Annotated in this window: 42 protein-coding genes (1 of these 42 cut by a window edge); 25 read left to right on the top strand and 17 right to left on the bottom strand. The window is 56.8% G+C overall.

All coding sequences use genetic code 11. The annotated features are described in order from the left end of the window. Window positions 1–212: 212 nt before the first annotated feature. Window positions 213–1,742 carry an FHA domain-containing protein gene (locus J3U88_RS16645; RefSeq protein ID WP_207860055.1) on the top strand — a complete coding sequence of 510 codons (1,530 nt, stop codon included), beginning with the start codon at window positions 213–215 and terminating at the stop codon, window positions 1,740–1,742. A gap of 48 nt (window positions 1,743–1,790) precedes the next feature. Then, a complete protein-coding gene (gene dcd, locus J3U88_RS16640; RefSeq protein ID WP_207860054.1) occupies window positions 1,791–2,318 on the top strand; it encodes a dCTP deaminase in 528 nt (175 codons plus the stop codon). A 152-nt stretch (window positions 2,319–2,470) separates the two neighbouring features. On the opposite strand, the gene J3U88_RS16635 is transcribed toward dcd, so the two are convergent. Next, window positions 2,471–2,923 carry a hypothetical protein gene (locus J3U88_RS16635; RefSeq protein ID WP_207860053.1) on the bottom strand — a complete coding sequence of 151 codons (453 nt, stop codon included), beginning with the start codon at window positions 2,921–2,923 and terminating at the stop codon, window positions 2,471–2,473. A 99-nt stretch (window positions 2,924–3,022) separates the two neighbouring features. On the opposite strand from J3U88_RS16635, the gene J3U88_RS16630 reads away from it, so the two are divergent. From J3U88_RS16630 to J3U88_RS16600, 7 genes are all read left to right on the top strand, one after another. Then, the gene (locus tag J3U88_RS16630) at window positions 3,023–5,071 is read left to right on the top strand and encodes an Rne/Rng family ribonuclease (RefSeq protein ID WP_207860052.1); all 2,049 of its coding nucleotides are present in this window, start codon (window positions 3,023–3,025) and stop codon (window positions 5,069–5,071) included. Between the two features lie 146 nt (window positions 5,072–5,217). Continuing rightward, window positions 5,218–5,463 carry a phosphoribosylformylglycinamidine synthase subunit PurS gene (gene purS / locus J3U88_RS16625; RefSeq protein WP_207860051.1) on the top strand — a complete coding sequence of 82 codons (246 nt, stop codon included), beginning with the start codon at window positions 5,218–5,220 and terminating at the stop codon, window positions 5,461–5,463. 2 nt (window positions 5,464–5,465) lie between these two features. Further along, window positions 5,466–6,164, top strand: coding sequence for a phosphoribosylformylglycinamidine synthase subunit PurQ (purQ, locus tag J3U88_RS16620; RefSeq protein ID WP_207860050.1), 699 nt, complete (start codon window positions 5,466–5,468; stop codon window positions 6,162–6,164). Next, window positions 6,157–6,450 carry an AtpZ/AtpI family protein gene (locus tag J3U88_RS35340; protein ID WP_423842059.1) on the top strand — a complete coding sequence of 98 codons (294 nt, stop codon included), beginning with the start codon at window positions 6,157–6,159 and terminating at the stop codon, window positions 6,448–6,450. Before purQ ends, J3U88_RS35340 begins: the two co-directional genes overlap by 8 nt. Continuing rightward, window positions 6,362–6,853, top strand: coding sequence for a hypothetical protein (locus tag J3U88_RS16610; RefSeq protein WP_207860111.1), 492 nt, complete (start codon window positions 6,362–6,364; stop codon window positions 6,851–6,853). Before J3U88_RS35340 ends, J3U88_RS16610 begins: the two co-directional genes overlap by 89 nt. 85 nt (window positions 6,854–6,938) lie before the next feature. Further along, a complete protein-coding gene (gene atpB / locus J3U88_RS16605) occupies window positions 6,939–7,622 on the top strand; it encodes a F0F1 ATP synthase subunit A (RefSeq protein ID WP_207860048.1) in 684 nt (227 codons plus the stop codon). 75 nt (window positions 7,623–7,697) lie between these two features. Further along, on the top strand, window positions 7,698–7,979 hold the full coding sequence (locus tag J3U88_RS16600; protein WP_207860047.1) for an ATP synthase F0 subunit C: 282 nt from the start codon (window positions 7,698–7,700) through the stop codon (window positions 7,977–7,979). A gap of 68 nt (window positions 7,980–8,047) precedes the next feature. Here J3U88_RS16600 and J3U88_RS16595 read toward each other — a convergent pair whose 3' ends face one another. The 3 genes from J3U88_RS16595 to J3U88_RS16585 all read right to left on the bottom strand — a co-directional run bounded on the left by J3U88_RS16595 (window position 8,048) and on the right by J3U88_RS16585 (window position 13,497). Beyond that, window positions 8,048–9,190, bottom strand: coding sequence for a hypothetical protein (locus J3U88_RS16595; RefSeq protein ID WP_207860046.1), 1,143 nt, complete (start codon window positions 9,188–9,190; stop codon window positions 8,048–8,050). After that, complete coding sequence (locus tag J3U88_RS16590; protein ID WP_207860045.1) at window positions 9,178–12,018, bottom strand: Eco57I restriction-modification methylase domain-containing protein; 2,841 nt, start codon at window positions 12,016–12,018, stop codon at window positions 9,178–9,180. Before J3U88_RS16590 ends, J3U88_RS16595 begins: the two co-directional genes overlap by 13 nt. Window positions 12,019–12,462: 444 nt before the next feature. Continuing rightward, complete coding sequence (locus tag J3U88_RS16585) at window positions 12,463–13,497, bottom strand: hypothetical protein (RefSeq protein WP_207860044.1); 1,035 nt, start codon at window positions 13,495–13,497, stop codon at window positions 12,463–12,465. A 935-nt stretch (window positions 13,498–14,432) separates the two neighbouring features. On the opposite strand from J3U88_RS16585, the gene ispH reads away from it, so the two are divergent. The 3 genes from ispH to J3U88_RS16570 are packed head-to-tail and all read left to right on the top strand — an operon-like array spanning window position 14,433 to window position 17,929. Beyond that, on the top strand, window positions 14,433–15,407 hold the full coding sequence (gene ispH / locus J3U88_RS16580) for a 4-hydroxy-3-methylbut-2-enyl diphosphate reductase (protein WP_207860043.1): 975 nt from the start codon (window positions 14,433–14,435) through the stop codon (window positions 15,405–15,407). Then, window positions 15,407–16,741 carry an HD domain-containing protein gene (locus tag J3U88_RS16575; RefSeq protein WP_207860042.1) on the top strand — a complete coding sequence of 445 codons (1,335 nt, stop codon included), beginning with the start codon at window positions 15,407–15,409 and terminating at the stop codon, window positions 16,739–16,741. Before ispH ends, J3U88_RS16575 begins: the two co-directional genes overlap by 1 nt. Before the next feature lie 51 nt (window positions 16,742–16,792). Next, window positions 16,793–17,929 (top strand): aminotransferase class V-fold PLP-dependent enzyme, encoded by a 1,137-nt coding sequence (locus tag J3U88_RS16570; RefSeq protein WP_207860041.1) that lies wholly within the window; start codon window positions 16,793–16,795, stop codon window positions 17,927–17,929. Window positions 17,930–17,953: 24 nt separating this feature from the next. Here the strand turns inward: J3U88_RS16570 and J3U88_RS16565 are convergent, their stop codons facing one another. The 3 genes from J3U88_RS16565 to xseA form a co-directional block, all read right to left on the bottom strand. Next, a complete protein-coding gene (locus J3U88_RS16565) occupies window positions 17,954–18,841 on the bottom strand; it encodes a polyprenyl synthetase family protein (protein ID WP_207860040.1) in 888 nt (295 codons plus the stop codon). A 47-nt stretch (window positions 18,842–18,888) separates the two neighbouring features. Then, a complete protein-coding gene (gene xseB / locus J3U88_RS16560) occupies window positions 18,889–19,140 on the bottom strand; it encodes an exodeoxyribonuclease VII small subunit (RefSeq protein ID WP_207860039.1) in 252 nt (83 codons plus the stop codon). 129 nt (window positions 19,141–19,269) lie between these two features. Continuing rightward, complete coding sequence (xseA, locus tag J3U88_RS16555) at window positions 19,270–20,652, bottom strand: exodeoxyribonuclease VII large subunit (protein WP_207860038.1); 1,383 nt, start codon at window positions 20,650–20,652, stop codon at window positions 19,270–19,272. 812 nt (window positions 20,653–21,464) lie between these two features. On the opposite strand from xseA, the gene J3U88_RS16550 reads away from it, so the two are divergent. The 6 genes from J3U88_RS16550 to J3U88_RS16525 all read left to right on the top strand — a co-directional run bounded on the left by J3U88_RS16550 (window position 21,465) and on the right by J3U88_RS16525 (window position 29,010). After that, entirely contained in the window at window positions 21,465–22,643 is a 1,179-nt protein-coding gene (locus J3U88_RS16550; protein WP_207860037.1) for a class I SAM-dependent rRNA methyltransferase, read from the top strand. 114 nt (window positions 22,644–22,757) lie between these two features. Continuing rightward, complete coding sequence (gene queA / locus J3U88_RS16545) at window positions 22,758–23,825, top strand: tRNA preQ1(34) S-adenosylmethionine ribosyltransferase-isomerase QueA (protein ID WP_207860036.1); 1,068 nt, start codon at window positions 22,758–22,760, stop codon at window positions 23,823–23,825. Then, window positions 23,822–24,775: a peptidylprolyl isomerase gene (locus J3U88_RS16540; RefSeq protein WP_207860035.1), complete on the top strand. Its 954-nt coding sequence runs from the start codon at window positions 23,822–23,824 to the stop codon at window positions 24,773–24,775. The genes queA and J3U88_RS16540 overlap by 4 nt, the downstream gene beginning before the upstream one ends. 230 nt (window positions 24,776–25,005) lie before the next feature. Then, window positions 25,006–26,061 (top strand): DUF2786 domain-containing protein, encoded by a 1,056-nt coding sequence (locus J3U88_RS16535; RefSeq protein WP_207860034.1) that lies wholly within the window; start codon window positions 25,006–25,008, stop codon window positions 26,059–26,061. Between the two features lie 188 nt (window positions 26,062–26,249). Beyond that, on the top strand, window positions 26,250–27,746 hold the full coding sequence (gene pap / locus J3U88_RS16530) for a polyphosphate:AMP phosphotransferase (RefSeq protein WP_207860033.1): 1,497 nt from the start codon (window positions 26,250–26,252) through the stop codon (window positions 27,744–27,746). A 577-nt stretch (window positions 27,747–28,323) separates the two neighbouring features. Next, window positions 28,324–29,010, top strand: coding sequence for a DUF429 domain-containing protein (locus tag J3U88_RS16525; protein WP_207860032.1), 687 nt, complete (start codon window positions 28,324–28,326; stop codon window positions 29,008–29,010). A gap of 68 nt (window positions 29,011–29,078) precedes the next feature. Here J3U88_RS16525 and J3U88_RS16520 read toward each other — a convergent pair whose 3' ends face one another. Together J3U88_RS16520 and J3U88_RS16515 are read right to left on the bottom strand one after the other, a co-directional pair. After that, entirely contained in the window at window positions 29,079–29,729 is a 651-nt protein-coding gene (locus J3U88_RS16520) for an SRPBCC family protein (RefSeq protein WP_207860031.1), read from the bottom strand. A gap of 425 nt (window positions 29,730–30,154) precedes the next feature. Continuing rightward, window positions 30,155–33,661, bottom strand: a complete 3,507-nt coding sequence (locus tag J3U88_RS16515) for a vitamin B12-dependent ribonucleotide reductase (protein WP_207860030.1) — start codon at window positions 33,659–33,661, stop codon at window positions 30,155–30,157. 998 nt (window positions 33,662–34,659) lie between these two features. On the opposite strand from J3U88_RS16515, the gene J3U88_RS16510 reads away from it, so the two are divergent. After that, a complete protein-coding gene (locus tag J3U88_RS16510; RefSeq protein WP_207860029.1) occupies window positions 34,660–36,837 on the top strand; it encodes a ComEC/Rec2 family competence protein in 2,178 nt (725 codons plus the stop codon). Between the two features lie 283 nt (window positions 36,838–37,120). Here J3U88_RS16510 and J3U88_RS16505 read toward each other — a convergent pair whose 3' ends face one another. Continuing rightward, window positions 37,121–37,426 carry a hypothetical protein gene (locus J3U88_RS16505; RefSeq protein WP_207860028.1) on the bottom strand — a complete coding sequence of 102 codons (306 nt, stop codon included), beginning with the start codon at window positions 37,424–37,426 and terminating at the stop codon, window positions 37,121–37,123. Between J3U88_RS16505 and J3U88_RS16500 the strand changes: the two genes are divergently transcribed. Next, the gene (locus tag J3U88_RS16500; RefSeq protein ID WP_207860027.1) at window positions 37,418–38,020 is read left to right on the top strand and encodes a response regulator; all 603 of its coding nucleotides are present in this window, start codon (window positions 37,418–37,420) and stop codon (window positions 38,018–38,020) included. The two genes, J3U88_RS16505 and J3U88_RS16500, sit on opposite strands and share 9 nt — an antisense overlap. A 158-nt stretch (window positions 38,021–38,178) precedes the next feature. Here the strand turns inward: J3U88_RS16500 and J3U88_RS16495 are convergent, their stop codons facing one another. The 4 genes from J3U88_RS16495 to J3U88_RS16480 form a co-directional block, all read right to left on the bottom strand. Continuing rightward, a complete protein-coding gene (locus tag J3U88_RS16495) occupies window positions 38,179–39,192 on the bottom strand; it encodes a 2-oxoacid:ferredoxin oxidoreductase subunit beta (RefSeq protein ID WP_207860026.1) in 1,014 nt (337 codons plus the stop codon). A gap of 9 nt (window positions 39,193–39,201) precedes the next feature. Beyond that, on the bottom strand, window positions 39,202–41,040 hold the full coding sequence (locus J3U88_RS16490) for a 2-oxoacid:acceptor oxidoreductase subunit alpha (RefSeq protein ID WP_207860025.1): 1,839 nt from the start codon (window positions 41,038–41,040) through the stop codon (window positions 39,202–39,204). 389 nt (window positions 41,041–41,429) lie between these two features. Next, the gene (gene hutH, locus J3U88_RS16485; protein WP_207860024.1) at window positions 41,430–42,962 is read right to left on the bottom strand and encodes a histidine ammonia-lyase; all 1,533 of its coding nucleotides are present in this window, start codon (window positions 42,960–42,962) and stop codon (window positions 41,430–41,432) included. A 196-nt stretch (window positions 42,963–43,158) separates the two neighbouring features. Continuing rightward, complete coding sequence (locus J3U88_RS16480) at window positions 43,159–44,874, bottom strand: O-antigen ligase family protein (protein ID WP_207860023.1); 1,716 nt, start codon at window positions 44,872–44,874, stop codon at window positions 43,159–43,161. 660 nt (window positions 44,875–45,534) lie between these two features. Between J3U88_RS16480 and J3U88_RS16475 the strand changes: the two genes are divergently transcribed. The 4 genes from J3U88_RS16475 (at window position 45,535) to J3U88_RS16460 (ending at window position 49,815) form a co-directional block, all read left to right on the top strand. Continuing rightward, a complete protein-coding gene (locus J3U88_RS16475) occupies window positions 45,535–46,461 on the top strand; it encodes an MBL fold metallo-hydrolase (protein ID WP_207860022.1) in 927 nt (308 codons plus the stop codon). A 550-nt stretch (window positions 46,462–47,011) separates the two neighbouring features. After that, window positions 47,012–47,836, top strand: a complete 825-nt coding sequence (locus J3U88_RS16470) for a DUF3014 domain-containing protein (RefSeq protein WP_207860021.1) — start codon at window positions 47,012–47,014, stop codon at window positions 47,834–47,836. Between the two features lie 284 nt (window positions 47,837–48,120). Further along, window positions 48,121–49,353 carry a TIGR04552 family protein gene (locus tag J3U88_RS16465; RefSeq protein ID WP_207860020.1) on the top strand — a complete coding sequence of 411 codons (1,233 nt, stop codon included), beginning with the start codon at window positions 48,121–48,123 and terminating at the stop codon, window positions 49,351–49,353. Window positions 49,354–49,488: 135 nt separating this feature from the next. After that, window positions 49,489–49,815, top strand: coding sequence for an STAS domain-containing protein (locus J3U88_RS16460; protein ID WP_207860019.1), 327 nt, complete (start codon window positions 49,489–49,491; stop codon window positions 49,813–49,815). An 870-nt stretch (window positions 49,816–50,685) separates the two neighbouring features. Here the strand turns inward: J3U88_RS16460 and pnp are convergent. Together pnp and rpsO are read right to left on the bottom strand one after the other, a co-directional pair. Continuing rightward, entirely contained in the window at window positions 50,686–52,776 is a 2,091-nt protein-coding gene (gene pnp, locus J3U88_RS16455) for a polyribonucleotide nucleotidyltransferase (RefSeq protein ID WP_207860018.1), read from the bottom strand. 318 nt (window positions 52,777–53,094) lie between these two features. After that, window positions 53,095–53,361: a 30S ribosomal protein S15 gene (gene rpsO / locus J3U88_RS16450; RefSeq protein WP_207860017.1), complete on the bottom strand. Its 267-nt coding sequence runs from the start codon at window positions 53,359–53,361 to the stop codon at window positions 53,095–53,097. A gap of 387 nt (window positions 53,362–53,748) precedes the next feature. On the opposite strand from rpsO, the gene J3U88_RS16445 reads away from it, so the two are divergent. Next, window positions 53,749–56,565 (top strand): hypothetical protein, encoded by a 2,817-nt coding sequence (locus tag J3U88_RS16445; protein WP_207860016.1) that lies wholly within the window; start codon window positions 53,749–53,751, stop codon window positions 56,563–56,565. Window positions 56,566–56,658: 93 nt separating this feature from the next. Here the strand turns inward: J3U88_RS16445 and J3U88_RS16440 are convergent, their stop codons facing one another. Beyond that, on the bottom strand, window positions 56,659–57,671 hold the 3' portion of the coding sequence (locus J3U88_RS16440) for an aldehyde dehydrogenase family protein (RefSeq protein ID WP_207860015.1). Its footprint extends 433 nt past the window's final position; 1,013 of the gene's 1,446 nt are visible here — the last part of the coding sequence; the start codon falls outside the window, past its right edge — the gene reads right to left on this strand; its stop codon occupies window positions 56,659–56,661.

Genomic DNA, 57,671 nt, shown 5'->3' with positions numbered 1-57,671 from the left:
GGGCGCGTGCCGCCGCAAGGCTTTGCTGAAAAGAGATCGGTTCACCTGAACCCAAGGCGGTCCCGCCGCGTTTGGTTCAGGTGAACCGGTGCCGATGCCGTTTCGGACAAAACGCGTCGCATTAGGATCTTGGTGGGCAAAGCGGGCTGGATGACGAGACCGCGTGGCCCGAGGGGTTCCGGGATTCTCTCTTAAAATCATAAAGGTGGGACATGTCTAAATCGGTTTTGAGGCGCAAGAATAGTGACGGTAGTACGGAAGATTTTGAGCTCGCCAAACCCGTGACGACCATCGGTCGCAGTCGCTCCAACGATATAGTGATCAACGATACCTCGGTTTCTCGGCTGCACGTGCGGATTGAGAACCGCAACGGTCAGTTTTTTATTCTCGACAACAATTCCTCCAACGGAACCTTCCTTAACAAAAAGAAAATAGGGGAGGCGCCGATCCGAGCCGGGGATCAACTGGTTACCGGTCGGATAAGTTTTGATTTTATGGAGTTGGAAGCGCCCGCGGTTGCGGCCGAGGAGTCTGCGACCGCCACGTTGCCGACCTTGGACAGCAACCAAGCCCTGCATTATGTGAAATCGACGCGGCCGATGCAGGCCTTGCCGCCCGATCATGATCGCACCTTGCGATCCGGGGAAAGCGACGATCCTTTTTGGACGCCGCCCCCTTCGCCGGCCGCCGCTTCGCAGTCGGCGCCCGCACATGTAGCCCCGCCCACGGCGGCATCTCCGCCGCCCCCTTCGCCGGCCGTCGCGAGCACGCCGCCACCACCTCCTACGGCTTCGCCGCCTCCCGGTGGCGCCGGAGGTGCTCCCGGCCAAGACGCGCCCTTTGACGAATCATTGTTGGAATGGGACGATTCCGCGCTGGACGATTTGGGCAAGACGACACCGCCTCCGTCGGCCCCACCGCGGCACCCTGCTCCTCCGCCTATGGCGGCTTCGCCGCCGTCCCCGGCCGCGATGGGTGACGCCCCCTACCAAGAGTTTGATTTAGCTGAATCGGAGGCCCCGACCGCGCCACCACAGCCCGCGCCTCAAGGGCGTTTTCCTTTGCCGCAACCGGGTGACGGAACCGGTCAAACGGCCGCCGCGCCGCCACCTCCGCCCGCCGGTGGTGCGCCACAGGGGCGCTTTCCGTTACCTGTTCCGGGTGTAGGGCCTGATCAGCCGCCCGCGCCGGAGGCCGGGGCTGCGCCGAAGGGACGATTCCCGTTGCCCGTGCCGGGTGCCGATCCTGAACCACCGCCGCCCCCGGCGGCTTCGCCGCAATCCGTTCCGCAACCGGAAGCGTCGGGTGCGCCTTCAATTTTCGACAACGCCGGCCCCGCCGCCTCTGGCAAATGGGTTCCTGCTGAACCTACGCCGCGCATGATGGCCTTCGGCATTGACGTTGGCGTGGCCATTGCCGTGCAGATTCCCGGCTGGATTCTCGGGTTTATCTGGGGTCCACTGGGGACGATTTGGGGGCTTTTGGCGATGGTTGCCCTGTTGGCGCACCCCATCGTTGGTTGGCTTCGCTTCGGGAAAACCATTGGCAAATATGTCATGAAGCTAAAGGTCATTGAAGAAAGTCATCCGCGTGCGCCGGGCATTGGCCCGCAAGCGATTGCGTTTCGCATGCTGGTAACCGCTTTTACCCTCGGTGTCTCGTTTTTGTTCATTTTCAAGGGGCCTGAATTCCGAACCCTGCACGACAAGATCGCGGGGACCAAGGTCATCAAGGATCCCTAAACGCGGCCGGCAAAAGGCCGGCTCATCCCATTTCAGAGGAACGTGGTCATGATTTTGACAGGTCCCGAAATTCAGCGCCGAATTGATAAAGACATCTTCATCGAGCCTTATCGCCAAGAGCAGCTTAACCCCAACAGCTACAACCTGCGGCTGCACGAAGATTTGATGGTGTACGATTCGCGCGAGTTGGATATGGCCCAGCCCAATGCCGCGTCGCCGCTAAAAATTCCCGACGAAGGGCTGCTCCTGGAGCCGCATCGCCTTTACCTGGGCCGTACCCTGGAGCGCACCGAGACCTACAACTTGGTGCCCATGCTCGAGGGGCGATCCTCGGTGGGGCGTTTGGGTTTGTTTGTGCACGTGACCGCCGGATTCGGTGATGTGGGTTTTAAGGGGTTTTGGACCCTGGAAATCTTTGCCGTGCAGCCGATTCGTATCTACAAACATGTGGAGATCTGTCAAATTTTTTACCACACCATCACCGGTGAACAAAAAACCTATGACAGCGGCAAATATCAAAATAATACGGGCATTCAGCCCAGTATGCTTTACAAAGATTTCCAAAACAAAAAGTAGCGGGTGAAGCGTATTTAAGAGGTGTTATTGCCGCTGTGCGGCGCAGGTATGTGCCTGTCGTGAAAGGATTTGTGCCAATGAAAAAGGGTCGCCGAGGCGACCCTTTTTAGATGAACGGAATTCCCTGGGGGAAAACCCTCTTTTCGAGAAAATTAAAGGCGAGTTTTGCCTTGCATTAACATTTTCTCTCCCGATTCAAAAAGTGTTATGATCTTGTCTGGACCGGGAATCTCAGTGACAACACCTTTTCCGAAACTAACATGTGTGATGCGGTCTTCTACCTTAAAGGTCTCATACATGTTGTAGGGTTTAGCCGTTTCGTCGTTCCAAGTGCTCACCAAGGCGCTCCAGCGCGCTGCAGCGGATGACTTAGCGGCACTCGATGAACTGGATCGCGTTGAAGACGAGCTACCACTGGATTTCCTGGTTGTGGTCTTTTTGGTTTTGGCTTTCGCTACCCGGTGATTGTGCTCGCTGTTGCAAGTAAGGCAACGCACCCGACGAGGTTGATCGTCAACCATCGCAACCACTCGGTGATTCAAAACCATCTTGCAGCGGCCACAATAGGATTCCAATTCGCTGCCAACACTCAGTTTTTTGAACATTTCATTTCCCCCTTGCCTAGGTACCCAAGGTTCCTATGATAGCAAACCTAGGAGAATGATCTAAGGAATTTGACAATTTAGGATCGAGGATTCAACTTCATGCCCAAATATAAGATGCTCATTAACGCCAGAGATTTCGACCAATTGCGCGTAGCCATCATTAATGAGAAGGGGCTTCTCGAACAGATCGATTTCGAGTCGATGAACAATACCAGCAATCTTGGCAACATCTACAAAGCCACGATTACCGCCATCGAACCAAGCCTGCAAGCGACCTTTGTTGATTACGGTGGCAACCGCCACGGCTTCTTGCCGTTCAACGAAATCCACTCGCGTTATTACACCGGCAATGATCGCCGGACCCCCGTTCACGAACGCATTAAAGTCGGCACCGAGGTGATTGTTCAAATCGCCCGTGAGGAAATCGGCCTCAAGGGTGCCTACATGACGTCCTACCTATCGCTTCCCGGCCAGTACTTGGTCATGATGCCGTTGACCAGCAAGGTCGGCATCTCGCGAAAAATCACCGCTCAGGAAGATCGCCAGCACTTACGCCAAGTGTTGGAGCAAATTACCGTCCCCGACGGCATGGGTTACATCATCCGCACTGCCGGGCTGGGTAAGTCCCGCGAGCAAATTCAGCGTGACCTTAACATCCTCACCAGCACCTGGCGTGAGCTGGAGTCTCGTTCGGCTTCGCGTCCCAGTCCCTCGTTGCTGTACCGTGAGGACGATGTCGTTACCCGTACCATTCGCGATTACTTTAACGAGGACATCAGTGAAATCCTCGTTGACGACAACGACGTCTTCCAAACCATTAACAACTACTTCAAAAAGATCCTGCCCAGCTATGCGCACATCGTGCGTCAGTACCGCTCCAAGCAGCCGTTGTTCGCCAAATACAACCTTGACGAACAGGTGGAGCGTATCTTCACCCAGAAGATCCAGTTGCCCTCCGGTGGTTCGATTGTGATCGAACAAACCGAGGCCCTGGTTGTTATTGACGTGAACAGTGGTAAAACGTCCGAGGGGAATTTGGAGTCAACCGCCTTCAAGGCCAACGTGGAGGCCGCCGACGAGGTGGCGCGCCAGTTGCGCCTGCGTGACCTTGGCGGGTTGGTGGTTATCGATTTTATCGATCTCAAGGACAAGCGCCACAGCCACGAAGTGGAGCAGCGTCTGCGCGAGGCCTTGAAAGTGGACAAAGCACGTATTACTATTTCCGGGTTGAGCCGATTCGGCCTTTTGGAAATGTCACGCCAGCGCATTAACACCTCCAAGGAAGTTCGCCATTACGTCGACTGCCCTACCTGTAACGGGACCGGCCGTTTTAAGTCGATGGAACTGCAATCCTTGGATCTCTTGCGTCGCATTAAGCTGTATGTCTACAACGGTACCGTCAAGGAACTGAAGGTCAGTGTTTCCGAGCAATTGACCCTGCACTTGCTCAACGAACGACGCAATGAGTTGATGGAACTCGAAAAACGGTATCAGACCAAAGTTGTTTTATTAACCCGGCCTGGGCGTAACATGCCGCCGCATTTCGATGTGACCCGACGCGCGCAGCAGGAGGAGAAAGATAATATGGTAATGCCGGCACCGCTGTCCTTGTCGACCATGGCCGCGTCCATGAGCGACAAGGATATCAACCAGCAGAAGGATTATCGCGAAGAGAAGCTGGAAGGTCTGGAGAAGATGACCTTCGAAGAGCTGCGCACCCAGGACGTTCCTATTCCTCAAGACCTGCATCCGTTTGAGCGTTTCAACTTCTCCGTTCGCGTTATGTTGATGAAACGACACGGCTTGTACGAGGACCGCATGGGCGAGTTTAAAGAAGCGGCCAAACAAAAAATTCTGGGCCGGCAAACGGGCAACGGCAAGTCGCGTGATGACGAACCCAAGGCCGCCCCGTCACCACCACCCAAAGACCAGCGTGCGGCGGCCCCCCGTAACCAGTCCCGCGAGGAAGGTAGCGAGGCCGAAAGCGCGAGCAGTCTGCCTCATGAGCAGGAACCGGTTTCACAACGGCGCGTGCCGGTGGGTGTTTCTCGCCACAACCCGCGCCATCGTGGCCGCGGTCGTGGTCGCGGCCGTGGGCGTGGTCCCGGCGGTGGTCGTGGTCCCGGCAGTGGCCGCGGCGGGCGTTAATTCCCCCGTGCCATATTAATAATGTAGGGAAAAGGCATCATCGTTTCTGTTCGATGGTGCCTTTTCACTTTTCCGGGTCTGATTTCAGCGGCTCCTGGTGTACAATCGATTCCCCGTGGAGCCAAACGTTGTTTCATGGGGTTTTTATGAAAAAAGTACGTGTCATCGTTCGCTTGAGAAGCGGGGTTCTGGACCCGCAGGGCAAAACCGCCGAGCACGCCTTGAACGCGCTCGGATATGAAGATGTCAAAGATGTGCGCATCGGCAAAGTGATCGAACTGCAAGTTGATACCGCGCTGGAAGGCGAGGCTTTGAATGCCCGCGTCGGCGAAATGTGCGATAAGTTGCTCGCCAATCCCGTCATCGAAGATTACGAAATCCTGGAGGGCTGATCATGCGCGTTTCCGTTCTGATCTTTCCGGGTAGTAACTGCGATATGGACGCCGTCCATGCATGGTCGCGCGTACTCCACGCCAAGGTAACGCCGGTCTGGCACAAAGACCACGACCTGGCCAATCCCGATCTGGTGTTCATTCCCGGTGGCTTTTCATTTGGTGATTACCTTCGCTCCGGCGCCATCGCGCGGTTTTCTCCCGTGATGCAAGACGTCCAGCGCTTTGCAGAAAAAGGCGGTTACGTTTTTGGTGTGTGCAACGGCTTTCAGATCCTTTGTGAAATGGGTCTGCTGCCCGGTGCGCTCCTGACCAACAAAAACCTGCGTTTCCTGTGCGAGGATGTCCACATCCGCGTGGAAAACGACCTTTCCCCGTTTACCGCCAAACTGGAAACGAAGCAAGTGCTCAACATCCCCATCGCCCACGGCATGGGTCAGTACTTCGCCGACGACGAAACCTTGCGCAAGCTGGAAGACCAGGGTCAGGTCGCTTTCCGTTATTGTGATGCCGCGGGTGCCTTGACCGATGCCGCCAATCCCAACGGCAGTCTTAACAACATCGCCGGTATTACCGATGCCGGTCGCCGTGTCCTGGGCATGATGCCGCACCCCGAGCGCCACGCCGAGGCGGAATTGGGTTCGATTGATGGGGCCGTGTTGCTGAGTTCCATCATGCAGCACTTCACCAAGGTTGCCTGATTTGTCGGATGACGGTCGTGAATGGTTGCGGTTGGCGTCCGTTGGAACCCATCTTCTGGCGGCGACCCTGGTCGGTTTCGCCATCGGGCACCAGTTGTTGGACCCTTGGTTCGGTACCTACCCCGTGTTTACCGCCGTGTTTTCCTTGATCGGGATCGCCGCTGGGTTTCTAAACCTGTACCGTGAGGTTCAAATCCTTGATCGTGCAGAAGCAGAAAGACACTTGCAGGAAAACACCGAACGCACGCATACAGAAAAGGATAGCGATTCGAATGACATCGCCTGATCAGCAACCCGCCACGCCTTCGGAGGGAGACGGCGAAGGGAAGGGGTACATCCGCGCCCTTTACCGGTGCATGTTGGGTCTCACCTTGTTGGGAACGCCTTGGCCCTTCCTTTTTTGGGATTGGATTGCCGGGGCCAGCTTTATCTGCGGGGCCGCGTTTATTACCCTGATTGTGTTTTTGTGGGATCTTTCCCTGGGGTTGGCGCTTCATCCCAAGCGCCCGAATCCCGTGCTGGGTGGGCTTTTGGTTTTTCTCCATTACGGCTTGCTTGGCGGGGTCTTTTATGCAATGATTTCGCTGTTTGACGTGAGCTGGGCATGGTTTTCAACCGGCACTGTCGTGTTGGTTCCCGGCTTGTTACTGGCACTTTCCGTTGCTTCATCCAAAGTGCCCACCCGTTAAGATTACGTCTTCAAGGCCCGCGCCGCTCGAACGCCGGGCAGCCTCAAAGAATGCGAAGTAAAAAAGCAGTTAGGTAGGCTTAAGTATGGAAACTCACCTCTCCGGATGGTCATACATCATTAAGAATTTCGTTAAGTACGATGCATACCATTGGGAGCACGTTGTTTCGGCTGGGGTTGTCTTTATTATCCTGACCATTCTCGCCGTCATTGTTAAATCCAAAATCAGCTTGATTCCCAACGGACTTCAACAAGTCATTGAAGTTGTGGTTGAGGGCCTGCTGCAAATGATCGATGAGAACATCGGTCCACACGGTCGCAAATACCTTCCACTGTGCGGTGCATTGGCATTTTTCATCTTTGTCAGTAACTTCACCGGCATGTTGCCCGGTTTTCAGCCGGCGACCAGTAACTTCAACACCACCTTGGGATGTGCGCTTGTCGTTTTCGTTTATTACAACTTCGAAGGCATCCGCGAAAACGGTGTTGGCTACCTGAAACACTTCACCGGTCCGATCCCCTTACTGGCGCCGATCATGATCCCCATCGAGATCGTCGGCCACTTGGCGCGTCCCTTCTCCTTGGGCATTCGCCTCTTCGGCAACATTTCCGGTGAGCACGTGGTCACCTTGGTTTTCTACGGCATGGTTGCTTATGTCATCCCCGCCCCCTTGATGATCATTGGTCTTTTCGCCGCGTTGCTGCAAACCTTCGTGTTTGTCATGCTGACCACCATTTACCTGGCCGGGGCCATTGCCCACGACCACTAAAAATTGAAGAGGTTTTTACCTCACTATCGAGGCCTCGTCTCCGAAACGACCCTCAAAACTCTTGGAGGAATCCAAATGCGTAAGTTTTTCGCTTTCATGTTCATTTTCTTCACCACCATGTTCGCCTTCGGCCAAGATGGTGCTGCTTCCGCGCCTCTGTTCAACGGTCCCATCTCCATGGCCATCGCTGCCAGCATCACCGGCTTGGCTCAAGGTAAAGCCATCGCTGCTGCGTGTGAAGGTATCGCCCGTAACCCAGGCGCCGCGGGTAACATCCGTACCACCATGATCATCGGTCTGGCGTTGATTGAATCGCTCGCACTGTACACCTTGGTTATCGTTTTCGTTCAAGGCTAAGCCTTAAACGAACAACTTCGGATGTCCTGAAAAAGCCGCTCTGTACAGAGCGGCTTTTTTGGGTCCACTCAACCTGTCGGCGCACGGGCGCGCTGGGTCCAACTATGCAGCGCTTGTTTTTCCCGCCATTTAAAAAGCGCGGCCAGATGCGTCAACCGCGCTTGTTGGTCCACCACCGGCAGGTCCCGCGCGAATCGGCACTGGGTGGCAAGCGACCAACCACGCGCACCATGCACCAGACACAGTCGTCGACTGTCCGCTTGCACCAAGCTCACCGCTTTTACCGACTCCGTCTCTTCCCAGCGTGGATTTCCCGTCGGCCGTGTGCGTGCTGCCCGGTAGGTCCATTGCCGGGGCGTCCCGTCCAGATGAATGAGAAACAATCCGCGCACATCGGCAAAGCGCAAGGCGTGATCCTCCGCGATGAAGCAGGTTTGGCGTGGTAACGGTGCGTCTTTTTTGAAGTGGGTCAGCGCCCAGGGATTGTGTCGCAACCCGAACACCCGTAAAAGATCGCCGCGCAAGTGTGCGCAACGCGCCTCGTTACGCGCCACCACCAGCCGTGGAAACGGCAGCTTAAACCATTGCTGGGTGAGCAAGTTGTCGAAGGCCTGCCGCCGGGCCAACCAAGGTTGTTCCCGTGCCGCCGTATAGGGCGAGAGCAGGTGCAGTTGGATCTGAAGAAGCCCGTCCTCGCTTGCGTGAACCTGGCAATCCGGGGCGTTTTGTGCGATAGCTTGCGCCAACTCAAGAAGGGGGAAGCCAAAGCGGCGACAAGCCTCCAGTTGAACCCTTGGCGCCGCCGGTGCGACCGGCAGGCGCCGTAACGGTTGTAAAGCGTCGTCCTGGTGACACAAGCCCGGAAAACGGATTTTCCCGACCAAGTCGCGCAGGCGACATGCCGGCGGCGGCAAATCATAGGGGGTTTGCAGCAGAATGAGCGGAACCCGCGGATGTTGCCGACGCAGGCTGCTCAAGGCGGCGATGCTGGGTGAAAGCACGGGATCGGAATCTTCACCTTGGTGATCGGGGAGGCCCGCCAGGAGGTGTCGCCACCGCTCGTGGGATTGCGGGGTCAGCAGCCGCCTTGGGCGTTGCAGCCCCCAGTGGTTGAAGTCCGGGGTTTGGCGCACATCGCATTGAACCAATGCGAATCCGTAACACCAAAGTCTTGGCATCAGTGGGTTGGGAACCGGGTTTAGCACGGCCATAAGTTCACCCCCTCGGCCGGTGTGAAACAGGTTTTTTCCGGCGGGATCGTCAGGGCGACGTCCTGCCAATCACACGGCAGTTGCAGACACGCAACCGTGTGGGCGTAATAGAAGTAGCAAAAGTCCTTGCCGCGCTCCGCGATGGCGCGGAGCTGGGCGTCGGCTTCGGCGCTGTTGAAATAGGCAAACAAACGGTAGGCTTGGGCGAAATGGGAACAGGAAAGGTAATAGGTGGTTTGGTCTGGGATGCACCAGCCACCTTGAATCAGTCCCACCGTCCAACGTTTTGCGAGGTATTTCCAAATTAGGAGCCATGGCGAAAAGGGTCGGGCCGCGTAGGGTAGGGAGGGGCGACCGCTTTGCCAGCGTACCTTGTCTGCATTTTTTAAGAAGGTGTGTTCCTGGAACCCCAGTTTGCGGTTCCAGGCCGTTTTGGTTTGGAACGGCCAGTAGATGAAGCGCCCTGGCTGGAGGCCGTCCGGCTGAATATCCCGCCCACGCAGGAGGGGGCGGAACCGTGCCTTCGCCAAATGGATGGGCGGTTGCTCGAAAACGAAACTGCGTTTGGCGCCCGTTACCACGCCACGTTGGGGCTTAAACCCCAGTTCGCCCAGGCTGGGCCGACGAGGGTCGCCGCGAATAGCGGGTCCCTCATAGAGGTGCCACAGACCGAAACGGTCCGCAATTTGGGTTTGGTCGCGGGTGAAGCAGCGGTTGTCGTCGCCTTCGTGAATTTCAATCGCGACCTGGTGGGTCTTGCTTGGTTGGTTTGGTTGTTGGAGGAGTCCCGCCCCGACCGCGACCGGAAAGGTATCGGCCTTGAACAGTTGTCCTTGTTTGAGGCCGTAGTCGTAAAGGTAATGAATACGGCACTGGTTGAGGAGGAACTGCCGAAGCGAGGCGGCGTAGGGCGCTTGCAGGATTTTGGCGGGCAGCAGAAAGCTGAGATGGCCGTTGGGGCGAAGCAGCGCCAGGGACGCCGCGGTGAAGTACACCGACAAATCAACTTGACCGCTCAGGACCACCCCGCGGGGGACAGGCAGGCCGGCGCGCAAGGAGGCCGCCGCGCCTTTGTCGATGCGACCCGCCGCCAGCCAGGGGGGATTGCCGATAATGCAGTCGAAGCCCTGTTCCAGCATGACCCGACTGAACATGACGTGGAGCTGTTTGCCGGGTTCACGGGGAACCCGCCAAGTTACCTTACGTCGGCCTTGGCGACAGCCGGGTAAGCAGGGTTGGGCTAGCTGGGTTTTGGTGATGTCCTTCAGCGCCTTCTGCCGACAGGCCGTCAGGTAGTCCGCCAGTTCTCCCTCAAGCCGCAACATATGCCGCAAAAGGTTCATTCGTTGCGGTGCTTGGCTGGTGGGAAATTTGGCGCGGAGTTGCTCCAGCTGGGCGTATTTGGGCCATTGTTTTACCTGCTTTTTGTCTGTTGGGACATGCAGGTCGAGGAAGTCGCCTGCGCGGAGTTGGTGTTGCAGGTTGGGTAGGGCGGGCGCTTTCGCCGGATCTTCGACCTCAATGTCTTGGATCAGGTTGAGCCAAAGCCGAACCTCGGTAAGGCGAACCGCCACCGGATTGATGTCGACCCCGAACAAATTACGCAGCATGATCTGTTGCTTCAAATCAAACAGTCGCCCGTTGCGGTGTTGGTCCGGCGGCAGAACCGCAAGGTGGATGTCGAGCAGGGCTTGAAAGGCCGCGGTGAGGTAGGTCCCGCTGCCGCAGCTTGGGTCAAGGATGCGGATATCGGCAACGGCATCGCGCCGCGCAAGGGGATCGTCACCACATTGCTTGTGGTCGAGCCAAGCCGTGATTGCCGCCTTTGCTTGTTTGTGGGCAAGGAAACCCGGTGTGTAATACGTGCCTTGTTGCTTGCGGTCGTCCACCAACAGGAGGTGCTCAAAGACCGCGCCCAAAACTTCCGGGCCGATGCCCGCGACCGTGCGACCGGGTCGTGATTCCAGCAAGGAATACGAAAAGTTATTGAGTAGGGCTTGCACCAGATCGAAAAGCCACCTGTTTTCGATGAGCGGCAAGGCCGTGCGGTCGAAGTGAAACAGTCCACCACCCAGGAGTGGTAACTGTCCGAGTGGCAAGGGTTCCGCTACCGGTAGGCCCTCGAGCCGGGCGAACAGGGGCTGAAGGAACACCGTGAGGATCGACAGTGATCGGGCACAGCAGTGCGCGATTTGGGTTTCGAGGTAGTAGGGATCGTGGTTGAGCCAGCGTTTATGCTGCACGAAGATCAGGAAGATCAACTTCAGCACCAGGTCCACCAAGGCGTGGTAGCCGGCGACGTTTTTGGTCTCCAGTTTTCCCAAATGGCGGCGCAATACCGCAAAGAAGGGCTTGTGGTGTTGGTGGTTCTGCAGCAGCGAAAACAGCGCCGGAACCCGCTCGCTGTTGAGCTTGTGCAGCAGATCAAGGACTTGCCGTTCAAACAGGCTTTGGTGGGTAAAGACCAAGTCAAGGTGGAACAGCGCGCGTTGATGTAGGTCTTCGCGGCGGCGCCAAAAAATCAAATGGGCATTGGCACTGCCGGCATGGACCACCGTAAAAACGGCATACTCATGCCCTTGACGCGCCATACAGGCGGCGATACCGCCGGCGATGGCCGTGTAAGCGTCTTTCGGGCATTGTTCGGACAAGATCAGTTCAAAAAACAGGCAATAGGGTTTGTGCCCAATACAAACCCGAAAAACCTGGTCGAGCAATCGGTCGGGGACCCCCAAGTTGCGGAGATCGTTGTGGGGAAACGGTCTGAGTAACTTGGCAAAATCGCCGAACACCGACAAGCTCTGTGGTGCGTATTTTTGGTATCGCATGTTCTCCCATGCGAGGTTTGGCCTGGCGATCATAGCACCGGCCAGGGTGCTCCTGGCAAGAAGAAAGTGGAAAAAATATAGTGTTGAAAATAAAGAGGGGGTGGAAATAAAGCAGTACGGCACGGAACGCACTCTCTTTGCGCCCGGCGTGTACGGCTTTTCGAGCAGGGTGGGTGGGACGTTGTTATGTAATGGGACGCCGTGATCCCGTCACCCTGATCGGAAGCCGCCTGCACCGCCGCGGCGGCGCGAAAAAGACCGTCTTTTCCGTGTTGTATCCAAACGGTGCTCGCGACCGAAAATCCCTATTGGCGCCGATGCAGTGAGGGCCGGCAACATTTGGTTTCCGGCCTCTTTTCTTCACAAAAAGCGGGGCGTCACCCTGTTGTTTGGGGGCCTTTTTGAGCCTTCACGGTACAGAAATCAGGCGATCGGGCGCTGTTCCTAAAACTGGTAAATCTTAATGCCGGTTGGTTCCCTGTTTTGGGTTACCAGCACCATGGCGCGGTTTTCATGGGTGCCGATCAAAATGCCGTCAATAATCACCTTGTCGCCCATCCGTCGGCCCTTGCGGTTCACCCGCTGCAACGCCAACAAACCCAATTCTCCTTCCCGACTCGGAATCGAATAACCCACCAAAAAATCCTGCTCAAGGCGATACAACCCGGTGAGTCGTGAGAAGGAAAGCATCCAGTTGACCTGATCGCGACGGGAGGTTAGCGAAACGAATTGATTGGGCGGTTTGCTGCCGACCCAATCTTCCATGGTGAGTGGGAGCCGGCTTACCTCGCGCACAATTCCGTCGCTAATATCTTGGCCAGGTTGCGGTCCGTACTCGAGAATGGCGGTTGACAACTCGTCCACGACAAAAAAGTTCTTGGAAAAGCCTTTTTGCACCAGCCAATGTCGTTTAAACGAATAGTTGTAGGAAAGCAACATGGGTCGTACCGGATAGCAGGTTGGACCGACTTTCTTCAGATCGACCCCGTCTTTGGTGACCTCGACTTCCAGCAACTGAAAAATAGTTGGGCGCCCCGGCATGCGAGCCGCCATTTCGGAATTATCCTGCGCGAAAACGCGGCTCCCAACCAGGTTCAAACGCTGGTATTGGGTGGGTTTGGCCGCGGGATCCTCGGGGTCGTAGGGGTAGTCGGAGCCGAGGTAGTTGCCGTCGCGATCAAAGAAGTGGAAGTGGCTTTTAAAGCCGTCGACGATCCAGTAGATCCCGCGATTCGCGTCCCACACAAAGGTCATGATCATTTCGAAATCGACCTTGCCGGGCCCGCCGGTAATCTTGCGGAGCAAGCGACCTTGTCCATCCCAGTGGCGTAACTCTTTTCCCGCCGCAAGCAAAATCGAACCATCTTGGGCGATTTGGGCATTGTGTAAATTGACGAGTTGAAAACCTTCTTGTTCTTCCAATTCGATCATATGACTCTGTGGGGTCGTCCACAGAAACAACGCCATAGCAAGCAGCATGTTTTATCCCCGAAGAAACGCAAAACTCAAAGAACCGGTGGTTTCTGATACGAACGGCTTGAAAAAAGGTTGATAACAAGGTCAGGGGTCGGGGCCGAAAGGTTTCCTATCAGGGAGGGCGATGAAACCGCGGCGCAAGCAACCAATCAAGCATGGACCGCCAAAAAGTGGAATCGGAGAACCTTGCCGAGGTTGAAACCTAAAGTGTGTGATTCGGATGGATGCAATTGTGCAAGTATCGGCGCAGGACGTGCCGAGAGTTGAGCAAGTGCGCCGCCAAGAATCGCTCAATTTAGGTGGAAGGCCTGGGAAGCGGCCTTTAAAATTCTAACGTATCGTTTCGCGAATGCCTAGTTTGCTGATAATAAATAATTTGAATTGTCCCGAAAGCGTATCTCTCCTTATGAAAGTGCGGGTTCTAACTGACTATCCGCTCCTCGAAAAAAAACAGGTACCGCTCCTGTTGAGTCGGGGCTTTGAGTAGGGTAAGGTGCTTTAAAAAAGTGGTTTAGGTGATGTTTTGAGTGTTTGGAGCTGCTCGCGGACGCGTGAAATCGGCTTTGGTTATCCATGAAAAAGAGGGCTGCTTCCAAATGCCGTCGACAGCCAATAGCCTTTAATTTTTGGTGTCTTACCGATGTAAATTGGTATTTAAGTTGCCTTGTTTTAGTTTGGTGTTCGCATGGGGATGGTAAATGGTCGGAAACGGTTGTTTTTTCGTGCTTGATGGGTGTTGTTAAGGGTTTTCCCGTTTTTATACTTTTTGACCGTCTGAGGGATTCGTGAACCCACCGATCTGGCTTTGGGTCCTGTTCCTGCTCGCGTCCCCACGAGAAAAGCGCTAAACGCAAGCTGCTCTTGCGTTAGGAGTGCTAAAATGGCGCCGTTACCGTGCCGGGTGTTACCCGACGGTTTTTCGTTCTGAAGGATGGACCATGCCGAAAAAAATCACCCTATGTAAACCGAACGGTTTCTGCGCCGGCGTTGAACGCGCCATTAAAATTGTCGACTTGGCGCTTGAAGCCTACGGTGCCCCGATTTACGTCAACCATGAAATCGTCCATAACCAGCATGTGGTTGCCGATTTGGCCTCACGTGGTGCGGTTTTTGTAGAGGACTTGGATGAGGTTCCCGAGGGGGCGCGCCTGATTTATTCCGCGCACGGGGTTAGCCCGGAAGTTCGCGCCCATGCTAAATCGCGCAAGCTTCGGGAATTAGACGCCACCTGTCCCTTGGTTACCAAGGTCCACCTCGAAGCACTGCGGTTCGCCAAGCAGGGTTACCACATCTTTTTAATCGGACATGCCGACCACGTCGAGGTGATCGGTACCTATGGCGAGGTGCCGGAGCATATCACCATCGTGGAGCCCCACCGCGGCGAGGCTTTGGACGAGGTGGTTGCCGCCCTGCCCGAACCACCCTCCGAAAAGCTGGTTTACCTGACCCAGACCACCCTCAATGTGGCCGACTGCATGAAGGTCGTGGAAGCCTTAAAGGTGCGTTTTCCCCATTTAATTGGTCCGCCAAAGGACGATATTTGCTACGCCACTTCCAACCGCCAAGACGCCGTGAAGGCCATTGCACCCGGCGTTGATCACTTTATCGTGGTGGGCTCCCATACCTCCAGCAACTCCAAGCGCTTGGTCGAAGTTGCCCGCGAACATGGCGCCGCCTCGGCACTTTATCCCGATGTGACCGCCCTCAAGGACCTGGACCTGGAACCGCTGCACCATGTGGCGATCACCGCCGGTGCTTCCACACCCAACGTTCTGGTTCAAGCCATTATCGACTACCTACAACGCCATGGTTTCGAGACCTTCCAAACCTACGACCACGTTGAGGAACGCATGCACTTTGCCGTGCCCGCGCACTTTCGGCGTGACCTCGAAGCCAAGGGGGTGGTTGTTTAATGGCCGCCGACGCCTTGACGACCATCCCGGAGTTTTCCGCCACCGGCGGGATCCGTTTGGCGCCGGGTCAGAGTTCGATCCCCGTGACCAAGCGTTTGCTCAAGGTGATCGACAGCTACCCAGTCCAACGTCTGCGCCGTATCCGCCAGCTCAGCCTGGCGGATCGCGTGTACCCCAGCGCCACCCATACGCGTTTTGCCCACGCCCTCGGTGTCTACGGCAACATCCTCGCCTACCTGCGCCAACTCCACCGTTTCCCCGAATTTGCCGACCAATACGACGAAAAAGATTACCTGGCGATTATGCTGGCCGGCCTACTCCATGACCTGGGCCATTATCCCTGTTCCCACCAGCTCGATCATCTCGATGAATTTCCCGAGCACGAACTGCTGACGGTTGGGTTACTCAAAGGGGATTTGGTGCTCAAGGGTGAAAACCTGGCCGAGCTCATCTGGTCCGAGTTCCAGTTGGAACCTGATCGCATTGCCGCCTTGCTGGGGCCCGCCGCCGAGCTGGAACCCCGCCTGAAATTACTCAAACAAATCATCGATTCACCCTTGGACGCCGACAAATGCGATTACCTCATTCGCGATAGTTTTTTCTGCGGCATTGAGCAAAGCTCCGGTTTTGACCGCGAGCGTTTTATCACCAACCTGGTGCCCAGTTATGAACGCCCTGTTTTGTGTGTGCATGAAAAGGGTTTGGTCAGCGCCGAACGGTTCCAGTTGTCCCGTTATTGGATGTACCGTTCCGTTTACTGGAGCCACACCGTCCGCTCCTTCATCACCATGCTCTCCAGTGCGTGTCGTTACTTTCAGCCCGGCTCCATTGAACCGGGCGAAGCCTGGAACCGTCAATTACTCGGCTACAACGACCACAACTTTATGGAGTGGCTGCACGAGCGGGTTTCCGCGCCGGGTCGCGAACTCATTGAAATGGCCTACCTGCGTCGGCGCCCCTACAAACGGGTTTACACCGTCGCGTTTAACCATGAACCCCGTACCTATGATCGGCTCCAACAGAAGAAGCGCCGCCGGCCCGTGACCGATTGGTTCATCCAGTGGGCCGCGCGCAAAGGGGTGACACTTGAAGATCACCACTTGATTTGGGATGTGCCGCCGATTTATAAAACCAGTTCGTGGGAGACCTTCCCCATTAAGTTGGCAAACGGCATCGAACGTCCGATCCACCAGGAAAGCCCGGTCATTGAGGCTTTGGGTCCCGCGTTCCAGCAGGGTGTGCGAAAAATTCGCCTGTTCTGCCATCCGCGTTTGTCTGAGTTGCTGGAAGCATATCCCCAAGAACGGCCGCACCTGCAAGAGTTTTTGACGTAGGGCTGCGACCGACAAAACCCGGCCGCCGGGTTGCGAGGAAAAGAGAACGTCGTGATTTATTTTGACAACAACGCCACCACCGCCGTGACCGAACCCGTTCACCAGGCCATGCTGCCTTTTCTCACCGAACACTACGGCAATCCTAGTTCGATTCACCAAATCGGGAATCAGGCCCGCGTCGCCGTGGAACAAGCACGGGGACGGGTGGCCAAGGCGATTGGGGCACGTCCCTCCGAAATCACCTTTTGCGGCTCCGGTTCCGAGGCCGACAACCACGCCTTGTGTGGGGTGGTCATGCGGGCCAAGGAAGAAGACAAACTCAATCCGCGCAGCAACATCGTCATCACCGCCATTGAGCATCCCGCCGTCAAAAAGACCGCCGAATGGTTGGGCGGCTTTTTTGATGTTCAGGTTCGCACCGTGCCCATGCAGTTCGAAAAGGGGACCGTTTCTCTTCAGCCTTTTGAGGATGCGATTGATGCGGACACCTTGGTGGTGAGTGTCATGATGGCCAATAACGAGTCGGGTTTGGTTTTGCCCGTTGCCGAAATCGCCGCCCTTGCTAAAGGGCGCGGGGCGCTGGTCCATTGCGACGGCGTGCAAGCCCTGGGGAAACTCCCAGTCGACGTCAAAAAGCTGGGCGTGGATATGTTTAGTTTGTCCGCCCACAAATTCCACGGTCCCAAGGGCGTTGGGGCATTGTTCATAAAACGCGGTGTCAAACTCACCGCGCTGATGCACGGTGGCTCCCAAGAGAGCGGGCGCCGTGCCGGTACGGAAAATCCCGCCGGGATTGTGGGCATGGGTGTTGCCGCCGAGTTGGCCGCCGCCCAGGATACCGCCTCGATTGCCGCCAAGCGGGATCGTTTTGAGGCCGGTTTACGCGAGCGCTTCGGTGATCGATTGGTCGTCAACTTTGCCGACCTGCCGCGCACGCCCAACATCAGTTCTGTTCAGTTCAAAGGCGCCGACGGAAATCTGTTGCTGATTATGATGGATCAAAACGGTTTGTGTGCCTCGACCGGTTCTGCCTGTAGCTCCGGGTCGCTGTCCGTGAGTTCCGTTTTGTTGGGGATGGGGCTCAAGGAACACGCGGCGAAGGGAACCATCCGCTTTTCTTTGTCGCACCTAACCACCGACGCTGAAATTGACGCCGCGCTGGATGCCGTGGCGGCCTCGCTGAAGTAATGGGGCGAGACCGCGCAACCGGTGCTAATGATCGCGATGGCGCACGTAACGGACGATTTCTTCGAGGTACTCTAGTGGGCGCGATACCGCTTTGAGGGCCGCGAGGGCTTCGTCCAGTAGCTTGTCCGCGTAATCGTGTGCTTCATCGGAACCCATGATTTTGGGGAAGGTCGCTTTATCCTGGCCGGCGTCTTTGCCGGATGTTTTACCCAAGGTGGCGCTGTCCGATTCCTCGTCGAGCAGGTCGTCCACCACTTGAAACAACAGGCCCAGTTTTTCCGCGAACTGGGTTAGCGCGTTGAGGTCGCTTTCGGAGACCTCGGCCAAATGGGCACCGAGGCGCACGCAGAATCGGAGCAGGGCGCCGGTCTTGCGTTGGTGGAGCAGTTCGAGATGTTCGAGTGAGGTGTCCTTGCCGGTCTGGGCCAAGTCCATAATTTGACCCGCGACCATGCCCCGTTTGCCAACCGCTTGGCAAAACTCAACCATCACCTGGTTGCGTTTCTCGGCGCTTAAGCTGGGGTGTGGTGCGCCGGACAGCAGCAGGAACGACTCACTGTGAAGCGCGTCGCCCGCCAGAATGGCGTTGGCTTCCCCGAAGATGATGTGGTTGGTGGGTTTGCCGCGGCGCATGTCGTCATCGTCCATGCAGGGTAAATCGTCGTGGATCAGTGAGTAGGTGTGCAGGAATTCAGAGGCCAGCGCAAAGGGGATTGCCGCCTCGGGGTCGCCGCCGTATTCCGCGACCACCACCATCGTCAATAAGGGGCGCAAGCGTTTTCCACCCGCCAGGAGCGTGTACTCCATGGCGCGGTCCAGTGGATTGCACGTCATGTCTTTGTCGGCGAAATAACGCACCAATTCTGTGTCGACGCGGTCAATCCAATGCTGTAATTGTTCGTTGTCGTTCATGGGTGTTGTCCTCAAAAAAATCGGCTAAGCGTCAGTTTGCGCTTCATCTAAGCGTCAGCTTGCGCTTCGAAGGGTTCGGTTTCCATGATGTCCTGTCCCGCCTGGGTCAACAGCTCAATGCGTTCTTGAGCTTGTTCCAACGTCTTGTGAAGCGAGGCACTTAACTTAATGCCGTCCTCGTAAAAGCCAATCGCTTCTTCCAAGGGGACGTCGGTTGCATCCAATTTCTCGACGATCTGTTCCAACAGCGCCAGGCGTTCTTCAAAACCAGGTTGCTTGTCGGGGGTCTGTTGTTCCATTGCCGGCTCCCTTGCCGCCCGCGGCGGCGCCTTATCTTTGCATATCCGGGTCACCGGGCCAAGTCGTTCCTCCGGCATTGCTGAAACCGCCCCCGGCGCAAGGTGGAACGGCGCGACCCGTCCCATGACTTAAAACAATTCGTCCTGAACTTGTTCCCGGGGTTTCTCAATCACCCGCGCGGCGAGTTCGCCTTCCGCCAAGCGTAGTTTTAAGACTGACCCGACCTTGACTGCCCCGGGTCGGCGCACCACCTGTTCCCGGTCGTCAAAGACCACCGCATAGCCCCGGTTCAAAATCTTTAGGGGCGACAAGTCCTCGAGTCTGGCCATGGTGGCGCCGGCGCGTTGGCGGGCGCGTTCCAGCCGCAACGCCATATTTTGGTTCAGGGCGTTATCGGCTTGTTTTAACCGTTGCTCCAACAGGTTGAGGCGATTTTGGAGGCGCTGTACCTGCAGGCGTTCATCAAGGCGATGTAGTTGCCGTTCGCCGCCGTAAACCCGCTGGGTGATTGCCTGTTTCATGCGGTACTCGGCGTCGCTGACCGCCCGGCCCGCTTCATTGATGCGCGACCGGACCCGTACAAAAATGGGGTTCGATTCAGAGATGGTGATCCGCGACTTGTAGTACAGCAACCGTTGCTGCATCAAGCGGCCCATGCGTTGAACCAGTGAATCCAGGGTTTTGCGGTACTCGTTTTTGGTTTGCACCACCAGTTCGGCCGCGTTGGAGGGGGTTGCCGCGCGCACATCGGCCACAAAATCGGAGATGGTGAAATCGACCTCGTGGCCGACCGCCGAAACAATCGGCGTTTTGGCCGCAAAAACCGCACGGGCCAGGACCTCTTCGTTAAACGCCCACAGATCTTCCTCCGAGCCGCCGCCGCGCCCGATAATGATCACGTCACAACCGCCGCGCGAATCCAAAAACTGCACGCCCTCGGCGACTTCTTCCGCCGCGCCTTGGCCTTGCACCCGGGCCGGATAGATCAACACATGCAGGCCGCCGTGACGGTGGTGAAGCACGCGCAGCATGTCGCGAATCGCCGCGCCCGTGGGTGAGGTGACGATGCCGATCTTGGTTGGCAGCAGCGGCAAGGGTTTCTTGTGTTCCGCGTCAAACAAACCCTCGGCGCGTAATTGCAGTTTAAGCCGCTCGAACTCAGCCCTTAATTTGCCCAGCCCCATCTCTTCGATGCGGTCCACAATCAAATTGTATTCCCCGCGCGGCGGGTACACGCTCAGCGTACCGCTCACCAGAACCTGCATGCCGTCACGGGGTCGGAAGGTGACGCGTTGCGCCGAGGATCGCCACATATTGGCGCGAATTTGAGCGCGCTCATCTTTAAGACTGAAGTACCAGTGCCCGGAACCCGCCGCCTTAAAATTGGAAATTTCACCGCTCAGCCAAATGCGCGGCAAGGCCTCGATACGGTCGCGCACCAATTGCGTGATTTGAGAAACGGAAAGCGGGTTCTGGCGGTTGGCGCCATTATGGTTCGCGGTTGGGTACATGGTCACTCGTTTCGCGGCGCGCGCCGTCACAAGCGGCGGGCCTGGTCGCGTTGGGGAATTGACGCGGGAAGGCGCCTCGTGGGTGCAGTCTTAACACAAAGCCGCGCTTTTGGACAGGGCGGGCGCACCACCCGGGACCGCTCGAAAAAAAGACCGATACGACGGGTGTCGCATCGGTCCGATGTTGCGCACGAAGATTATTGCTGAGCGCTTTGCCGACGCGTGTCCCGGGGGCGGAGCCCGGCCGGAAACGCGTTGTGTGCCGACGGCTGCCGTCGTGGCTCTCGACGGAAGGGTCGACCGGCATGGGAGGCTGACACACCTGGTTCTAGGACCGGGGGTACCGAGGGTCGTTGGAAACCAGGTTGATAAAAAGTGCCTCTATCCCTTAACCCGAAAAAGGAGGGGGGTTTGGGTCACGACCTCGCTAAAAAAGTGAGTCCGGTTTTTTTTACCGCGCGTAGGCCGTCGTCTCGGGGGGGTAGTGACCGCGTTTTTCGTAGGAGAGCCGGGAAATCCAGGCTTTGGGAAACAACCCTTCCATTCTTCGCTTGCCCATCCCGGAAATCAACGGTAAGGTGCTTGTGTATTCCCGTTTCTTTTTCATTTCCATCCCTTTGCTTTGGTTCGATCTCTTCCCGAAAAGCCACTGAAATAAAGTGTTTATGGAACGTTCCGTGCTCCCGATCGGCTTCGCTTTCTCTTGCACCCGGGGCGGTTTGAAGGCCTTGCACCGCCCTGGTTGGGTTGCGCGCGCACCATGAACAAGCCCGGCTTTTGACGCTTATCCGCAAGCTTGTGAGGTTTTCGTTATGGTTGAAGCTGTTGCCGTCCTACCCAATCGCCGGGCCGATATCCTGCGACATTACCGTCACCCCTGGGTTTTCTCTCAAGGTGTAACGAATAAACAGGAGCTTGACGACGTTTCCGTTGTGCGTGTTGCGTCGGAAAAAGATGAGCATTTGGGCTGGGCGTTTTTCCACCCCACCAATGCGATTTGTTTGCGCATGATCTCCTTTGAGCGCGATCCCATGACCGAGAACGCCTGGCGCGAACGCATCCAACGCACCCTCCACATGCGTCGCACCCTGCTTGGTGATCGGGTTGAGGGCTTTCGTTTGATTCACGGGGAAAACGATCTTTTTCCCGGCCTAAAGGTCGATCTCTACCGCGATCTGTTGGTCATGCAAGTCATGAGCACCGGTATGGAGCGACAACGCGAACAGATGGCGACCTGGCTTGCTGAAATTTGTGATGCCCGCGCCGTTTACGAACGATCCGAGGGGCACGCGCGCAAGCAGGAAGGTTTGGCGCCGTTTCAAGGTTTTGTCCTCGGTGAAGCGGATTTCCCCGCCGCGTTTCGTGAATACGATCTCACCTTTACCGTTAACCCAACCGCCGCCCACAAAACCGCCTTTTATTTAGACCACCGCAATCAACGCGATTGGTTACGCCAACGCAGCGCTGGCAAAAGGGTGTTGGATGTGTGCAGCTTTACCGGCGGATTCACCCTGGCCGCGCTCCAAGGCGGTGCCGCCATGGTTCATTCCGTCGACCAGTCCCAGGAATACCTCGACGTGCTCGCCGAACACCTTGCCCTCAACAAACTGGACCCGGCACGCCAAAAAAGCACCTGCACCGACATGTTCGACTTGTTAAAGAACAAACCGGACGAAGCCTATGATTTCGTTGTACTTGATATGCCGTCCTTGGCCCGCTCGGCCCGCGCCAAACCCTCCGCCCTGCGCACCTACCGCAAGTTGCACCAACTGGTGTGTGCTTGGCTCAAACCCGGCGGCATCCTGCTCACCTTCTCCTGCTCCAAGGTGGTTGACCGCTCCGATTTCCGCCAAAGTATTTTTCTCGGTTTGCGCGACTGTAACCGCGAGGGTCTGCTGATCGAAACCTTCGATTCCGGGGCCGACCATCCCATCCATCTCCAATTCCCGGAAGGGGAGTATTTAAAAGGTTACGCCATTTACTTGAAATAGAACCAGACAACCCGTGCGCGGCAGCGCCCTCGCCGTTCCCCGCGGGCTACACTTGAAATATCCTCGCTTCCTTGGCAGAATCGGGGCTTTGGCCGCCGGGCCGAGGGATGTTTCATGGCTACCTACCGACTCGAAGATTACCAATTTGAACTACCGCCGGAGCGGATCGCGCAAACGCCCGCCGCCCGTCGCGACGAAAGCGCCCTGCTGGTTTCCGGCGGGGTAGGGTCTATTCAGCACACCCATTTTCATGCGTTGCCGCGCTACCTGCGCGCGGGTGATGTCTTGGTACTCAACCAGACCCGGGTGATCAACGCCCGTTGCTTCGGCTACAAAGATACCGGCACCAAAATCGAAATGTTTGTGCTCGGCATGCCGGTTGACCCCGCCGCGACCTGGGTGCTTGCCAAGCCTTCAAAACGGTTGAAGGTCGGCCAAACGCTGCATTTCCGCCAAGCCGACGTCCATGTGGAAATCGTGGAAAAAGGGGCTCTCGGCAAATGGTGTATGGCGTTTCCCTCGTTTGAGGCCCTGCAGGCCGTGATGGCCGGCGACGGTGAATTGCCCTTGCCGCCCTACATCAAACGCGAAACCGGGCCCGGGCAGGACGATTACGACCGTTACCAAACCGTGTTTGCCCGTGAACTTGGGGCCGTGGCCGCGCCCACCGCCGGCCTGCATTTTACCGACGCCTTGTTGGCGCAGGTGGAGGCCCTGGGGGTGACCGTCGCCAAGGTGACCCACCATGTCGGTATCGGCACCTTCAAGCCGCTGATTGCCGAGGATGTACGGGAACACATCATGGAGGGCGAGCAATACACGATGACGCCCGAAACCGCGGCACTCCTGGCGCAGGCCAAGCAGGAGGGGCGCCGCATCATCGCTGTCGGCACCACCTCCACCCGTTGTTTGGAAGCAAACTTGCAACAGTTCGGGTGTTTTACCGCCGGAACCCATGTGACCGATTTGTACATCTACCCCGGTTACCGGTTTTTGGCACTCAACGGATTAATTACCAATTTCCACTTGCCGGGCTCTTCGCTGATTCTGTTGGTTTCGGCGTTGATGGGCCGCGAGCGTATCATGCACATTTACGAGCAGGCGCTCGAACGAGATTATCGGTTCTACTCTTACGGCGACGCCATGTTGTTGCTGCCGGATGAAGGAGATTTGTCCCTATGATTCAACGAAGCGTTTCCGTGCGTGCCTTTTCGCGCGCTTTTTTGCTCCTCTTGGTTGCGACCGCCGGGTCAGTCTTCGCCAACGAAGTCCCCCAGTACTTCGTCAAAGTCATTCAACCGCGCACCCTGTTTGCACAAAACGAACCCATCCCCATTATCTTGCGGGTCGGGAACCAGTCGGAGCGCAACATGCGCACGCGCAAATTGCCCGACGTGCTGGGGTCGATTGTGGTGAAGAAGGGGGACAAGCGGTTGAAACTCGATCCCAAGTTCAAAACCAAGGACTTGTTCAAACGCTTGAACATCCTGGAGATGGGCGCCCATAAAGACTTTCGCCTCAACATCAAACGCCTGTTCCCCGAAATGGAAGAGGGCGGTGTTTTCTCCATTGGCTACAGGGACAAAATTTACGACCTGACCATGAAAAACATCCGCATCGCCAAAGTGGACTTGCCGCCGATGGACGCCCATTTCGTTTTGAAAACCTCCATGGGCGACATCACCATCAAGCTGCACGAGGACCAAACACCCCGTCACGCCCGCAACTTTGCCGTCCTGTCCGCCATTGATTTCTATAAAGACATGATCGTGCATCGCGTCGACAAGGGTTTTGTGATGCAGACAGGTGATCCGCTTGGTGACGGTTCCGGCGGCAGCGGTTACCACCTGATGTTGGAAAACACGCCGCTGCTGAAACACAAAAAGTACACCGTCGGCGCGGCGCGGGCCAATGACCGTGATTCCGCCAACTCCCAGTTTTATATCTGCCTTGAGGATTCGCCTTATCTGGACAACGATTACACCGTCTTTGGTGAGGTCGTGGCCGGGTTTGACGTCGTTGACGCCATCGGCGCGGTTCGTACCACCGGCCGCGAGGGCAAGCCGCCCAACCGTCCCCTGGACGAAATCGCCTTTGAAAAAGTGGAGATTGTTCCTCAGGGCAAAAACTGAGGAACGTGTTAGCTAAAGTGTGCGATTCGGGTGGATGCAATTGTGCAAGTATCGGCGCAGGACGCGCCGAGGGTTGGAGCGAAAGGTGTTGGAAAAAGTGCACCGGGGTCGCGCACGACGCGTACCTGGAAGGTACGTCGCGCATTTTTACTGCACCTTGCAGCCCAACGGATTGTGCAAGTACACCGCCAAGAATCGCTCACTTTAGGTGTTAGCTTGCGAGGTACAACATGACCCATCAAGCCGGTTTACATCGGTTGTTTAGCGAGTTTCTCGCCAAGAACTGGCAGGAATACAACCTGCACCACCTGCGCGGCCAATTGAATCAGCCGAGTTTCCTTTTGGACCCAGGGCGGAAGCGTTTGGGATTCTGGGAAAAAGGTTCGCGGACCATCGGCATGTCGCTCGAACTCATGCTGAACCACAGCCAGGAAGAAGTCCTGGATACGCTGAAACACGAAATGGCGCATCAGTATGCCGACGAGGTGTTGTTGCCGCGGGGCGTGGCCGAAACACCGCACGGTTCCGCCTTCCGTTATGCCTGCCGCCAGTTGGGCATTGATACCAGCGCCCGCTACCAACCCAGCGGCGAGGCCTCGCCTTTGGTGCGGCGCATCGAAAAATTATTGCGCCTCGCCGAAAGCCAAAATTTTCACGAGGCCGAGGCCGCCATGGCCAAAGCCCGCACCCTCATGGAAAAGTACGAGGTGGAGATCGGTATTGAACAAACCGAGTACCGCTATGCGTACATCGGCAAACCCATGGTACAGCGTTCCACCGTCAACAAGGTGTTGTCCTCGCTGCTCCAGCAGTTTTTTCAGGTGCGCATCGTTTGGTTACCCAGCGAGCTGCTTGTTTCCCAAAAAAAGGTGTGGATCATGGAAGCCATGGGTTCGGCCGCCAACCTTGAAATCGCCCAGTACGTCCATGCCTACCTGTTGCGCGAGTTGGAGCACCTGTGGAACCAACATCGCCGCCGTCGCCCCGATCAAAAAGGCCGCTCGTTAAAGCGTGACTTCCAAATCGGGGTGCTGCTTGGGTTTCAGGGTAAGCTGGCCGCGGATCAAGAAACCTCGCTTAATGCGGCCGGAAAATCCCTCATGCACCTGAAGCAAGAAAAGTTAGAAGGTTTTATGCGTGACCGCTACCCTCGGCTCGCCCGGTCGCGCGCCGGACAATTCCGCAAAACCAGCGCATTTGAGGCGGGCCTTGAACACGGCGGCAACATCGACCTGCGTTCCGGCATCAAACGCGGTCGCAACCGCGGTCGTCTTATCGAGGGATAAGCCTGGCTTTTATTTGCGCATACCGTCTCTGGAGCGGGTCTTTTCCTTCACAAGGCAAGCGTAGCTTATGCATTTTTCTCGCGGGCACCGCGGGGAATGCGCTGAAAAGATTGCAACCGTCACGCCGCTGCTCCATACTCGGAAGCGAACCCCATTTTCACAAATGATTGCCGCGTGTGAGGTCGCCTATGCTGGAAACCTTGGATTTAACCCGTTCCATCGATAAAACAACCTACAAAAGCGAAATGAAAGTGCTGAACCGCGAACTGCGCAAATTACAGCACCAGTGTTGGTCCGCCAATTTACCCGTGGTGATTGTGCTCGAGGGGTGGGCCGCCGCCGGAAAAGGCGCGCTCATCGAACGCATGACCCGCTCCTTGGATCCCCGCGGCTTCGAGGTCCATCCCATATGGCCCGCTGATGAAGAAGAACAGTGTTACCCTTTTCTTTGGCGCTTCTGGCGTCGGCTCCCCCATCGCGGCTCCTTCGGCATTTTTTACCATTCCTGGTACACACGCCTGCTTGAAGACCGGATCTTTGATCGCGTCGAGGAAAACCAAATTCCGCGCGATATAGACCACATCAATAATTTTGAGCGTTTGTTGGTCGACGACGGCTATGTCGTGCTCAAGTTTTGGCTGCACCTCAGCAAAAAAGAACTGAAGGGTCGCCTGAAAGCCTATGGTGAACGGGAAGAACAAGCTTGGCGGGTACGGGACGAGGATTGGGCCCAAGCCAAAAATTACAAAAATTACCGTCGCCTCGCCGAAGAAATGGTCGTCCGCACCAGTAGCGGGGTGGCGCCATGGCTGTTGGTTGAAGCCGACGACCGTTATTGGTGTCGCCTCAAGGTGATGCGCACCATGGTCTCCGCCCTAAAAGGCGCGCTTGAGCGGCGCCTGAAAGCCGCGCCCGCCGATCACCGCATCGCCTTGCCCGTCACCGAAGCGATGCCCTCCGACTTTCTCGCCGGTGTCGATCTCAGTCAAACCCTTTCGCCCGAGCACTATAAAGAACGTTTGGGCAAGGCTCAGGTCAAACTCTTGAGGTTCCAGCGCAAAATTTTTAAAAACAAGGTCCCCGTGTTGGTCTTGTTTGAGGGCTGGGATGCGGCCGGCAAAGGTGGCGCGATTAAACGGCTTACCGCGGTACTGGATCCGCGAAGTTACAAGGTCCACACCTTCGCCAAACCCAGTGAAGAAGCCCTAGCCCATCCCTATTTGTGGCGCTTTTGGCGGCGCATACCGCCCGCCGGCACCATCGGGATCTTCGACCGCAGTTGGTACGGTCGGGTCTTGGTGGAACGGGTTGAAGGTCTTGCCGGTGACTGGGAATGGCAACGCGCTTATCGGGAAATCAATGAATTTGAGACCCAACTGGTCGATGCCGGGGTTGTGCTGGTCAAAATTTGGTTGCATATCGACGGCGACGAACAACTCAACCGTTTTGAGGCGCGCAAGAACAACGAATACAAAAGTTACAAGCTCACCGATGAGGATTGGCGTAACCGGGAGAAGTGGGATTCCTATTATTTGGCCGTAAACCAAATGATTCAAAGGACAACGACTGTACGTACCCCTTGGACTTTGGTTGCCGGGAACGACAAACTTCACGCAAGAGTAAAAGTTATTGAAACATTAACGGATGCTTTAGAGGTCGGTTTGGCGCGCCATTGCCGCCGTTAATACCTGTCCCTGGATGCGTTTTCGAGAATCAGCGGCGCAAAAAAAAATAGCCCGACGATGAAGGTCGTCGGGCAACTCCCCGCTGGCAGTGGGAAAAAAATCAAGCCACTAAGTAGTGCTCTCGAAATTTGCTCTCGTACAGGTTTCAACCTCATGCCACGGTAGCGTGTTGACCACCGTCGTGCATCAGGTTGTCCCCAATGTAAAAGATGCGTGTTTTCCCTTCAACGGGTGATGTCCCGAGCGGCGGGATTCGCGTTGCGAAGCAACCTTCCATGTGTGAATGGTGGGATTTCTTGTTGTGATTGGTGGTTTGACCACCGGGGCGCTGTTGGCGGCGGCTAAATCGCGCCATAAAAGGGGGGTCGGCACCCTTCGCGCGGGAGGAACGAAGTACTCGGTTAGGTAAAATCGCAACCCGGCGTCACCCTCCGTTCGCGGTGGATTCGTTTGGCACGCCTGTGCTTTGCGTGGTCCCTTGGATCCAGCGCTCAAAGCCGCGAACCCTCTTGCAAAAAAATGACCGCGGCCGAACGGGTATAATCAGCGTTTAAACCAGAGGAATGAAGGAGCGGCTATGTGGCTTGCCGGTGTGGACGGGTGTCGTACGGGTTGGATCGCCGTTTTAGCAAGGCTTGAAGCCGGTCAACTCACGGATTGGCGACCGCGGCATATGCCCGCGATTGAAGGGATTGAGACGCTGGCGGAACAGCCGCGGTGGGTTGCGCTGGATATTCCCATCGGCCTGTTGGAACATCCCCAAAAAGGCGGCCGTTTGGCCGATCAGACCGTGCGTCGCGCCTTGGGACGGCCCCGTGCTTCCAGTGTATTTTCCCCACCCGCGCGGTCCGTATTTACGGAAAAAGCCTTTCGTGCCGGATTGGGGATTTCGCTGCAGGGTTTCCACATCATGCCCAAGATTCGCGAGGTCGACGCCTGGATCGACCCCGACAAACAAAAGCGTGTTTTCGAGGCGCATCCCGAATGGGCGTTTGCCCAATTGGCGGGTGCGCCGATCCAGCACCCGAAAAAAAAGAAAGTGGGCCGAGCGGCGCGTTTGGCCGTCCTTGAGCAATGTTGCCCCGCGTTTGGCGCCTGGTACGGCGCACTCGGCCGCTTACCGCGCGGCGTGGCCCGGGACGACCTCATCGATGCCGCCGTTCTGGTCCTCACCGCGCGACGTCGCGCATTGGGTTGCGCCGCGCGTGCCCCGCAAGATCCGCCGCGAGACGCCCGCGGCCTACTCATGGAAATCTGGGGTTAACCCATCTGGAAAAAAGGCACGCCTCTCCTGGGAGGGCGTGCCTTTTGGGTTTTGAAGCAAGGGGGCGGTTACTTGTCGACCGGCTGTCCTTCTTTTTGGTCGGTTTCGTTCGACGGGGGTTCCATGACCGCGGGGGTTTCGCTTTCGATTTTGGCCGGGGCGGCGTCCGCTTCGAGGGCTTCCGGTTTGGATTCAACCCATTTTTTCATGTTGCTGAGGCCCGCTTCGAAATCGGGGCCGACCATGCTGTCCATGTTCATGGCGAACAATTTATTGATGGGGTTGCCGCCGACATCACCTTCGTTTAACCAAGTGACGCGGGTGACCTCGGGCGAGACTTCTTCCACCTTCATGATGACCTCGGAGGCCATGTCGAAATCGGGGAAGTACAGGCGATAGGTGACCGATTTGTCCAGTTCGGTGGCCAGGCATTCCATTTCACCGCTCCCTTGGCTTTCGGATTGCCAGGCTGATTTGGAACCGATGCCGGTGTCGGGACCGGAATAGGTAATCTCCATGTTGGGATCGCGTTCGGCCCAAATCATCCAGTGTTTCCAGTTTTTGAGTTTGTTGACGGCGGGGAAGACATAGGCTTTCGGTGCGCTGATTTCTATGGAACGCGCGACACTAAAGTCGGAGGGGGCGACAAACACAAGGAAGGCCACGAAGAACAATAGGGCGGCAACGAGACCGCCGAGAACGATTTTGACGACTTTCATATAAGTACCTCTAATTGGTAAACCTTTCGATGGAAGCGGCAGGTAACTAAGACACACCACGCCGCAATGACCCTCCCACGAGGTGCGCGGTCTCGCCGAGGTATGGGGCCGACCCTAGCCCGCATTTCTCACAAGAAGTTCTGCTACGAAGCCGAATCCTTGTGAGAAATGCGGGCTAGTTGGGTTCCCCGCGGCGGTCGATACCGAACGGAGGGTGCTGGAGTGAAAATGCTGAAGCAGTCTCCTATCATACCTGAACGATTGAGGTCCGGCGCCTTCGACCGCTGTTTTGTCTTTTTTTCAGTTTTGCCAATAAAAAAGCCCGCCGGTGAGGCGGGCTTTTTTGGCTAATTCCTCGCGGTTCCCGCGAGAAAAGAGCGTAATGCAAGCGCAGCTTGCGTTATGAAGTGCTTGAAAAGCGAGGGTTAGCTGCAGCCGGTGGTGGAACCACAGGTGTCGCACTTGAGACAGGTGCCGTTGCGAACCAGGGTCAAGTTGCCACATTCGGGGCAGGGATCGCCTTCGTAACCTTTGAGGCGGGCGACCTGTACCGTTTGCTGTTGTTTGGTTTGCGCGGTTTCGGTGATTTGCTGCGCGGTTTCAGCCACCACCTTGGAGTATTCCCAATCCATGTCGTCCATCGGTTCTTCGGAGGAAACACCGGTGTCAGGCGTTTCCTCCTCCACCGGGGGGACGTGGGCGTATTCCGTGCGGTGGAGATAGGTCAGGCCCAATTCGCGGAAGACGAAATCGATGACGGAGTCACAGAACTTGACGTGGTCGTGACCGTAAACGGGACCAGAGGGTTCAAACTTGGTGAACACGAAAGCGTCCAGATACTCTTCGAGCGGCACGCCGTACTGAAGGCCGAGGCTGACGGCGATGGCGAAACAGTTCATCAGGCTGCGGAACGAGGCGCCTTCGCGGTGCATGTCGAGAAAAATCTCGCCCAAGCGACCGTCGGGATATTCGCCCGTGCGCAAATAAAGCTTGTGACCGCCGATGGTGACCTTCTGCGTGTAGCCGCCACGGCGGTTGGGCAGTTGGTGGCGCTGGTGGCGGGTGTACATTTTGGTGAGTTGTTCCGCGGCTTTCTCGACCTTGGCTTTTTTGGCGACCGGTTCTTCCGCCGGTTCGGCAAAAACATCCTCGGCTTGGGTCGACAGCGGTTGGCTCAGCTTGGAGCCGTCGCGGTACAGCGCGATGGCTTTCAAACCTTGGGTCCAGGCGAATTCGTAAATCGATTTAACCTCTTCGACCGTGGCCTCGTTGGGCATGTTGATCGTTTTGGAGATCGCGCCGGAAATGAAGGGTTGGGCGGCGGCCATGATGTTGACGTGGCCTTTGGCGGAAATGTAGCGTTTGCCTTTGGTGCCGCACTTGTTGGCGCAGTCGAAGACAGCGTAGTGTTCGTGCTTCAACTCGGGCGCGCCCTCAATGGTCATGGTGCCGCAGCAGAATTCGTTGGCCGCGGCGATGTCTTCCGCGCTGAAACCCAGGTGACGCAGCAGGTCGAAATCCCAGTTGTCCAACAACTCTTTGTTGACCTTGAGGGTTTCGGTCATAAAGTCGTCGCCCAGCGCGTAGCGGTTGAAGGCGAACTTAATGTCGAAAACGGAACCCAGCGATTGTTCCAGTTTGTCCAGAATTGCTTGGGTAAAGCCTTTGGCTTTCAGGGTTTCGTGATTGACGCCGGGGGCGTCCTTCAGGGTGCCGGTCCCTTTGCAGTAATCGGTAATCCCTTTAATTTGGGAGGGGGTGTAACCCAACTTTTCGAGTGCGGTCGGCACCGAGCTGTTGATGATTTTGAAGTAACCGCCGCCGGCGAGTTTCTTGAACTTAACCAAGGCGAAGTCGGGTTCGATGCCGGTGGTGTCGCAATCCATGACCAGGCCGATGGTGCCGGTGGGCGCAATCACCGTGGTTTGTGCGTTGCGGTAGCCGTGTTCCTCACCCATTTTGAGGGCGTCGTCCCACACCTTTTTGGCGGCGTTGAGCAGGTAGGCCGGGCAGTTGCCCGCGTTGATGCCCACGGGTTTGACGTCGAGCCCCTCGTATTCCTCGGAATCGACGTTGTAGGCCGCACGACGGTGGTTGCGCATCACGCGCAACATGTCGTCCTTGTTGTCCGCGTAACCGGGAAAGGGTCCCAGTTCTTTTGATAGCTCGGCCGAGGTTTTGTAGCTGCTGCCGGTCATGATCGCGGTAATGGCACCGGTCAGGGCCAACGCGCGGTCGGAGTCGTAAGGAATGCCGCTGACCATCAGCATGGCGCCGATGTTGGCGTAACCCAAGCCAAGGGTGCGGTAACGGTAGGATTTGGCGGCGATCAAGTAGCTGGGGTATTGCGCCATCATAACCGAGATTTCGAGAACGACGGTCCAGAAGCGGCAAACCTCTTGGAAGCGTTTGGTATCGAAACGGCCGTTGCTCACGTCGAGGAATTTGATCAAGTTGACCGAGGCCAGGTTGCAGGCCGTGTCGTCGAGGAACATGTACTCGGAGCAAGGGTTGGAGGCGTTGATGCGACCGCTGTTGGGGCAGGTGTGCCATTCATTAATCGTGGTGTCGAATTGCAGACCGGGATCCGCGCTCTGCCACGCCGCGATGGACACCCGTTCCCAGAGTTCTTCGGCGGGGATGGTGCGGGTCACTTTTTTGGTGACCCGTGCCGTCAGATCCCAATCCTGTTGGTTCTCAACTGCTTTCATAAAGTTGTTGGTGATACGGATGCTGTTGTTGCTGTTCTGGCCGCTGACGGTGGCGTAGGCTTCGGATTCCCAGTTGACGTCGTACACGTCGAATTCCATTTCACGGTAGCCTTGCGCGCACAGTTGCAACACGCGGTTGATGTAGGACTTGGGAACAAATTGCTTGGCCGCTTCGACCATGGCCTTGCGCAGGCTGTCGTTTTTGTAGGGATCGGTCGCGGGTTTGTTCTCGTCGCCGCCCGCCCAGGCCGCGTCAAATACCGCTTTGAGCGACTGTTTACACATTTGGCTGCCGGCCACGAGTGAGGCTACCTTCTGTTCTTCCGTCATTTTCCATTCGACGAATTCCACGATATCGGGGTGATCGATGTCGAGCGTGACCATCTTGGCGGCGCGACGGGTGGTGCCGCCCGATTTGATGGCGCCGGCGGCGCGGTCGCCGATTTTGAGGAACGACATCAGGCCGGAGGATTTACCGCCGCCGGAGAGGGGTTCGCCCAGGGCGCGAATGGCGCTGAAATTGGTGCCGGTACCGCTGCCGTATTTAAAGAGACGCGCTTCACGGGTCCAGAGATCCATGATGCCGCCCTCGTTCACCAAGCTGTCGTCGACACTCTGAATGAAGCAGGCGTGGGGTTGGGGATGGGTGTAGGCGTCCTCGGAGGCATTGACCTCGCCGGTGGCGGGATCGGCGTAGTAGTGGCCTTGGGCGGGGCCGTTAATGCCGTAGGCCCAGTGCAAGCCGGTGTTGAACCACTGTGGTGAGTTCGGGGCGACCATTTGACGGGCCAACATGTGACAGAGTTCGTCGTAAAAAACTTGGGCGTCGTTTTCGGTATCGAAATAGTTATGTTTCCAGCCCCAGTAAGTCCAGCAGCCCGCGAGACGGTTAAACACTTGGCGCGCGTCCGTTTCCATGCCGTATTGTTGGTTTTCCGGCAGCAATTCCAAGGCTTCCTCATTGGGTTGCGATGCTTGCAGCCATTGTGGAACGCCTTCTTCCTGCATGCGCACGACGTGCGCGGGGACACCGGCTTTACGGAAGTATTTTTGGGCAAGTACATCGACGGCGACTTGCGACCAGTCCTCTGGGACGAGTGCGTCTTCTACGGAAAAAACGACTTTCCCGTCTGGATTGCGGATTTCGGAACTACGGTGGCCAAAAGGGATGTCGCTGTATGGAGAAGCGCCTTTCTTAGTGAATAACCGTTTAAATTTCATGAACCCTGATCCCCTTAAAAAAATTGTCTGTCATAAAAAAGCAAGCTGACGCCAGGGCGAGGTGTGTGAGCTTGCCGAATCGCGTCTACTTGTAGGGTTTGTGTTGACTCGGCGGATTATAGCACCGCATCTAGTGGGAGTAAATAAAAAAGGCCACAACATCTTGTGTGGTGGTTGGTATGAATCCCCAGATCTCGCAGCCTATTGTTTTTCAAAGGTTTGCCCGAAAAAGTGGCTTTCGGTGGTGTGAGAAAAAATGCCGGGTGCGAAAAAAAAACCTGTTTGGGGGCAGGGATTGTGCTTTTGACGCGGCCTTGTCGCTTTTTCCTGTGAGCCGTTCGTGAGCCCGTTGGGACCCCTTTTTTTTAAAGCCGATTGCGGTTGACTGGGGCGCATCGTTCCAACGGGTGTTGGCGATCTAGCCCGTCCGTCGATGAGGTTTCCGTCAGAAAAGCGGAGCCCTGGGTTTTGCGGCATAAGGCTAACGGGGGCGCGGGTTTCAGCCGTTCGGTTCAGTGCGGCCTAGCCAAACCGATGGGTTCTTAACACTGCCTGTTTCATCATCTTGGAGGCTGGTGAAAGGAGGCAAAGTGTTGAAACTAAGGATCTTGAGGCGGTGGCTTGGGCGGTTTAAGGTGCGTTGAATCACGAAAGTGCGGCCTTTGTGGACGAGGTCGAGCATCATAAGCAGAGCAGAAATTACCAAAAACCTGACGGCGATGAAAGAAAAAACCCGGCTTTTTCAAAGGCGATTCTGTGAAAGCTATGGGACTCATAGTGTTCGAATTTGCATTTTTACATTGGCCGTTTGTTGGGTGCTAAAGTGGGTCGACAACCCTTGACAGAACCTCCAGGTTTCGTGGTAAAGCCGGCGGAAAAGCGTGGGGCGTGACGGTCGTCGATGAGGATGACCTTTGCATGAAATGAAAAATAATGAGTGAAAAAATAAATGACGGCGCTAGAATGGTTTTCGTGGGTTCGATCCGAAGTGGGTCGATGTGAAAACGAGACATTTCGAAGTCGCGGCTTTTGTCGCGGTGGTCGCGGGTGCACTGCTTGCCTGGTGTTATGCCGACATGCCCGCCCTACAGCCGTTCGGTTTTTGGGTTGTGTTGGTGGTTGCCGGCTGCCTGTGGTGTGTTCGGCAGCGGCCGTCTGTTGTCTTGATGTTGGTGCCGGTTGGGGCGATATTGGGCGTGTCGGCGGTGGGTGCCCACATGGCCCGCTTGCGGCAGGTCCGGCCCGTACCGGCCGATGCCGGCCGGGTCTTTTTAATTGAAGGTACCGTGCGGGAAATCCGTACCACGGCCCACGGTGCCGTGCTGGTGGTCCGGCGGCCGCATTTTATCCGGCCCCAAGTGCCCTTTCGTCTCAGGCGCTTGGCGGTGTATGTACCGGAACCGCCGCCCGATTGGGCGGACCTCAAGGTGCGGGTCTGGATTCGTCTCAAGACAAGTACCCCGCCTTACACGGTGCCGCACCCGATGCGCCGACTCCAGGAACGGCACCTGCCGCGTTTTGTCGGCAGTGCGACTTCGCCGCGGCTGATGACCTACCAGGGGCGACCGCGTGTATCCTCGGGGCTCAACCCCGCCAACCGTGAGTTGGTTGGCTTGTTCCTTCGCAACGGGGCGGTTCCGATCTGGCGAGAGCGTCTCGGTTGGATGGGCCTGGGGCATCTGCTTTCGATATCGGGCCTGCATTGTGGTTTGGTTTGGTTGTTGTTGAAGTGGTTGCTGGCCTGGGTTCGTAGCCCGGCCCGGCGGACCGGGGCGGCCTGTTGCGGGATGTTGCTCTTTGCGACCCATATGGGTTGGCAGGATTCGGTGGCGCGGGCCACGCTTTTTTTATTGGTGTTTCAGGTTTTGTGGGCGGTGGGGCGACGGCGTTGTTGGTTGCGGGTCTGGTCGGTGCTGACCGCGGTGAGTGTTTTGTTGGACCCGACCTGCCTGTTGCGACAAGGGTTTTGGTACAGCTACGCGGTGAGTTTGGGTTTGGTGGTTGGCTTGGGGCCGGGGGTGGTGCGCTCTCCTTTGGTCCATCCATGGTCGCCACGTTTGCGGTGGTTACGGGCCCTGGCCGCGGCCCAACTGTTTGCGCTTCCGGTGGGTTTGTTGTTTGGGGTGCGGCTTAATTGGGCCGCCTTTTTTTGGAATATGGCGGGTTTTCCCTTGTTGCTCGGTTTGCTCGGATTGTTTGTGTGGGCTATGGCCGGTTTGGTTTCGCCGCGCTGCGCCTGGGTTGTCAACAGCCTTGATGAGCACATCGCCGGTTGGTTCCAGGTGATGCGTCAGAGCGAGGGATTGCTGTGCGAGGTTCGTTTTCCCTGGGAGCCGGCCGTCGTGGTTCTGGCATTGGTCCTGTTGTTCTGCGCCCTTCATTACGGCGGCCGGGAGCGGCGTTGGGTTTTGTGTTTGGTGTTGGTGGCGGCGGGGCGTTGCCATCAAACACCGTTGCAAGGGGCCCGCATGGTGGTGTTAGACGTCGGCCAGGGATCGTGCGCGCTGTTGGTTGCTGAAAACGGTGAGGGCTGGTTACTCGATGCGGGCGGTCGTCTCCCTCCGTTCATTACCTTCGAGCAGGTGTTGCGCCTGTACGGGGTTCGGCGGGTGCGCGGTGGCTTGGTTTCCCATTTCAACCGCGACCATTACGCTTTTTTAGAAACCATGGATCCAGGGGTCCCATTTTGGGTGCCCGCCGCACAACTGCCTTTGTTTGTCGGCCATCCGCTTTTGGGAGAACGACGCTGGCTGGGTGTTGAAGCGGGTGTGCGCGAGACGGTTGGTGCGATGCAGGTGCGGCTGTTGTGGCCGCAAGCGGGGCGTCCCGCGGTCAATGCGAACGAGGGGAGTTTGGTCGCATTGGTGGGGGTTCCCGGCGGCATTGTGCTGGTTCCGGGTGATGCGGGTGTGCTTAGTGAAAGCTACTGGGATCTGCCGCCGCCGCAAGCGCAACAGCGGGTGTTGGTCCTGGGTCACCACGGCAGCCGTTCGGCGACGGGCACGCCGCTGTTGCGCCGTTTTCAGCCGGATTTGGCAGTGGTTTCTTGCGGGCGCAATAATGCTTTTGGGCATCCTCACCCCACGGTGGTGGCGCGGTTGGGGCGTTTTGGGGTGAAGACTTGGGTAACAGCGGAAAGGGGGACGGTCACCTTGTGGCGGCGTGAGGAACCATGATGGGTTTTGTTTGGGTCGTGCTTCTCAAAACGGGTCCGTATGATCACCGTTTTTCAACCCGTGCCGCGGCGAGCCCGTCTTCGCCTGTCATTTTTGTTGAAGTGGTTGAAATGTTGTGTGTTAGCGGTGTTTTTTGCGGCGCTTTTTTGAGGCGGTCTGAAGCGGTGCTGTCGTGACCACCGCATCCCGGTTGGCTTTTTGACGGGTCGATTCGTGAGGTTGGGTCGAAAATGTGGCGGCGGAAGCAGTGGTGAAGATATTGGATCTTGAAAAGGATCATTCTCTAAGTTAAGGTGAATGATCTCGATTGCGCTTTTATCGCGGCTTGGAGCATTGCCCAATGAGGATTGCAGGATGCGGAAAAATCCTTCTTTTTTGATTTTTCTGTTTTTGTGATTTCATCGGCATGTTTGATAAGAGACGAAGCGCGGCTTGGTTTCGGTTTGACCGCGGCCATGTCGCCGGCAAGCGCATGACCGAGCGGTTGCGCCGCGGCGTTCCGCATCGGGTTTTGACGCGTTGCACCACAAGCCGGCGATGATCGTGAAAATGGACTGGTGAAAAACGGGCGGGAACACTCATGGACCATAACTGTAATCGCATCCTGATTGTCGACGACACGAAGGAGATCCACGAGGACTTTCACAAAATCCTTAACTCCAACCGTTCGGCGGTTAACGAAGATCTCAAGCTCATCGAAAGCCAGCTCTTCGACGAAGAGGAAAAACCCTCCAAAAGCGGTTTCGATACCGGGCGGATTGTTTACCGGCTCGATTCGGCCTTTCAGGGTCAGCAGGCGATTGACATGGTGGATCAAGCAGCCGCTGAAGACGACCCCTACTCCCTTATTTTTATGGATGTGCGCATGCCGCCCGGCCTGAACGGGGTCGAGACCATGGAGCGCATTTGGTTGAACCACCCGCTGATTGAAGTGGTCATTGTGACCGCTTATTCCGATTACTCCTGGGAACAGATTCTTGACCGTGTCGGTTCTACCGACCGTCTGATGTTCCTGCGCAAGCCGTTTGACCAAGTGTCGGTCAAACAAATGGCTTTGGCACTAACGAAGAAGTACAGCCTGAACCTCAAGGTTCGCGGCAAAATTGACCGCATCCAACGGGAAATTTCTGAGCGCAACACGCAACTGGAACGCATGCTGAGCGAGCTGAAGGTGATTGATTAACCATCCCGCTTGGCACGAAGTGCCGCGGTTACCCAGTTCCCCAAAAAAAGCCGGCCCCGAGGGACCGGCTTTTTGTCATTTTGGGTCTGCCGCAACGCGTGGGTTAGCCGGCAGTTCTCACAAGGCTTCGTAGCAGAATTCCTCGTGAGAACATCGGGTTAAGCAACACTCCAGGTTTCGCCCGCGTTAAACAGGTCTTCCAATTGACCCTCGCCCGACTTATCTTGTGCGGCCTTGACTTGGGCTTCCAGGGCTTCCTCGTAGCAGGGACGCTCGATTTGGCGGAACACACCGACGGGAACCGGGAATTCGGGATGTTCCATGGCGGCTAAGAAGTTGGCGTAAATCGGCGACTTCTGTTTTGAATCGTGAACCAGCAGTTTGGAAGGATCGCTCTCTTCCGTCAAGGTGCGCACCACCGGGGTTAAACCCTCGAGGAACACGCCTTGTTTGGTTTCCTTGCCCGCGACCAGGGGTTCGCCCTCTTCCAGGTGAATCATTTGGTCTTCGCGTACCTTGCGGTCGTACACGTCGTCAAAGGCGTCTTTGTTGAAAATGACGCAGTTTTGGAAGATCTCCACAAAAGAGGTGCCTTTGTGGGCCGCCGCTTTTTCGAAGGTTTCGGCCATGTGCTTCGGGTTGGCGTCGTAGGTCCGTGCTACGAAGGATGCCTCGGAAGCCAACGCAAAGCGGATCGGGTTGACCGGTTGCTCGACCGAACCCATCGGGCTGGATTTTGTTTGTTTGCCGGTCTCCGAGGTGGGGCTGTACTGACCTTTGGTCAAGCCGTAGATGCGGTTGTTGAACAGCAAAATGTTGATGTCGAAATTGCGGCGCAACGCGTGCAGCAGGTGGTTACCGCCGATGGAAAGACCGTCGCCGTCGCCGGTGATCAGCCAGACACTTAAGTCGGGGTTGGCGATTTTGAGGCCCGCGGCGAAGGAAGGCGCGCGACCGTGGATGGTATGGAAGCCGTAGGTTTCCATGTAGTAGGGGAATCGACTGGAGCAGCCGATTCCGGAGACAAACACAATTTTTTCTTTGGGAATGCCCAACTTGGGCATGGTGCCTTGGATGGCGGCGAGGATGGCGTAGTCGCCACAGCCGGGACACCAGCGCACGATTTGATCCGATTGGAAATCTTTTTTGGTAAGGGTTGCGCCTTTACTCATGGTGTCCTCCTATGCCTGGTTTTCTTGAAAAAAGGTGATCAGTTCGGAAACTTGGAACGGCTTGCCCTTCACCTTAAGGAAGCTGGATGTTTCCCTGGCGAATCGCGAACGCACGAGGACGTCCAATTGGCCGTTGTTCAGCTCGCACACCAAAATCCGCTTGTACTTGGCCAGAACCTCGGCGGTGTTGGCCGGGAACGGGTTGAGGTAACGGAAGTGAGCCGCGGCGATGGGGCCGTGATCACTGTTGAACTGGTTGACCGCGGTCAGGATGGAACCGTAGGTACCGCCCCAACTGAGCACCAATGTGTCGGCGTCGGGGTTGCCGATGACCTCGAGGGCCGGTACGTCGTCGGCGATGCCGGCGATTTTTTGGGCGCGCAGGTTGGTCATCAACTGGTGGTTGTCGGGATCGTAGCTGACGTTGCCTTTGATGTTGTCTTTTTCCAGGCCGCCGATGCGGTGTTCCAGCCCGGCTTGACCGGGAACAACCCAGGGACGGGCCAAGGTTTTTTCATCGCGCTGGTAAGGCTGGTAGGTGGCGGGATCGGCGTCGTGGCTGACGGTGATTTGGGGGAGATCCGCAAGGTCGGGGATCTTCCAGGGCTCGGCGCCGTTGGCCAGGTAGCCGTCCGAGAGAATGACAACCGGGGTCATGTACGTTACCGCCAGCCGGAAAGCTTCAATCGCCATGGTGAAACACTCGCCCGGGGTGGCGGGTGCGATCACCGCGAGAGGCGAGTCGCCGTTGCGACCATACATCACCTGCAAGAGGTCGGACTGTTCGGTTTTGGTGGGCATCCCGGTGGAGGGACCCGCGCGCTGAACGTTCACAACGACCATGGGCAGTTCGGTCATGATCGCCAAACCCATTGCCTCGGATTTCAAGCAGATGCCGGGGCCCGAGGTACCGGTCGCGGCGAAGGCACCGCCGTAAGCCGCGCCGATGGTAGCGCCCATGGCGGCGATTTCGTCCTCCGCCTGGAAGGTGCGTACGCCGAAGTGGCGCAGGCGGGCCAGCTCGTGGAGGATGTCGCTGGCGGGGGTGATCGGGTAGGAGCCGTACATCAGGGGTTTGTCGGCAAGTTTGGCCGCGGCCACCAGGCCCATGGCCAGGGCTTGGTTACCCGTGATGCCGCGGTAGGTGCCTTGCTGGAGTCGGGCCTTGGGCACCTGGTAGGTGTCGGAGAAGATTTCGGCCGTATCGGCGAAGTTGTAGCCGGCTTTCAGGGCCAATTTGTTGGCTTCCTGGATATCCGGTAATTTGCCGAACTTCTTGTCAATCCAACCCAGGCTTTGTTCGAGGGGACGGTCGTAGAGGTAATAAACCAGGCCGAGTGCGTAAAAGTTTTTGCAACGTTCGGCGCTTTTTTTATTGAGACCGGCCTCGGCGACCGCTTGTTCGGTCTGAGAGGTCAGCGCGATTTTCACCACGCGGAAGGTGTCCAGCCCGTTGCCTTCGAGCGGATTGCTCTCGTATTCGGCTTTTTTGAGGTTGCCCTTGGTGAAGGCGTCCTCGTTGATAATCAGCAAACCGCCGGGAATCAAATCGGCGATGTTGGCCTTGAGGGCGGCCGGGTTCATGGCTACCAGGACGTCGGGACGGTCGCCCGGGGTGTGAATGTCTTCACTGGCAAAACGAATTTGGAACCCACTTACACCGGGAACGGTGCCGGCGGGGGCGCGAATCTCCGCGGGGAAATCGGGGAACGTCGAAATATCGTTGCCCAAGGTGGCCGAGGTATTGGTGAACTGGGTGCCGGTCAACTGCATCCCGTCACCGGAATCACCGGCAAAACGAATCGTAGCCGACTCAAGCGTTTGTCTCGTTTGGACCGCTTCCGTCATACTATGTGCTCCTTGTAGACCCATTGCCGTAGGGGGTCCTGATGTGGTGGCTTAGGGGGAATTAGCCATAGCTGTTTGAGCGGGAGCTCGTGGCTTCAGATGTTTTCTTGGGGAAACGCAAACCCAGGGTTGTCCGGTTTGGGTTTGGCGTCAAAAAACAACCGAATCGCCGCGGAAACGCCGCTCAACAGGGATCAGGTACGGCGTTAGCCGAGTATTATAGTCCTAAAAACGACCGGGTACCAATAAAGAGCGGGTGTTTAGCGAAAATTCGCTAACAATATGTCGGCTTATCTGTTTCTCGGCAAACTTGATAAGTCCAAGATGCCGCATTTTTGAAGGGGCCGGACCGCACCGCCGTTAGGGTTGACGGGATGCGATCCGAATACTTAGTGCAAGGTGCCGCAGCGTGCCTCGGCGGCTTCAATCAACACGCCCGATTGCAGTAAGGCCTCGGCCGCTTCGATGTCGTCGGCCATGTAGCGGTCCTCGTCCCAAGGGGCGACCTTCTCGCGCACCAGGGCCAGCGGTTGTTGCAGTGCCGCCGCCGGTTGTTTCTTTAATAAATGAATGCCTTGGGCGGCGCCGAGCAGTTCGATGGCCATCACGCGACGGACGTTGGTGACCACATCGCGGAATTGGCGCGCCGCGATGGTGCCCATCGAGACGTGGTCTTCCTTGGCGGCCGAGGTCGAGATACTGTCAACCGAGGCCGGGTGGCACAGCGATTTATTTTCGCTGACCAGGGCGGCGGCGGTACAGTGCGCAATCATGAAACCCGAGTTAAGTCCACCCTCGGGAACCAAGAAGGCATCGAGCGCGGAGAGGTCGGGGTTGCACAGACGTTCAATGCGGCGCTCGGCGATGTTGGCCAGTTCCGCAACGGCGATGGCCGCAAAATCGAACGCCATCGCCAGGCTTTCACCGTGAAAGTTGCCGCCGCTGATCAAACGGCCTTCGTCCGCGAGAACCATCGGGTTGTCGGTGGCCGAGTTAATTTCAATCTCGAACACGCGCAACACGTGGTCGAGGGTGTCGCGTGCCGGGCCGTGTACCTGAGGGACACAGCGCAGTGAGTAGGAGTCCTGGACTCTGCCGCAGTTGGCGTGGCCGCGCATGATCTCGCTGTCGTCGAGCAGGCGCCACAGGTTGTCGGCGCTGTGTAATTGGCCTTGGTGGGCGCGGGCGGTGTGGATCTTTTGGTAAAACGCTTGGCGGGTGCCCTGCAGTGCTTCCAAACTCATGGCGGCGATCAGGTCGGCGTGTTTGAGCAAGGAACGCGCTTCCCACAGGGCGATCCCACCGACGGCGGCCATCACCTGCGTGCCGTTGATAAAGGCCAGCCCTTCTTTGGCTTGGAGTGTAATCGGCGCGAGGCCGCGTTTCTCGAGCTCGCCGGCGGCGGGGACCCGCCGCCCGTCGGCCATGGCATGGCCTTCACCCATTAAGTTCAGGGTCAAATGGGCCAGCGGCGCCAAGTCACCGGAGGCCCCGACGGAGCCCTGCTCGGGAATAAAGGGATGGAAGCCGCTGTTGAGGGCCGCGAGTAGGGCGTCCAGGTTGGCGCGGCGAATGCCGGAAAAACCTTTGGCCAGGACATTGGCGCGCAAGGCCATCAGGGCACGGCATGCGCGCAGGTCGAGTGGCGCGCCGACGCCCGCGGCGTGGCTGCGAATCAGGTTGTATTGGAGTTGGGTCAGCTTGTCCTCGGGGATAATGACGTCGGCAAAATTGCCAAACCCGGTGTTGACGCCGTAAACGACCTCATTCTCTTCAATAATCTTGTCGACGACGGCGCGTGAGGCGTCGACGGTGATCTGGCCTTGTTCTCCGAGTACGGCGTCGCAACCCTCCGCGATCCGCATCAAATCCGCCAGGGTCAAATCCTGGCCGGTGAGTTCTATTTTGCTTGTTTGAGACACAATTTCCTTCCTTCTGTCTGGTTGGCTGGGCGAGCGCGGTCTCATCCAATTCGGAGACCGAAACCATCACGTGGTGCGCGGTAGGGACATCGGCCTGTCGGGCCGGAAAAAGCATGAGCGGCAAACGTGGGGCAGCGTCCATTTTAGCCTGCTCCAGCGTTTCGTGGTGATCGGCTTGTCTGGAAAAGGTGGCTTTTTAAGGCGCTTGGGGTTCGTTGCCGGTGCGCGGTGAAAAGCCGTGTTCCGGTCGGACGGGGCCGGTTCGTTGGAGCCAGGCGATCCAATCACTTTCGCGCAGGGTGGGGCAGGAGGACCCTGGGGCTGATTCAAGTCGGAATAAATCGGTTTGGGAGGCCTGATAAAAGGGGAAGCGACGCGCGTTGGCCTGAAAAAGCGCGGTCGCGGCGCACCGTGCCGCGCCGCCGTTCTCCCCTGCTAGGTGCTCCCAGGTCACCGCCAGGTTGTGGCGTGGCGTAGGGCCGAAGGGGTCTTGGAACAAAACCGCGCGCTGTAATCGCCAGGCGGTAAGTGCGTCACCCCGGGCCGCGGCCGCGCGCGCCTGTTCCTCGACGAACCAGTGGGTGTCGCCGGCGACCCGGTCGGCCAGGGTGCGTTGGACCTTGGGCAAGCTCACTAGGGCGACGGCCGAGAGGAGGATCGCCATAAGCGGACCGAGGGTTCGGGAGCGTCCCGCCGTTTGGGCGAGAGGGCTTGCCGAAGGGGCGGTCAAAATCAGCAGTGCGACCAGGAAACTGTTCAGGTAGTTGAGGGAAACCAAGGCAATCCCCGCTTGGAGCAAAACGGCCGTGCGCCAAGCGGGATCGGGGCGGCGCAGCCAAGCGTGAACGATTAAGGCGGTGAGGCACAGTGTCCAGGGGATCCCGAACATCACCGCGGCTTCGATCCAAAGGTGATGGGCATGGTGGGGTCGGTAGGTATCGGAACAATTGGGATCCGGGCCGGTGGAAAAGCGCGGGTAGATGACACGGTATTGGCCGGGACCCGCGCCGAACCATGGATTTTGGCCGATGAGGGCCGGTGCTTGTTGCCATAAAACCAGCCGCACAAAAAAGCTGTAGGTTTTGCCTTGGAAGTCGGGCTCTCGGTCGGCGATGAGGGGCGGTTGTTTTTGCAGTTCGGCAAGATACACCGCGGGATTAAAGGCGTAGGTTGCGAGCTGCCTGCCGCGCGGCGTGGCGAGCCAGATGCCGCTTGCGATGAGACCGAGGGCGAAGATCAGGGCAAGTAGGCGAGGAGGTCGGCTTGGAGGAAGCTTGTGGCGCAGGTGTTGCGCTACGTAAACCACGCCGGCGAGCAGCGCCGCGCGGCTACCGCTGATGCTGATCGCAACCAGCAACCAGGCTTGAAGGCCGGCTCCGCGCAAACCGGTCGGCCACCTGCCGAGGCAGAGCGCGGCGATCAGAAAATGGGCGGCAAGGTTGGGGTTGCCCCAAGTTCCGGCAAGTCCCCATCTTTGTGGCGGCGTGGGTGCGGTACCGTGGATGAGGGCGTAAAGGACCATCCAGGTCGCGCCCATCACCGCGGCCAAACTAAGGCCGAGACGAAGTTCGCGGCGGCGGTTGGCGTCGAGGCCGGCGCGCAGCAAGAGCGCGCCGGTGACAACCGCAAAAAAAAGCAAAAAAGCCAAACCGTCACGGGGATGGTAACCGAAGGCGCCGTGGTGATAGCGCGCGGCAAGCCACGGCCAGGCAAGCACGCCCGCCGCAAGCACCTGTCGCGGGGTGACCATCGTCCTGGCTCTGGTGCCAATTACAAGCGACAAGGCCGCGAGCCACAACGCGCCCTTGAGGACAGCGTAGACGCCCCCGAAATCATGGGGGACCAAAACCGCCGCGAGCACGGTAAGGACCATGGTTGGGGCGAAACGGGATGGCTGGGGGGAGGGTGTCATCGGTGGTTTGTCCTGACGCGGGGAACGGAAGGCGGGGCGCTCGCTTCTTTGTAACACATCGGGGCGAGCCTTGAGCCAACCTCAGGTTGTTCCCGTGGGAGGATTGGGCAGCCTGGGATTCCGCACCAAGAAGTCGGCACGGTTCCGTGCCTTGCATTAGCCGGTGCGATTTCACGCGACCCGAGGGCGCCACAACTTAATGAGGTTGAAACCTAAAAACCGAAAGGGACGTACTTCAACAAGTGACAATCGGACGGCATAAGGTCCTGCCGGAAAAGTGCCTTCAAAGTTGGCCAAACAGATGGATCCAAATTAAAACCACATTATCACTATGTTCATGTTTCAATGCGCGCCTGTTTCGGATCGCCACCGTTATGGTGTTGCCGCGTTAATCGATGATGATGGGTTGTACCGTGTTGAAAAGCCAAAAGCTTCAATGGCAAGTGTCCGAATTTGATTGTGGAACATCAAAAACGAAAAAACGAAATGCCCGTGGTGTGCCGTGGGTCGCTTGGGTTTTCCGACGAAAGAAGAAAACGGATGTCGCCTTGTTTCACGTCGGAAACGGCCCTCCTGTACTCGGGAACGGCCCCTGATTCATACTGAGTGAATCCATAAAAAACGAGCCCGCATTTCTCAAAAAACGCAACGGAGATCTTTGTGAAAAAAGCCATAACGTCCGCAATGTTATTTAGTTTGTTCGCGCTTCCTACATGGACGGCCGACACCGATTTTGCTTTTAAAGCGATACCGATTACCGAACATATCTACAGCATCGTTTCGCCTTCTTTCGGGCTTCCGACGCCGGAAAACCGAGGGTGGAATTCCAATAGCCACTTTGTTGTAACCAAAACCGGGGTTCTTCTGTTCGATACCGGCTCCTCGGAGTCGATTGGTAAGGGTATTAAAAAAGCGATTCAATCCGTGACCGACTTACCCGTTCGCTGGGTTATCAATTCCCACAGTCATGCGGATCATTGGTTTGGTAACGCGGCCTTTTCAGAGGCGGAAATCATTGCGAGCAGCGCGGCGCTGGAAACCATGAAAGCCCATGGTCCGCCCTCTCTCGCTTTCTACAAACGCGTGACCAAAGGGACGATTGGTGAAACGGCCTTGGTCCACCCAACGGTGCTTTTATCCGAAAACCAAAAACGCACCTTCGGCGGTGTTGCGGTTGAATTTATTTTTTCCAATGATGGACACTCCCCGGGTGATTTGCTGATGTGGCTCCCAGAAGAGAAAGTGATGGTGGGTGGCGATGTTCTGGGTTCTGATTGGATGCCGATTGTGACAGGGCACGGCAATGTACCCGGTTTAATCAAAACCCTTGAGATGGTCGCTGCACTCAAGCCAAACATTGTTTTGCCGGGGCACGGTCAAGCAACCACGGGTGCCTCGGTGGTACGGGATGCCGCATTTTTGTCGCGCATTTGGCAACATGTCCAAACGAACCACAAGCAAAAAACAGCAGAAGAAATCCTGGCAAACATCCAATCCGAAATGGGTCCTCAATACGGCACGGCGTATAAAGATTTCAATACCGACCTCGAACGGTATGTGAAACTCCTGATTCAATTACAGGCCTAGCCCCCGTTCGATGTGAACGCCTCGCAAAATCTGCCCGCGGTGCGGGCTTGGTGCTTTCGGTTTTTCGTGCCTGCCTACCGGAATACCGGATGATGTCGGTGTCGCCGAAAACCCCTTAACCGGCCCCGCGCGTCGTGAGCTGGATGCGTTCGCGCGGCCTTCTTTGTGGGTTCGTTTTCCCACCTGGTCGGTTTTGGTGGGCCGGCTCGCTTTCGTCGCGGCCCTCCCTGGGCTAGAATAAAGGTCGATCCTCATGTCGCGCCGCCAAGAGACCGGGTTGTTTACAACCCCGAGCGAATGAGCGATTTTTTTTGCAAGTGCCGCTCGGGTAACGCCTCTAATGCCCGGTGTCCATTTACCTAAGAGGTTCGATAAGCGCGAGGGATTTTTGCTAAAGATCTGGTGCGAAATGGTTTGGAAAAAGCGGACGGGCACCCGGTGGGTGTGTTGAGCATTCTTTCAGGCCGCTGCAGCCCAGAGGTTTAGCGAAAATCACCGCGCGTTATCGCGCTTCTTAGGTTTTACTTATTGCGATTGAGAAGGAGTGTTTATGTCGAAAAATGCCGTCAAAATTGGGATTGGCCTGTTGGCCGTGATCTCAATCGGGTTGGTCGCGCTTCTGTTTTTACCTGAAAAAGAAGACGGGGTTGAGCCCGGGGCCGTTGCAACGGAACAAACCGCGACGGAGACGGCGCCGCCGACAACCAACACGCCTGAGTCGGGCACGGTTGAAACCACCGGCTTTGCCGGCGAAGAAACCGCGCAAACCGAACCCCTGGTGCCGGGACCGGTGCCGGACCTCGAAAAAAGCGATGATTACCTGCGCGAACGTTGGTCCGAAACCAACGCGGTGGTTGGCTCGATGCTCGAAAAAGACGACCTGATCCGCAAGGTCACCACCGCGGTAGAACTGATGAGCATGGACCAAAATCCTGGCAAAATGCTGCATTTCCTGAGACCGGACGAAGTCTTTAAAACGGAAAAAGACGCGAGCGGTCGTGTCATGATGAGCGGCGACAACTACGATCGTTACGACCGGTTGGTCACCGCCTTTGAAAGCCTGGATTCGAACTTGGTCGCGGCTTATTACCTGAAAATGGGACCGGTTTTTGAGTCGGCTTACGATGAACTGGGGAATGGTGACGATGCGCGTGAGCAAAAGTTTGAGGCGCTTTACCAGCGCATCATGAACCTTCAAGTGCCGGAAGGCCCGGTTGAGTTGGTCGGCGGCCCCAAGATCTACATCTACGCCGATGCGGATCTAGAAGCCAAAACCGCTTTGGAAAAAGCCTTCATTCGGATGGGCCCCCAAAATACGCGGCGCATCCAAGCGAAGTTTCAGGCGATTTACGAGGCTTACCAACAACAGCGCTAGTGGGCCGTCCGTCGCGCATGATTCGGTGCTGCCGACCGAAATAGGGCATTTATCCTTTGTCGGTTGCGGCAAAAGTCGTCATTTTGATGGTGAAATTGATAAAAATTGGCGGGGATGTTATTGGAGCCGGCAAAATTTTCGCTATAATAATGCGAAGCTTATTGCAGCAATAGGGTAAAGCGCCAAGAACGTCCACCCCATATTTTTTTTGAAATGCCGGGCCTTGCCCGGCCGTGGTGCCCGATGTTCTGTGCCGGGCCAACGATTTTTGGTTTGGGTGACAATTGAACAAAGAACGTATCAAGGACAAAAACAACAAGGTTTCGATCAATTGGTCGCAACTGAGTGCCATTGTGACCGGTGTTTCCGCGATTGACATGACCAGTTTATCGATTCGGACCCGTGAAGAAGCCAAGATGTTCGCACGCGAATATGGTTTCGACGTTGACGATCCTCATGCACGTGATGAAATCCGCGCGGCCCATGCCGAGGCTGTTGCCTTTATCTGTGAATATTTCCTGGACGAGGGCGAGCAAACCCAGATCCCCCCGGAAATTTTACAGCCGGAGAGTTACTTGGATCTGTTGGTTTACTCTTCGAACTACCTCAACAAGTCCAACGTGCGCCAGATGTGGGCCTGTGCGGTGCTCAAGGTGATGCACGGTATCTTCCATATTGACCACGACTTTAAGCTGCGCTACTTCGATACGATTCGCTCGCAAATATTTGCTTCGTGGGACCGTCTGCTTGAATACCACGGTGATCGCCATTACCTGCGCGGCCACCAGATCTGCCTGCCGCTGTACCTGTTCCAGCGCAAACGGAACAAGGGTCGCAAATCGATCTTATTAAAGCTGTTGCAAAAGCCAAGTTATGTGGCTTCGGATATTTACGACCACCTCGGCATGCGGCTGGTTTTTGAAACCAAGTTAGAAACCATTTACGCCTTAAAATTGCTGTACAAAAGCCACCAAATTTCGGTGATTAACGTCAAACCCTTTCGCAGTAAAAATAACCTGATTGAGTTCAACCACGCTAAAAAGATTTTTCATCGCTACCGTCCCTTGTTGGATCGGGCCGAGACCTATCCCATTGAATTGTTCAAAAAGATGGACCGGGATTTGGAAGCGGAATTTGTATCGGGTCGACACAAGGACAACCCGCATTCTTCCGATCAGTACCAGAGCATTCAGGTGACGGTTCGCAAAATGGTGCGCGTTCCTAATCCGGTTTACCAGCAGGTGGAAGCGTTGCGGCAGTTGGTGGGCGAGAACCGCCGGATTCCGCCGCAACTCATGCGAACCGAGGCGATTGACAAAGAGTACGCCTTTTATTTCGACTACGAAATCCAGTTGATGGACCGGCGTTCTTACTTAAAGTCAATCAACGGGCCCGCCAGCCACCAGGCTTACAAAAAACGCCAGGTTGAAACGGCGCGTCGCCGTGTTTTGGGTCCCCAATTACTGAAGTCCCTGGAAGAGAAACGTGAGTATGCGGCCGAGGGGACCCTTTGGTAAAGCATGTCACGCATAACGCGAGCGTGGTTGATTTGTTAACAATCCTGAGCAGGCTGGGCGGGATCGCGCTATAGTAAGTTTTTTGGCCGCCCGGTAACCGAGCCAGGGTTGCCGCCGGTGGCGATTGGGGAACAGATGGGTCAGTTTACCGTGGTGACACGGGGCAAAGATGCGATTTTTCAGTTAAGCGGCGCGTTGGGTCTCGAGGAGACCGCCGCCTTACGTCCCGTTTTTTGGGAGACCATGCAAGAGACTGAGGCGGAGCGCATCATTGTCGACCTCAAAGCGGTGAGCCGGTTGGATGCTTCGATGATTAGTTTGTTTGTGGCCACGAAAAACGGGCTGACCAAGCGGCGTCGGCGCCTCATCCTGTGTGGCATGAAGCGCGAGATTTTCCAGGTCTTCGAACAAACCAACCTGAACGCGTATTTTGATATCAGGAAAGAGATGCCCGCCGACTAACCGACCCACGCCGGGGCCGACCTGATCGGAATCCAATTCGTAACGTCTCTGCCGTCAACGCCTTCAGCGTTTTCCTCTTCGTGAACCCCGGACAAACCGACCCACGCCGGGTGGGCGGTTATCCTGGTTCCGGCGTACCCCGGCGGGGTACGCGCACCCCAATGCATGGTCCATAACTCGTTAAAAACGCGAGCCGTCGGCGAGCAACTTTTGGTTTCGCTGAAGGCGATACGGATTTCAGCCTGGGGTAAAGGGTTGTGGAACAACTCTTTACCCTAGGTCCCCGGGGGTTCCCGTCGTGTAGGCCGCCGAAGGCGCCGGCCAAACAACAACCAACCGAACCCGATGAACCAACACCATCCCCAACCAACCGAACCCGATGAACCAACACCATCCCCAACCGACCGAACCCAACGACCCAACACCACCGAAAAACCGACCCTGACGCCATGAAACGCCGCGGGGTTTGGACCCCAGGAGCCTCTGGTGTCAACGCCTTCAGCGTCTTCCTCTTCGTGAACCCCCGAGACCCAGGGTGCGACCATTTTCAATGGTCGTACCCGGGGCTAACCTATGGCCCTCCTTCATAGGGCGTCCAGGGTGGCGAGGCGGAGCCTCGCGTTCATTCAAAGCATGGTCCGTGGATGGGGTGGTGCGGCCCGCTTCGGGGCGCGCCGGGTCGGCAACCGTCCAAAGAGGGCGTTCAACAACCCTATACCCTAGGTCCCATGGGATTCCCGTCGTGTAGGGCGCCGAAGGCACCGGCACCACGGTCAAGAAAACCACCCTGGACATCGAAACCAAACAAAAAAAAACCGGCGCCCTAAGGCACCGGTTCTTTTGTTTGGTTTGTCCGTTCGAAAGCGGTGGTTAGCCTTCGAGCAGGGCCTTGCGGCTGAGACGGATACGACCGTTTTTCTCAAGCGCAAGCACCTTGACCATCACTTCCTCGCCTTCCTGAACCTCGTCGGTCACGGAGCGGACGCGGTAGTTAGCGATTTCGGAGATGTGCAGCAGGCCCTCGGTGTTGGGCAGGATTTCAACAAACGCGCCGAAGTCGACGATGCGTTTGATCTTGCCGCGGTAGATCTTGCCTTCCTCGGGGACGGCGATCAGCTCTTCAACCATTTGCTTCGCGGAATTGAGGCCGGTCGCGTTGGGTGAGAAGATAACGCACTTACCGTCGTCCTCGATGTCGATCTTGACGCCGGTTTTCTCGATGATGCCGCGGATGACCTTGCCGCCGACACCGATCACGTCACGGATCTTGTCGATGGGGATCTGGAGCATGGCGATTTGCGGCGCGTGCTCCGGCAGTTCAGCGCGGGATTCGGCAATGGTTTTACCCATTTCATCCAGGATGTGCAGGCGGCCTTTACGCGCTTGCTCCAAGGCTTCAGCCAAGATCTCTTGGGTCAAACCTTTGACCTTGATGTCCATTTGCAGGGCGGTGATGCCCTCTTTGGAACCGGTGACTTTGAAGTCCATGTCGCCGTAGTGGTCCTCGGCGCCTTGGATGTCGGTGAGAACCGCGTACTTGCCGTCTTCCATGACGAGGCCCATGGCCACGCCGGCGACGGGGGCTTTAATGGGAACACCCGCGTCTTGCAGGGCCATGCAGCCGCCGCAAACGGAAGCCATGGAGGAAGAACCGTTGGATTCGAGGATCTCGGAAACCAAACGGATGGTGTAGGGGAAGTCTTCGGTGTTGGGGATAACCGGCTCAAGCGCACGCTCGGCCAGGGCACCGTGACCGATTTCACGACGGCCGGGACCGCGCATCGGACGACACTCGCCCACGCTGAAGGGTGGGAAGTTGTAGTGCAACATGAAGTGTTTTTTGGTTTCGGTGTGCAGCTGGTCCAAAATTTGGGCGTCGCCCTTGGAACCCATGGTCAGGGAAACCAAGGCTTGGGTTTCGCCGCGGGTGAACACGGAACTGCCGTGAACGTTGGGCAGGTAACCAACCTCGGTCCAGATGGGACGAACCTCGTCAAAGGCGCGACCGTCGGTGCGCTCGCGGCGATCCAGGATCAGGCCGCGGAACAATTCTTCTTTGAGTTTGCCGAAGTAAGCGGAGGCTTTGGCGGCCTTCTCTTGGTCTTCTTCGCTTTCGCCCTCGTAGGCTTCCACGATGGATTTCTTGACCGCTTTGATGGCGGCGTCGGCTTGGTGTTTGCCTTTGATGCAAATCGCGGCTTCGAGATCGCTGCTGAACTTTTCTTTCAACTCGGCGAAGAAGGCGTCGTCGAAATCACCGGCGGGAACCTCCCACTTGGTGATGTCCATTTGTTCTTTCATCTTCTCGATCATCGCGATGAAGGTGCGGATGTTGTCGTGGGCGAAGGCCAAGGCTTTGATCATGGTGGCTTCGTCGATGAACTCGGCGCCGGCTTCAACCATCACGATGGCTTCATCGGTACCGGCGACAACCAGATCGAGTTTGCTTTCCTGGCGTTGCTGGGCGGTGGGGTTGGCGATGAATTCACCGTCAATCAATCCGACGCGGACGGCGGAAAGGGCTTGAGGCAGGGGGACGGGCGAGAGGTATGCCGCGGCCATCGCGCCGACCATGGCGCAAACGTCGGCTTCGTAAACGCCGTCAGAGGAGACAACGTTGGCGGCGATTTGGGTTTCGCCCAAATAGCCCTCGGTGAACATGGGGCGCAGGGGGCGGTCAATCAAACGGCAGACGAGGGTTTCTTTGGTGGAGGCGCGGCCTTCGCGCTTGTAAAAACCGCCGGGGAAACGGCCCGCAGCGTAAAAGCTCTCGCGGTAATCAACGGTCAAGGGGAAGAAGGGGCGGTCGGGATCCCATTCCTGCGAACCGACGCAGGCAACCAGGACCATGCTGTCTCCGTGGCGGACGACGACCGAACCACTGGCTTGTTTAGCCAGCTTACCTGTTTCAATGCTGAATTCGGCTCCGCCAAGTTGCATGGATTCTTTAACGACTTTCAAATCTGTGCTCCTGATTTTCGTGTCTTTGCATGTCTCAAACGTAACGTCATGGGGGATCTCTCACTGCCTAAAAAGCGCGACCCATGAGGGGATTTCCGCCAAAGACCTGGAGCGAAACGGCTAGCCGGTGCCGGTGCATTCCCCGAGGGAATGGATGGAACCGGGCCGCTGCAGCCCAGGTGTTTGGGGGAAATCTCCGTGGTGGACGCGCTTTTCAGGCGATCACCGAACCCCAAACAAACCCCACGATATAAACACAAAAAGCCCCTTCAAACAAATACTCTGTTTGGTTGGGGCTTGCTTTTATGAAGGAACGGTTTACTTCCGCAGACCAAGACGGCCAATCAAGGTAGCGTAACGTTCGTGGTCCTTGTTTTTCAGGTATTCCAGCAAACGCTTACGACGACCAACCATCTTCAAAAGACCGCGACGAGAGTGGTGGTCTTTTTTGTTGGCTTTGAAGTGCTCGGTGAGGCCGTTAATACGGGCGGTCAGCAAGGCGACCTGAACCTCGGGAGAGCCGGTGTCCTTGTTGTGGGTGCGGTATTCATCAATGGTTTTGGTTCTTTGCTCTTTGTCGATCAATGTCCTAGGTTCTCCTAAATAATTTGAGTCGTCGCTGAAAATGGTGCGAGCGACAAGCCCTCAGACTATAGCAGAAGACCTAGGGGGGTGCAATTGAAGCCCGCTAAAAATTTACAGAAACAGGGTGTCCTTGGGTTAGACAATCCACGCCAATTGGGATTAGAATCTGATGGGACAGTCTCAGTGCCGATTGGCCTTTGATTTGCTTAACAAACTCATTCCGAGGGCGGGATGGTTCCCAGCATCCCCATTTTGAGGATGCCCGCCGTCGACTTTTTTCTACCCAGGGGGCACTCATTGCGCTTCATTACGCCAATGGATCGGCTCGTTGCCGCGTCGCACCGACTACCTTTTGCAACGTATTTCCTTTTACTTTGTGCGGGCTTTTTGCCTGCTTTCGGGGGGCAATTTACTGTCACCGAACAATTGACCAACGTTAAGAGTTTTCAGAACATCGACGGTTCCGTGACCGTCGCGTTCCGCGTCTCCTATACGGATCTTCTCACCAATGATCCCGTCAGAAACGTCGTTCCCACCTTGACCGTTCCCGATTGTGCCGCGTTTGGCGGTGAGGTTGTTTTCAACACAACCTACCTCGGCCGAGGTTTCCCCAACCCCACGATTGGGGCTGTTCCCACTTGGAACAACAACGCCACCCAAGACCTGGTGTTTAACATTCACATGTTCAACAACAGCACCTTTTGTCCGCTGAACAACGAAACCCCGATCAATTTAGACGAGGTTTGTCGGACCTTTACCTTATCCTTCACCCACTTCGACCAGCGCAGCCCGGTTGAGGCGCTTGACCCCAACAACCTGCTTTTGTTCGAGAATCCCGTCACCGACGGGTTCAAAATCATCCACACCTTGTCCGCGACCAATCCGGCCCGCATTCAGGAACAGGGCAACTGTGGCCTGTACACGACCAACGCCACCATCCAAATTCCGGTTAATCGCTTTACCCCCAACGCAAGCATTGTCAACGATCCCAACAACCGCATTCTGTGGGGCATCGATTGGAACCTGAACACCAACAACCAGTCCGTACCCGTTGATTACCGCATCGGTATCGGCAACCTGCTGTTTCCGATCGGGAACCTCAGTTACAACCTTTGGCAACACTTTTTGTTGCCCAGTGACAATGTGCCCATGATTTACGACGAAATGCCTCAGTCCATCGTCGACCAAAACGGGACGAACCTCGTCTTGGGTCCGCTCGGCGGCAACGGTGAATCCAACGCCGAAGATTGCGATCTTGAAACCTGGAATTTCCTCGATCTGACCGGGGTGACCGTGGAAGGCACGCCCATCCGTCAACAAATCATCAACGGCACTTTGGCACTGACCCTCAACATCGACCGCGGTGGGACCTTTATCAGCTTCCGTGAGGCCATGTTGGTGGTTGCCACCGAAAACCGCTGCGAATTTGGTGACGCCTTCGGCATGGGGCCGACCGAAAGCCAGTTCAAGTTTGCCTCGGTAAATGACACGGGCGGCGGTCTGGTGACGGTGACCTTGGCGGTTCCAGACGCGTGGAAAAATGCCACCAACGGCGGTCAACTCAGCAGTGACTACACGATTGATTGGTACTACCACAACGCAACTTCCCTGGCTGAAGCGAACTTGGTCGATGATTCCGCCGCCAACGCCCGCAACCTAACGCAAACGCTGAGCCTTCCCGGTAACGCGGGCGATTTTGGGTACCAGGCGCGAATCACCCATTCCGCCAGCGGAAGTGTGGTCACCGTTGATGTGCCGGCGGATGCCTTTTCGTACGGTGACCTGGACCGACCCAGCATTGTCAACGCCGAGGCTTTTCCCGATGAATACCTGGACGCCGGCGAAACGCTGGTGATGCCGTTTACGCTTCTCAACGGCTTGGAGGAAACGGTTAACGTGGAAGTTGTCTTCGGGGTGACCGAGGGAAATCATTCCATGGTTTTTGACGCCAACTTTGGTGACAACCGCACGCAAATCAGTTCCAACCGCTTTTCCTTAAGCGATGCGGTACTGGGTGGCCAGAGCTTCGGCGGCGATCTCCAGGCCACGCTGGCCGCCACAACGGTGGTCTGTGAGCCGATCACCTTTTTTGTGGAAACCCACTACACCCTCAACGGGGTGACCTACAGCACGCGCCGTACCTTCTCTGAAGAAGCGAACTGCCTCCTCGACAACTCCGTGTTCGAGATCGGTACCGACTACACCGCCAAGGAATTGTTCGGTGTACCCGATCCCTGTGCCAACTCCAATTGCACCGAAACCAACTGTGGCGAGACGGATGATTGCCCGCCGCCGCCGGGTGTCGGCTGGCAATTCGAATCGGGGAAATGGGTTGGTAAAACCGCGGATATCGCCGTGTTTCAAACCTTGACCTCGCCGGTCTATCCCGTGGTCAACACCGGGGCGAGCATTAGTCTGAATCACCAAGCCAACCTGTCGTTGCTGGCCGCCGGCGGCATTCTCGAATATCGGACCCGTGCCGATGCGGAGAGCGATTGGTCTGACTGGTTCGATTTGATTTTACCCTTGGAAACGGCGCTGGAGACCCCGCTCTACAATACGCGGCGGTTCGGTACCCTGAACCCACCCAACGACCAGATTATCGCCGGTCGTCTGGTGTTCATGCGGCAACTCCAGCCGCAATCCATCGTTGCGGATTTGCCTGAGTCGGTGCTGTCCGGCAGCCAAATCAGTTTCCGCTTCACCTTCCAACAAAACGTTTCCGGTGATTTGGGGCAATGGACGATCAATGATTTCACCTACGCGACCACGGCCGCGGCGGACAACGAGTTCAATCCCACCATCGCCCCCATTTTTAACATTGGACCCTGCACCCCGGATCTCAGCATTGCCGTGAACAGCAATGAAAACCTGACCTTCCAGTGGTTCAACAACTTCCAGAGTTTGGTGAACGGAACCCCCGCGGCGACCACGACCTCGCCGACCTGGGTCAATGTCAGCAAAACGGAATCCGGCAGCGCTTTTGTCATGGTGAAAGCCGACAACCAACAGGTGGAAACGACGACCCGTATTTTTGAGTTGAACGTAACCGTCAACGGCGGCGTGCCACCCTTCGGCGCCTTGCGCAACGCTTGGTTGCAGACGGTTGATACGCCCGGCGCCGAGTTGGACATCGTCGCCGACGGTCAAGTGAACGTGCTCGACATGACCTTGCAAGTTACCGCGACCGACTGCGAAATCTAACCTCATTACCAACCCAAAACAAAAAAAGGTGCCGCTTGTCGGCGCCTTTTTTTATTGGGCGGATGGGCAGGGTCGCCGTGTGAATAAGCCGGGTTACCCGTAAAACACGGATTTGGTTTGGCTGTAGGCGGCCAGGGCGTCCATACCCAGTTCGCGGCCGTAACCGCTGTGTTTGACCCCGCCGAAGGGCATCTCCTGATGCACGCTGCTGCTGGAGTTGACCGACAAACAACCCGCTTCCAGGCCGTGTACCAACCGTTGCACGCGGTCGTAATCGCGGGTCCATAAGGAGCCACTCAGGCCGTAAGCCGTGTCGTTGGCTAGGCTTAGGGCTTCTTCTTCATCGCTGAAGGGAAGGATGCAAACCACCGGCCCAAACACTTCTTCCTGCATGATCTTGTGGCTGGGATGGGCGTTGACAAGGATCGCCGGGAGTAAAAAGTTGCCGTCGCCAAGGGGGGCCTCTGCCGGGATTTCACCGCCTTGAACCAGGTGGGCGCCCTGATCTTGGGCGGTACTAATGAACCCGCACACGCGGGCGCGGTGGCTCGGGGTGATCAGTGGGCCCAGGTCGGTTGTTTCCTCGCGCGGTAGGCCGACGACCAGTTGGTTGGTCCGGGCGGCAAAACGGGTGAGGAACGCGTCGTAAATCGGCCGTTCCACGAGCATGCGCGAACGCGAGCAGCAATCCTGGCCGCTGTTGTCGAACACGGACCATACCGAGCTGTCGATACATTCGTCCAGGTCGGCGTCGGCGAAAACGAGGTTGGCCGATTTGCCGCCCAGTTCCAGCGAGACCCGTTTCAGTTGATCGGCGGCGGCGCGACCGACGCGTTTGCCGGTTTCGGTGGAACCGGTGAAGGAAATTTTGCGGACGCTGGGGTGTTCCACCAAGGCCTCTCCCGCCTGGTCACCGTGCCCGGGGATGACGGTTAACACGCCGTCGGGGAAACCCGCCTCTTGGGCCAGTTCCGCCAAACGCAAGGCGGTCAACGGGGTGGCCTCCGCCGGTTTGACGATGACCGTGTTGCCCATGGCGAGGGCCGGTGCGCATTTCCAAGCCGTGATCAGGAAGGGAAAGTTCCAGGGAACAATCAAGCCGCAGA

The organism is Acanthopleuribacter pedis, from assembly GCF_017377855.1.
GTDB classification, from domain to species: domain Bacteria; phylum Acidobacteriota; class Holophagae; order Acanthopleuribacterales; family Acanthopleuribacteraceae; genus Acanthopleuribacter; species Acanthopleuribacter pedis.
The sequence above is the reverse complement of the archived record's forward strand: the minus strand, read 5'-3'. Positions and strand labels throughout refer to the sequence as shown.

Coding starts and splice junctions, on each gene's coding strand:
- J3U88_RS16645 (WP_207860055.1), top strand. CDS start 213: ATGTCTAAATCGGTTTTGAGGCGCAAGAATAGTGACGGTAGTACGGAA.
- dcd (WP_207860054.1), top strand. CDS start 1,791: ATGATTTTGACAGGTCCCGAAATTCAGCGCCGAATTGATAAAGACATC.
- J3U88_RS16635 (WP_207860053.1), bottom strand. CDS start 2,923: ATGTTCAAAAAACTGAGTGTTGGCAGCGAATTGGAATCCTATTGTGGC.
- J3U88_RS16630 (WP_207860052.1), top strand. CDS start 3,023: ATGCCCAAATATAAGATGCTCATTAACGCCAGAGATTTCGACCAATTG.
- purS (WP_207860051.1), top strand. CDS start 5,218: ATGAAAAAAGTACGTGTCATCGTTCGCTTGAGAAGCGGGGTTCTGGAC.
- purQ (WP_207860050.1), top strand. CDS start 5,466: ATGCGCGTTTCCGTTCTGATCTTTCCGGGTAGTAACTGCGATATGGAC.
- atpB (WP_207860048.1), top strand. CDS start 6,939: ATGGAAACTCACCTCTCCGGATGGTCATACATCATTAAGAATTTCGTT.
- J3U88_RS16600 (WP_207860047.1), top strand. CDS start 7,698: ATGCGTAAGTTTTTCGCTTTCATGTTCATTTTCTTCACCACCATGTTC.
- J3U88_RS16595 (WP_207860046.1), bottom strand. CDS start 9,190: ATGGCCGTGCTAAACCCGGTTCCCAACCCACTGATGCCAAGACTTTGG.
- J3U88_RS16590 (WP_207860045.1), bottom strand. CDS start 12,018: ATGCGATACCAAAAATACGCACCACAGAGCTTGTCGGTGTTCGGCGAT.
- J3U88_RS16585 (WP_207860044.1), bottom strand. CDS start 13,497: ATGCTGCTTGCTATGGCGTTGTTTCTGTGGACGACCCCACAGAGTCAT.
- ispH (WP_207860043.1), top strand. CDS start 14,433: ATGCCGAAAAAAATCACCCTATGTAAACCGAACGGTTTCTGCGCCGGC.
- J3U88_RS16575 (WP_207860042.1), top strand. CDS start 15,407: ATGGCCGCCGACGCCTTGACGACCATCCCGGAGTTTTCCGCCACCGGC.
- J3U88_RS16565 (WP_207860040.1), bottom strand. CDS start 18,841: ATGAACGACAACGAACAATTACAGCATTGGATTGACCGCGTCGACACA.
- xseB (WP_207860039.1), bottom strand. CDS start 19,140: ATGGAACAACAGACCCCCGACAAGCAACCTGGTTTTGAAGAACGCCTG.
- xseA (WP_207860038.1), bottom strand. CDS start 20,652: ATGTACCCAACCGCGAACCATAATGGCGCCAACCGCCAGAACCCGCTT.
- J3U88_RS16550 (WP_207860037.1), top strand. CDS start 21,465: ATGGTTGAAGCTGTTGCCGTCCTACCCAATCGCCGGGCCGATATCCTG.
- queA (WP_207860036.1), top strand. CDS start 22,758: ATGGCTACCTACCGACTCGAAGATTACCAATTTGAACTACCGCCGGAG.
- J3U88_RS16540 (WP_207860035.1), top strand. CDS start 23,822: ATGATTCAACGAAGCGTTTCCGTGCGTGCCTTTTCGCGCGCTTTTTTG.
- J3U88_RS16535 (WP_207860034.1), top strand. CDS start 25,006: ATGACCCATCAAGCCGGTTTACATCGGTTGTTTAGCGAGTTTCTCGCC.
- pap (WP_207860033.1), top strand. CDS start 26,250: ATGCTGGAAACCTTGGATTTAACCCGTTCCATCGATAAAACAACCTAC.
- J3U88_RS16525 (WP_207860032.1), top strand. CDS start 28,324: ATGTGGCTTGCCGGTGTGGACGGGTGTCGTACGGGTTGGATCGCCGTT.
- J3U88_RS16520 (WP_207860031.1), bottom strand. CDS start 29,729: ATGAAAGTCGTCAAAATCGTTCTCGGCGGTCTCGTTGCCGCCCTATTG.
- J3U88_RS16515 (WP_207860030.1), bottom strand. CDS start 33,661: ATGAAATTTAAACGGTTATTCACTAAGAAAGGCGCTTCTCCATACAGC.
- J3U88_RS16500 (WP_207860027.1), top strand. CDS start 37,418: ATGGACCATAACTGTAATCGCATCCTGATTGTCGACGACACGAAGGAG.
- J3U88_RS16505 (WP_207860028.1), bottom strand. CDS start 37,426: ATGGTCCATGAGTGTTCCCGCCCGTTTTTCACCAGTCCATTTTCACGA.
- J3U88_RS16495 (WP_207860026.1), bottom strand. CDS start 39,192: ATGAGTAAAGGCGCAACCCTTACCAAAAAAGATTTCCAATCGGATCAA.
- J3U88_RS16490 (WP_207860025.1), bottom strand. CDS start 41,040: ATGACGGAAGCGGTCCAAACGAGACAAACGCTTGAGTCGGCTACGATT.
- J3U88_RS16480 (WP_207860023.1), bottom strand. CDS start 44,874: ATGACACCCTCCCCCCAGCCATCCCGTTTCGCCCCAACCATGGTCCTT.
- J3U88_RS16470 (WP_207860021.1), top strand. CDS start 47,012: ATGTCGAAAAATGCCGTCAAAATTGGGATTGGCCTGTTGGCCGTGATC.
- J3U88_RS16460 (WP_207860019.1), top strand. CDS start 49,489: ATGGGTCAGTTTACCGTGGTGACACGGGGCAAAGATGCGATTTTTCAG.